Source organism: Acinetobacter sp. ANC 5600 (genome assembly GCF_002018395.1).
Lineage (GTDB): Bacteria > Pseudomonadota > Gammaproteobacteria > Pseudomonadales > Moraxellaceae > Acinetobacter > Acinetobacter amyesii.
The window spans coordinates 344,212-401,882 of record NZ_MVKW01000004.1 but is presented as its reverse complement, the minus strand read 5'-3'; the positions used below and the strand labels follow the sequence as shown (position 1 = coordinate 401,882).

General features: G+C 40.0%; 59 protein-coding genes and 4 tRNA genes (1 of these 63 running past the window's edge). 40 read left to right on the top strand and 23 right to left on the bottom strand.

Features of this window, described 5'->3' with window-relative positions; translation table 11 throughout:
• The 5 genes from pepN to B1201_RS11545 all read left to right on the top strand — a co-directional run.
• Positions 1–329: the end of an aminopeptidase N gene (gene pepN, locus B1201_RS11565; protein ID WP_078193639.1), read on the top strand. It extends 2,281 nt beyond the left edge of the window; the window shows 329 of its 2,610 coding nt (coding positions 2,282–2,610); its start codon lies off the left edge, out of view; it ends in the stop codon at positions 327–329.
• A gap of 332 nt (positions 330–661) precedes the next feature.
• A complete protein-coding gene (locus B1201_RS11560; protein WP_078193638.1) occupies positions 662–874 on the top strand; it encodes a hypothetical protein in 213 nt (70 codons plus the stop codon).
• A gap of 227 nt (positions 875–1,101) precedes the next feature.
• Positions 1,102–1,878 carry a Rossmann-like and DUF2520 domain-containing protein gene (locus B1201_RS11555; RefSeq protein WP_078193637.1) on the top strand — a complete coding sequence of 259 codons (777 nt, stop codon included), beginning with the start codon at positions 1,102–1,104 and terminating at the stop codon, positions 1,876–1,878.
• 62 nt (positions 1,879–1,940) lie between these two features.
• The gene (locus tag B1201_RS11550; RefSeq protein ID WP_078193636.1) at positions 1,941–2,618 is read left to right on the top strand and encodes a class I SAM-dependent methyltransferase; all 678 of its coding nucleotides are present in this window, start codon (positions 1,941–1,943) and stop codon (positions 2,616–2,618) included.
• A gap of 221 nt (positions 2,619–2,839) precedes the next feature.
• Complete coding sequence (locus B1201_RS11545) at positions 2,840–4,456, top strand: GMC family oxidoreductase (protein ID WP_078193635.1); 1,617 nt, start codon at positions 2,840–2,842, stop codon at positions 4,454–4,456.
• Positions 4,457–4,559: 103 nt separating this feature from the next.
• Here the strand turns inward: B1201_RS11545 and trmB are convergent, their stop codons facing one another.
• From trmB to B1201_RS11530, 3 genes are all read right to left on the bottom strand, one after another.
• The gene (gene trmB, locus B1201_RS11540; RefSeq protein WP_078188891.1) at positions 4,560–5,276 is read right to left on the bottom strand and encodes a tRNA (guanosine(46)-N7)-methyltransferase TrmB; all 717 of its coding nucleotides are present in this window, start codon (positions 5,274–5,276) and stop codon (positions 4,560–4,562) included.
• A 174-nt stretch (positions 5,277–5,450) separates the two neighbouring features.
• The gene (locus B1201_RS11535) at positions 5,451–7,253 is read right to left on the bottom strand and encodes an ATP-binding protein (protein ID WP_171263784.1); all 1,803 of its coding nucleotides are present in this window, start codon (positions 7,251–7,253) and stop codon (positions 5,451–5,453) included.
• Positions 7,254–7,680: 427 nt separating this feature from the next.
• Positions 7,681–9,123 (bottom strand): SulP family inorganic anion transporter, encoded by a 1,443-nt coding sequence (locus B1201_RS11530; RefSeq protein ID WP_078193633.1) that lies wholly within the window; start codon positions 9,121–9,123, stop codon positions 7,681–7,683.
• A 215-nt stretch (positions 9,124–9,338) separates the two neighbouring features.
• On the opposite strand from B1201_RS11530, the gene B1201_RS11525 reads away from it, so the two are divergent.
• Positions 9,339–9,950: a glutathione binding-like protein gene (locus B1201_RS11525; RefSeq protein ID WP_078188886.1), complete on the top strand. Its 612-nt coding sequence runs from the start codon at positions 9,339–9,341 to the stop codon at positions 9,948–9,950.
• A gap of 82 nt (positions 9,951–10,032) precedes the next feature.
• On the opposite strand, the gene B1201_RS11520 is transcribed toward B1201_RS11525, so the two are convergent.
• The 6 genes from B1201_RS11520 to B1201_RS11495 form a co-directional block, all read right to left on the bottom strand.
• Positions 10,033–10,605 carry a hypothetical protein gene (locus tag B1201_RS11520; protein ID WP_143221695.1) on the bottom strand — a complete coding sequence of 191 codons (573 nt, stop codon included), beginning with the start codon at positions 10,603–10,605 and terminating at the stop codon, positions 10,033–10,035.
• Positions 10,606–10,786: 181 nt separating this feature from the next.
• Positions 10,787–11,572, bottom strand: a complete 786-nt coding sequence (locus B1201_RS11515) for a thiazole synthase (protein WP_078193631.1) — start codon at positions 11,570–11,572, stop codon at positions 10,787–10,789.
• 12 nt (positions 11,573–11,584) lie between these two features.
• Positions 11,585–11,782 (bottom strand): sulfur carrier protein ThiS, encoded by a 198-nt coding sequence (thiS, locus tag B1201_RS11510; RefSeq protein WP_078193630.1) that lies wholly within the window; start codon positions 11,780–11,782, stop codon positions 11,585–11,587.
• A gap of 57 nt (positions 11,783–11,839) precedes the next feature.
• Positions 11,840–12,205 carry a DUF423 domain-containing protein gene (locus B1201_RS11505; protein WP_078193629.1) on the bottom strand — a complete coding sequence of 122 codons (366 nt, stop codon included), beginning with the start codon at positions 12,203–12,205 and terminating at the stop codon, positions 11,840–11,842.
• 168 nt (positions 12,206–12,373) lie between these two features.
• Positions 12,374–13,243, bottom strand: coding sequence for an RNA polymerase sigma factor RpoH (gene rpoH, locus B1201_RS11500; RefSeq protein ID WP_078188879.1), 870 nt, complete (start codon positions 13,241–13,243; stop codon positions 12,374–12,376).
• A 142-nt stretch (positions 13,244–13,385) separates the two neighbouring features.
• Positions 13,386–13,580, bottom strand: a complete 195-nt coding sequence (locus B1201_RS11495) for a sulfurtransferase TusA family protein (RefSeq protein WP_078189214.1) — start codon at positions 13,578–13,580, stop codon at positions 13,386–13,388.
• A gap of 415 nt (positions 13,581–13,995) precedes the next feature.
• Here B1201_RS11495 and B1201_RS11490 point away from each other — a divergent pair, with 415 nt between their 5' ends.
• Together B1201_RS11490 and rhlB are read left to right on the top strand one after the other, a co-directional pair.
• A complete protein-coding gene (locus B1201_RS11490) occupies positions 13,996–14,208 on the top strand; it encodes a cold-shock protein (RefSeq protein ID WP_005014923.1) in 213 nt (70 codons plus the stop codon).
• A 99-nt stretch (positions 14,209–14,307) separates the two neighbouring features.
• The gene (gene rhlB, locus B1201_RS11485; RefSeq protein ID WP_078193628.1) at positions 14,308–15,459 is read left to right on the top strand and encodes an ATP-dependent RNA helicase RhlB; all 1,152 of its coding nucleotides are present in this window, start codon (positions 14,308–14,310) and stop codon (positions 15,457–15,459) included.
• Between the two features lie 128 nt (positions 15,460–15,587).
• On the opposite strand, the gene B1201_RS11480 is transcribed toward rhlB, so the two are convergent.
• Positions 15,588–15,977 carry a hypothetical protein gene (locus B1201_RS11480; protein ID WP_078193627.1) on the bottom strand — a complete coding sequence of 130 codons (390 nt, stop codon included), beginning with the start codon at positions 15,975–15,977 and terminating at the stop codon, positions 15,588–15,590.
• Positions 15,978–16,189: 212 nt separating this feature from the next.
• Between B1201_RS11480 and B1201_RS11475 the strand changes: the two genes are divergently transcribed.
• The 14 genes from B1201_RS11475 (at position 16,190) to B1201_RS11410 (ending at position 29,747) form a co-directional block, all read left to right on the top strand.
• Positions 16,190–16,780, top strand: coding sequence for a nitroreductase family protein (locus tag B1201_RS11475; protein ID WP_171525909.1), 591 nt, complete (start codon positions 16,190–16,192; stop codon positions 16,778–16,780).
• 60 nt (positions 16,781–16,840) lie between these two features.
• Positions 16,841–17,914 (top strand): NAD(P)H-dependent glycerol-3-phosphate dehydrogenase, encoded by a 1,074-nt coding sequence (locus B1201_RS11470; protein WP_078188874.1) that lies wholly within the window; start codon positions 16,841–16,843, stop codon positions 17,912–17,914.
• Between the two features lie 79 nt (positions 17,915–17,993).
• Complete coding sequence (locus B1201_RS11465; protein ID WP_078193626.1) at positions 17,994–18,449, top strand: SixA phosphatase family protein; 456 nt, start codon at positions 17,994–17,996, stop codon at positions 18,447–18,449.
• Positions 18,450–18,476: 27 nt separating this feature from the next.
• Positions 18,477–19,616, top strand: coding sequence for a type II secretion system protein GspL (gene gspL / locus B1201_RS11460; RefSeq protein WP_078193625.1), 1,140 nt, complete (start codon positions 18,477–18,479; stop codon positions 19,614–19,616).
• The gene (gspM, locus tag B1201_RS11455) at positions 19,616–20,095 is read left to right on the top strand and encodes a type II secretion system protein GspM (RefSeq protein ID WP_078193624.1); all 480 of its coding nucleotides are present in this window, start codon (positions 19,616–19,618) and stop codon (positions 20,093–20,095) included. Before gspL ends, gspM begins: the two co-directional genes overlap by 1 nt.
• A gap of 90 nt (positions 20,096–20,185) precedes the next feature.
• The gene (locus tag B1201_RS11450) at positions 20,186–21,187 is read left to right on the top strand and encodes a quinone-dependent dihydroorotate dehydrogenase (RefSeq protein WP_078188867.1); all 1,002 of its coding nucleotides are present in this window, start codon (positions 20,186–20,188) and stop codon (positions 21,185–21,187) included.
• 5 nt (positions 21,188–21,192) lie between these two features.
• A complete protein-coding gene (locus tag B1201_RS11445; RefSeq protein WP_078188866.1) occupies positions 21,193–21,780 on the top strand; it encodes a CvpA family protein in 588 nt (195 codons plus the stop codon).
• A gap of 24 nt (positions 21,781–21,804) precedes the next feature.
• The gene (purF, locus tag B1201_RS11440) at positions 21,805–23,343 is read left to right on the top strand and encodes an amidophosphoribosyltransferase (protein WP_078193623.1); all 1,539 of its coding nucleotides are present in this window, start codon (positions 21,805–21,807) and stop codon (positions 23,341–23,343) included.
• Positions 23,344–23,434: 91 nt separating this feature from the next.
• Positions 23,435–25,324, top strand: a complete 1,890-nt coding sequence (locus tag B1201_RS11435) for a M48 family metalloprotease (RefSeq protein WP_171263783.1) — start codon at positions 23,435–23,437, stop codon at positions 25,322–25,324.
• A 172-nt stretch (positions 25,325–25,496) separates the two neighbouring features.
• A complete protein-coding gene (locus B1201_RS11430; protein WP_078193621.1) occupies positions 25,497–26,144 on the top strand; it encodes a hypothetical protein in 648 nt (215 codons plus the stop codon).
• A gap of 20 nt (positions 26,145–26,164) precedes the next feature.
• The gene (locus tag B1201_RS11425; protein ID WP_078193620.1) at positions 26,165–27,136 is read left to right on the top strand and encodes a 2-hydroxyacid dehydrogenase; all 972 of its coding nucleotides are present in this window, start codon (positions 26,165–26,167) and stop codon (positions 27,134–27,136) included.
• A gap of 85 nt (positions 27,137–27,221) precedes the next feature.
• Positions 27,222–28,661, top strand: coding sequence for a M48 family metalloprotease (locus B1201_RS11420; protein WP_078193619.1), 1,440 nt, complete (start codon positions 27,222–27,224; stop codon positions 28,659–28,661).
• 121 nt (positions 28,662–28,782) lie between these two features.
• Positions 28,783–29,142 carry a hypothetical protein gene (locus B1201_RS11415; protein ID WP_078193719.1) on the top strand — a complete coding sequence of 120 codons (360 nt, stop codon included), beginning with the start codon at positions 28,783–28,785 and terminating at the stop codon, positions 29,140–29,142.
• A gap of 47 nt (positions 29,143–29,189) precedes the next feature.
• Entirely contained in the window at positions 29,190–29,747 is a 558-nt protein-coding gene (locus tag B1201_RS11410; protein WP_078193618.1) for a GNAT family N-acetyltransferase, read from the top strand.
• A 114-nt stretch (positions 29,748–29,861) separates the two neighbouring features.
• Here the strand turns inward: B1201_RS11410 and B1201_RS11405 are convergent, their stop codons facing one another.
• A complete protein-coding gene (locus tag B1201_RS11405; RefSeq protein ID WP_078193617.1) occupies positions 29,862–30,308 on the bottom strand; it encodes a GatB/YqeY domain-containing protein in 447 nt (148 codons plus the stop codon).
• A 39-nt stretch (positions 30,309–30,347) separates the two neighbouring features.
• A complete protein-coding gene (rpsU, locus tag B1201_RS11400; protein WP_001136722.1) occupies positions 30,348–30,563 on the bottom strand; it encodes a 30S ribosomal protein S21 in 216 nt (71 codons plus the stop codon).
• Between the two features lie 146 nt (positions 30,564–30,709).
• On the opposite strand from rpsU, the gene tsaD reads away from it, so the two are divergent.
• Positions 30,710–31,726: a tRNA (adenosine(37)-N6)-threonylcarbamoyltransferase complex transferase subunit TsaD gene (gene tsaD / locus B1201_RS11395; protein ID WP_078193616.1), complete on the top strand. Its 1,017-nt coding sequence runs from the start codon at positions 30,710–30,712 to the stop codon at positions 31,724–31,726.
• A 38-nt stretch (positions 31,727–31,764) separates the two neighbouring features.
• Here the strand turns inward: tsaD and B1201_RS11390 are convergent, their stop codons facing one another.
• Positions 31,765–32,733, bottom strand: a complete 969-nt coding sequence (locus tag B1201_RS11390; RefSeq protein ID WP_078193615.1) for an Lrp/AsnC family transcriptional regulator — start codon at positions 32,731–32,733, stop codon at positions 31,765–31,767.
• Between the two features lie 97 nt (positions 32,734–32,830).
• Between B1201_RS11390 and B1201_RS11385 the strand changes: the two genes are divergently transcribed.
• Positions 32,831–34,126 (top strand): MFS transporter, encoded by a 1,296-nt coding sequence (locus tag B1201_RS11385; RefSeq protein ID WP_078193614.1) that lies wholly within the window; start codon positions 32,831–32,833, stop codon positions 34,124–34,126.
• Positions 34,123–35,466: an amidase gene (locus B1201_RS11380; RefSeq protein WP_078193613.1), complete on the top strand. Its 1,344-nt coding sequence runs from the start codon at positions 34,123–34,125 to the stop codon at positions 35,464–35,466. Before B1201_RS11385 ends, B1201_RS11380 begins: the two co-directional genes overlap by 4 nt.
• A 69-nt stretch (positions 35,467–35,535) precedes the next feature.
• Here the strand turns inward: B1201_RS11380 and B1201_RS11375 are convergent, their stop codons facing one another.
• Complete coding sequence (locus tag B1201_RS11375; protein WP_078193612.1) at positions 35,536–36,408, bottom strand: ATP-binding protein; 873 nt, start codon at positions 36,406–36,408, stop codon at positions 35,536–35,538.
• Positions 36,409–36,597: 189 nt separating this feature from the next.
• Between B1201_RS11375 and B1201_RS11370 the strand changes: the two genes are divergently transcribed.
• The 6 genes from B1201_RS11370 (at position 36,598) to B1201_RS11345 (ending at position 39,493) form a co-directional block, all read left to right on the top strand.
• A complete protein-coding gene (locus B1201_RS11370) occupies positions 36,598–38,109 on the top strand; it encodes a DUF3336 domain-containing protein (RefSeq protein WP_078193611.1) in 1,512 nt (503 codons plus the stop codon).
• Positions 38,087–38,911 carry a protein kinase domain-containing protein gene (locus B1201_RS11365; protein ID WP_143221694.1) on the top strand — a complete coding sequence of 275 codons (825 nt, stop codon included), beginning with the start codon at positions 38,087–38,089 and terminating at the stop codon, positions 38,909–38,911. Before B1201_RS11370 ends, B1201_RS11365 begins: the two co-directional genes overlap by 23 nt.
• 107 nt (positions 38,912–39,018) lie before the next feature.
• A tRNA-Leu gene (locus tag B1201_RS11360) sits at positions 39,019–39,103 on the top strand.
• Positions 39,104–39,140: 37 nt separating this feature from the next.
• Positions 39,141–39,214 (top strand) — tRNA-Trp (locus tag B1201_RS11355).
• A gap of 36 nt (positions 39,215–39,250) precedes the next feature.
• Positions 39,251–39,335: transfer RNA gene (locus tag B1201_RS11350), tRNA-Leu, on the top strand.
• A 73-nt stretch (positions 39,336–39,408) separates the two neighbouring features.
• Positions 39,409–39,493: transfer RNA gene (locus B1201_RS11345), tRNA-Leu, on the top strand.
• 305 nt (positions 39,494–39,798) lie between these two features.
• On the opposite strand, the gene B1201_RS11340 is transcribed toward B1201_RS11345, so the two are convergent.
• Positions 39,799–40,002, bottom strand: coding sequence for a hypothetical protein (locus tag B1201_RS11340; RefSeq protein ID WP_078188846.1), 204 nt, complete (start codon positions 40,000–40,002; stop codon positions 39,799–39,801).
• A gap of 441 nt (positions 40,003–40,443) precedes the next feature.
• Between B1201_RS11340 and B1201_RS11335 the strand changes: the two genes are divergently transcribed.
• Positions 40,444–40,710 carry a hypothetical protein gene (locus B1201_RS11335; RefSeq protein ID WP_078193609.1) on the top strand — a complete coding sequence of 89 codons (267 nt, stop codon included), beginning with the start codon at positions 40,444–40,446 and terminating at the stop codon, positions 40,708–40,710.
• Positions 40,711–40,801: 91 nt separating this feature from the next.
• Here the strand turns inward: B1201_RS11335 and gloB are convergent, their stop codons facing one another.
• Together gloB and B1201_RS11325 are read right to left on the bottom strand one after the other, a co-directional pair.
• On the bottom strand, positions 40,802–41,533 hold the full coding sequence (gene gloB, locus B1201_RS11330; RefSeq protein WP_078193608.1) for a hydroxyacylglutathione hydrolase: 732 nt from the start codon (positions 41,531–41,533) through the stop codon (positions 40,802–40,804).
• A 109-nt stretch (positions 41,534–41,642) separates the two neighbouring features.
• Complete coding sequence (locus tag B1201_RS11325) at positions 41,643–42,251, bottom strand: flavin reductase family protein (protein ID WP_078193607.1); 609 nt, start codon at positions 42,249–42,251, stop codon at positions 41,643–41,645.
• A 104-nt stretch (positions 42,252–42,355) separates the two neighbouring features.
• On the opposite strand from B1201_RS11325, the gene B1201_RS11320 reads away from it, so the two are divergent.
• Both B1201_RS11320 and B1201_RS11315 read left to right on the top strand, forming a co-directional pair.
• Positions 42,356–43,177, top strand: coding sequence for a PhzF family phenazine biosynthesis protein (locus tag B1201_RS11320; protein WP_078193606.1), 822 nt, complete (start codon positions 42,356–42,358; stop codon positions 43,175–43,177).
• Between the two features lie 149 nt (positions 43,178–43,326).
• Entirely contained in the window at positions 43,327–46,095 is a 2,769-nt protein-coding gene (locus tag B1201_RS11315; RefSeq protein ID WP_078193605.1) for a M16 family metallopeptidase, read from the top strand.
• An 81-nt stretch (positions 46,096–46,176) separates the two neighbouring features.
• Here the strand turns inward: B1201_RS11315 and B1201_RS11310 are convergent, their stop codons facing one another.
• On the bottom strand, positions 46,177–47,241 hold the full coding sequence (locus tag B1201_RS11310; RefSeq protein WP_078193604.1) for an amidohydrolase family protein: 1,065 nt from the start codon (positions 47,239–47,241) through the stop codon (positions 46,177–46,179).
• A 172-nt stretch (positions 47,242–47,413) separates the two neighbouring features.
• Positions 47,414–47,815 (bottom strand): DUF3144 domain-containing protein, encoded by a 402-nt coding sequence (locus B1201_RS11305; RefSeq protein WP_078188837.1) that lies wholly within the window; start codon positions 47,813–47,815, stop codon positions 47,414–47,416.
• A gap of 106 nt (positions 47,816–47,921) precedes the next feature.
• On the opposite strand from B1201_RS11305, the gene B1201_RS11300 reads away from it, so the two are divergent.
• A complete protein-coding gene (locus B1201_RS11300) occupies positions 47,922–48,554 on the top strand; it encodes a hypothetical protein (protein ID WP_078193603.1) in 633 nt (210 codons plus the stop codon).
• Positions 48,555–48,589: 35 nt separating this feature from the next.
• On the opposite strand, the gene B1201_RS11295 is transcribed toward B1201_RS11300, so the two are convergent.
• On the bottom strand, positions 48,590–49,834 hold the full coding sequence (locus tag B1201_RS11295) for an MFS transporter (RefSeq protein WP_078193602.1): 1,245 nt from the start codon (positions 49,832–49,834) through the stop codon (positions 48,590–48,592).
• Between the two features lie 144 nt (positions 49,835–49,978).
• Here B1201_RS11295 and B1201_RS11290 point away from each other — a divergent pair, with 144 nt between their 5' ends.
• Complete coding sequence (locus B1201_RS11290) at positions 49,979–50,641, top strand: TetR/AcrR family transcriptional regulator (protein WP_228144779.1); 663 nt, start codon at positions 49,979–49,981, stop codon at positions 50,639–50,641.
• Positions 50,642–50,709: 68 nt separating this feature from the next.
• On the opposite strand, the gene B1201_RS11285 is transcribed toward B1201_RS11290, so the two are convergent.
• Together B1201_RS11285 and B1201_RS11280 are read right to left on the bottom strand one after the other, a co-directional pair.
• Positions 50,710–51,141 (bottom strand): hypothetical protein, encoded by a 432-nt coding sequence (locus B1201_RS11285; protein WP_078193600.1) that lies wholly within the window; start codon positions 51,139–51,141, stop codon positions 50,710–50,712.
• Positions 51,142–51,366: 225 nt separating this feature from the next.
• Complete coding sequence (locus B1201_RS11280; RefSeq protein ID WP_078193718.1) at positions 51,367–52,827, bottom strand: inorganic triphosphatase; 1,461 nt, start codon at positions 52,825–52,827, stop codon at positions 51,367–51,369.
• A 321-nt stretch (positions 52,828–53,148) separates the two neighbouring features.
• Here B1201_RS11280 and B1201_RS11275 point away from each other — a divergent pair, with 321 nt between their 5' ends.
• The 4 genes from B1201_RS11275 (at position 53,149) to B1201_RS11260 (ending at position 56,593) form a co-directional block, all read left to right on the top strand.
• A complete protein-coding gene (locus B1201_RS11275) occupies positions 53,149–53,532 on the top strand; it encodes a DUF962 domain-containing protein (protein WP_078193599.1) in 384 nt (127 codons plus the stop codon).
• Positions 53,533–54,125: 593 nt separating this feature from the next.
• Positions 54,126–54,746, top strand: coding sequence for a thiamine phosphate synthase (thiE, locus tag B1201_RS11270; RefSeq protein ID WP_078188828.1), 621 nt, complete (start codon positions 54,126–54,128; stop codon positions 54,744–54,746).
• Between the two features lie 35 nt (positions 54,747–54,781).
• Positions 54,782–56,080 (top strand): glutamate-1-semialdehyde 2,1-aminomutase, encoded by a 1,299-nt coding sequence (gene hemL / locus B1201_RS11265; protein ID WP_078193598.1) that lies wholly within the window; start codon positions 54,782–54,784, stop codon positions 56,078–56,080.
• A 102-nt stretch (positions 56,081–56,182) separates the two neighbouring features.
• Complete coding sequence (locus tag B1201_RS11260) at positions 56,183–56,593, top strand: GlcG/HbpS family heme-binding protein (RefSeq protein ID WP_078193597.1); 411 nt, start codon at positions 56,183–56,185, stop codon at positions 56,591–56,593.
• 115 nt (positions 56,594–56,708) lie between these two features.
• Here B1201_RS11260 and B1201_RS11255 read toward each other — a convergent pair whose 3' ends face one another.
• Positions 56,709–57,623, bottom strand: a complete 915-nt coding sequence (locus B1201_RS11255) for a LysR family transcriptional regulator (protein WP_078193596.1) — start codon at positions 57,621–57,623, stop codon at positions 56,709–56,711.
• Positions 57,624–57,671: the final 48 nt, after the last annotated feature.

Genomic DNA, 57,671 nt, shown 5'->3' with positions numbered 1-57,671 from the left:
CGAAAGCAACTGCGGAAACCATTAAGGCACTGACTGCTCATCCTGATTATGACTTGAAAGTGCCGAACCGTATTCGTGCGGTTACTGGTGGCTTAAATAGCAATCCTGTCAACACTTGGAGCTTTGGTGTGCAGCATATTGTTGAATTAGCAAAATTCCTCGATGAGAAAAATCCAATTGTCGGTTCACGGTTACTGCAAATTTTGTCCCGTTGGTACACGTTGGCAGAGCCGCAGCGTAGTGAAGTTAAAGCCGAACTTGAAGCGCTTAAACCTGTCGTGAAATCGAAGAATGTATCAGAAACCTTAAATAGCATGTTAAGTGTTTAATCATTCAACCTCTCTGTACGATTGATTTGAGTTAAATCAGTCGTACTGAAATGAGCCTGTTGCCATGGCTATGGCAGCAGGCTTTTTTTATATCCAGTCTTTTTATCCAATCTTTAGTTAGAATTGAAAATCAATCATGTTTAGATGACTGAAACTCAAAAAATTTCTCTGAGCATTTATTTAAATTACATAATAATTGCAACATAAATCACATAATGGCGTTACAATAAAATAGGTCTAACACATGAATGACTGTATGCGGTAATGCATCCAAGTTTATGAATGTTTAGATTTTTTATCTATTTTATTATGTGGGATTTTTGAGGCGGGTCATGTTAGTTAAGGTTGATGAAGGTTTTTATTTAAACTCACATCATATTATTGCAATTCGGATTAATAGAGATTTGCTTGATACCTTTGTTGTTTCGGTAGAATACACACCCAACAGTGTGCAAAACACAGGTGTATTTGAAAAGAAATTCAATGCGCGCCGAGATGCAGAACAATACCTACAGACTCTGAATCAAATCATTGGTAAATCGTAAAAGCTAAAGTGCATATCGTGGATATTGTCTAGATTGAAAGCGACATGATATGAATCAGACTCAGATTGACGTCTAGCAAAAGGGATGAAACACATCCCTTTTTTTGTGCTTATCTGAGCGAAATTAATGCGAAGAATTGAAAATAAATCATTCTATCGATACGACTCGATTTGCACGTCGGATATTTTCCTGACATGCTGTATCCATCCAAAATGAGTTAAAATTATATGCGAATCAGTATTGTGGGTGCAGGTCGTGTTGCACATCATTTGCTCAATGTGCTTCATCCACAACATCACATTGTGCAAGTTTTTGCGCGAAATCTTGATAATGCAGAAAAACTTGCAGCAACTGTAGGTGCAGAAGCCATTCATACCCCAACTGAGTTGAATGCTGAGATTGATCTTTTGATTATTGCAGTGAGCGACCAGTCGATTGCAACCGTTATTCAGCAAGTCAAAGCCTATCTGTCACGGGTTTTGATTGTGCATACGTCTGGTAGCACCAATATCACGGTACTGACCCAACAGCATTCGCGAGCAGGGGTGTTTTATCCTTTACAAACCTTTAGTTTAGATCGAGATGTGGACTGGATGTCGACACCGATCTTTGTAGAAGCGGCCGACTCTGCAGATTTGACGACACTTACAGATTTAGCAAACAGCATTAGCCAAAGGGTTTATCAATATGATTCGGCACAGCGCTTGAGTCTGCATCTTGCTGCGGTGTTTGCCTGTAATTTTAGTAATTATTGTTATGACATGGCAAAGCAGATTGTTGATGCAAAACACGTCGATTTTAGCTTACTTTATCCTTTGATTTTAGAGACAGCCAATAAAGCTACTCAGGCTGAACCACGTAACATGCAAACAGGTCCTGCCATGCGTGGGGATCAAAATATCATGCAGATGCACGCCAATATGCTCAAGCAAGCTGATCAAGTCGATCTGAAAGCGGTCTATGAAATGCTGAGTCAGCAGATTCTTGGGCATCATCAGAAATAAATAATCCGTATAGAACAATGAATATTTATTAGCTTAGACATACATGTCAAACAGGATGTTACATGGCAAAAGATTTTAATAGTCCGCAAGTGGTCGCAAGTTATGATGCGCATATTCGAAAATTAATTCCCGGCTATGAACTTGTCCATCAACAAATTCAGGCGGTGTTGAATTGCCATGTCGCTGAAGAGGCCCATGTACTGATCATTGGGTGTGGGACGGGCTATGAATTGGGTTATCTCATGGCCTTGAATCCAACATGGTCATTTACCGTTACAGAATTGTCTGAAAACATGCTGAATCAAACACGCCAACGTGTTGAAGCTGCTGGACAGTTGCATCGCGTTAATTTTATTTTGGGCAGTCATACTGCTTTTGAGGAAGTAAGTTGTTTTGATGCGGTGCTGAGTATCTTGGTGACGCATTTCATTGCGTTGTCAGAGAAAACGAATTTTTTAGCAAAAGCATTTGAACTGCTTAAACCGCAGGGCATTTTTTTAAGTTTTGACTTGATGCAAACTCATTCGAATTTTGAGCAGCGTGTCCTGCCTGAATTTTGCCAGATGCAGGGTTTATCTGCTGCGCAAGCGACAAAAATGATGCAGCGTTTAGAAGATGATTTTGAACTGATTAGCCAGCAGCACTATCAAAGCTTACTGACGGAAATAGGCTTTGATCAAATTTATTGTTTCAGTCAAATCTTTAGCTATGCGGCTTACTGTGCTTTTAAATGTCGATAAATTAAAAAATAATAGAGTCCAAGATTGGGCGTATCAAGTTCATTGATTATTTTGACTGATATTATTGCTACCTTGCATGAGTGACGCTTGCATCAAAATTTTGATCAATAGACTCATTTTTCTTGCACAGTAGCACGCTTACTATTTTAAAAAAGAAACTTTTCAGTCAGGGTTAAATCCCTTATTGTGCATTTATAAAAAGAATCAATTGGATGAAAATAATGTCAAAAATGGAATTTGATTACATTGTGATTGGTGGCGGAAGTGCGGGGTGCGTACTGGCTGCACGCCTCAGTGAAGATCCGAATATATCTGTGTGCTTGCTAGAAGCAGGTGGGCAAGGTGATCAGTGGACGGTCAATATTCCAGCTGCATGCGTGGTGAGCTTGCCGACCAAGATCAATAATTGGGCCTTTGAAACTGTGCCTCAAGCTGGCTTGAATGGTCGTAAAGGCTATCAACCGCGTGGAAAATGCCTTGGCGGTTCATCGAGTATTAATGCCATGATTTATATTCGTGGACATAAAAATGACTATGATCAATGGGCGGCACAGGGAAATACTGGCTGGTCATACGACGAGGTCTTGCCATATTTTATTCGCTCGGAAAATAACAACCGAATACACAATGAATTTCACGGTAATGACGGCCCTCTGTCCGTCACAGATGTACAAAGTGACAATATTTTCCATCAACGCTATACCGAAGCGGCTCGAGCACAAGGCCATAAAGTCCTCGATGATTTTAATGGCGCAGAACAAGAAGGCTTAGGGGTTTATCAGGTCACGCATATCAATGGAGAGCGTTGTAGCGTGGCACGTGCGTATTTATTTCCACATTTAGATCGGCCAAATTTAACTGTATTGACCAAAGCCACAACACATAAAATCATTATAGAAGATAAAGTGGCCACAGGTGTTGAAGTCCAACATGCAGGGCAAATGAAACACTTAAAAGCAAGACGAGAGGTCTTGCTCAGTGCCGGTGCGATTCAATCACCGCAGATTTTAATGTTGTCTGGAGTGGGAGATCAGGCCGAGCTCCAAGCGCATGGCATTGAAGTGAAACACCATCTACCGGGTGTAGGAAAGAACTTCCACGACCATCCCGATTTCATTTTTGGTTATAAAGTCAAAGAATACCAAGGCACATTTGGCGTGTCCTTACCTGGCTCAATTGATATGTTCAAGCAGTTCAGTCGCTATCGTAAGGAACGACGGGGTATGATTGCTTCAAATTTTGCAGAATGTGGTGGTTTTCTAAAGTCTTCACCCGATTTAGCCATTCCAAATTTGCAATTACACTTTGTCGTGGCGTTAGTAGATGACCATGCACGGAAATTTCATGTAAGTCATGGTTTGTCGTGTCATGTGTGTCTGCTCAATCCAAGAAGTCGCGGCACGATCAAACTAAGTGGTTCCAGTGTCAATGATCCATTATTGATTGATCCAAACTTTTTAGGGGATGAACAGGATTTAGAAGATTTGGTACAAGGTTTTAAGTTGACGCAGCAATTGATGATGTCGTCGTCTTTATCGAGTCATTATCAGCAAGATTTATTTACCTCACTGGTCAAAACAGATGATGATATACGTGCAATCTTACGTCAGCGTGTGGATACGGTTTATCACCCTGTCGGTAGTTGTAAGATGGGTGTGGATGAGATGTCTGTGGTTGACCCTGAATTGAAAGTCTACGGGATTCAAAACCTTCGTGTCGTCGATGCATCTATCATGCCTTCTGTGGTGAATGGTAATACCAACGCGCCGACAGTGATGATTGCTGAAAAAGCCGTGGATATGATTCGACAAAGTCAGCTCCAAGCGCAAGTAGCTTAATGGTTATTCGTTTTATATGATTTGATACAACACAGAAAAATCTTAGATCAAAAACAGCAATAAAAAACCACCGCTAACGGTGGTTTTTTATTTCATTCAAAAATTAATTTACTTTTTTGAAGATGAAGTCATTAATTTTATGGCCTGCTTCAATTCCGCGACGTTCAAACTTAGTTTGCGGACGCCAATCTGGACGAGGGTAGCTATTGCCTTTACCTGCAAGGTTTTCCAGACGTGGACGTTCTTCAAGAACTTCGATCATCCATTCAGCATAAGGTTCCCAGTCAGTTGCTGAATGGAATGTACCCCCGATTTCTAATTTTTCTTCAACCAATGGCATACGGTCATGAGATACAAAACGACGTTTGAAATGACGTTTCTTCTGCCATGGATCTGGGAAGTATAATTGCACAGTGTTAATACTGTTGTCTGGCATTTCACGTAGCACTTGGATGGCATCAGCATCCAATACTCGAAGGTTAGTTAAACCTGCAAGACCGGCTTCATACACACATTGAGCGATACCGGGAACATGTACTTCAATACCGACAAAGTTACGTTCAGGGTTTGCTTTTGCCATTAGTACCAAAGAACGCCCCATACCAAAACCGATCTCAACAGTTAATGGGCGTTCAGGGTGTTCAAAATGCTGACGCAAATCCCCAACAGGATATTCCAAAATTAGATGACCATATTGTTCCAGCGCAGTACGTTGCGAAGTATTAAGTGGCGCAGAGCGGCGCATAAACGTCACGATTTCACGGTGTTCGTTTAGGTTATCCAGATCTACTGCGTGCTGGTCTAATTGATCGTTCGACATAACTTTGGCAAATGTAAAAAATTCGAATGCCGTATTTTAAGTCCTGAGATACACAAGTCAAATTTTTACCGTGAATAAATCCGCTTTTTGCTCAATCTTACTGATTGGAGCCGTGCTGAGCATTTGCCATGTACAGTGAATTACTCAGCTCAAAAGTCATGAATTAACATTAATCTAGGCTGTTTTTTCATCAAGATCTTCACTGTCAGCACCATCAGATTTAAATGGCAAAATGGCCTCAAGAACGGTAGAACCCGGCTGTGACTGTATTTTAAATTCACCACCGATACGATGGATTCGTGTTTGCATACTATGTAGACCAACATGTAGCCCTTGTTCAACATCGTTAGGGTTGAAGCCTATACCGTTATCTTCAATACGTAATACCAACTGAGTCTCTGTTTCGCACAAACTGAAATGAACTTTGCTTGCTTGACTGTGTTTTAAAATATTGGTGAGGGTTTCTTCTGCAACGCGAGTCAAATTGAGACATTGGGTCGCAGAGGGTGAGTGAATCCATTCGGTAGCAAATTTCCAGCTTGAGCTCATGTCTAATTCTTCAAAGAGCTGTACAAAGCGATGGCGAATCGGCGCCGCCCATTCGATCGGGGTGTCTGGAACTTTCGTCCCTATACTTGAACCTGAATCGATGACTTGTCTTAAATCATTACGGAACAGTTTAAGCATCGACATGATTTGTGGTTTTTCAATTTTGTCATTTTGTTCTAACAGTAAAATTGAACGGACAATTGATCCGCCTAAACCATCATGTAAGTCATGAGATAAATGAATTCGTTCTTGAAGTCGTGCATTTTCAAGCGCGAGTTGATGTTGTTGACCAAGTGAGGTAGCGAGTTTCAGTTCAGCTCGTTGTACATTTTCAGTTAAGGTCTTATTAAAACGCTCAATTTGACGGGTGTGTCGAGCTAAACGCAAAGCCAGTACGCCGCCCAAAACGAGGGTGGTTAGTGGGCCAGTATATGGTGAGAGCGCATGGCCTTCCATGGTCATCATAAAGTGCGCATCATGTACCGCAATCGGTAAATAAATCAGATACAGCGTTGCAAGCAAATAGGTTTCTGCCATTTTGGCTTTATACGCCAAGTACGGATAGCTAATACATTTGGCCACAAAGACCAAAACAAAGAAGCTAAAACAAATTTGGATGACGGTCTTTAAATAAGCCTCTGGTGCAAAACCGATACAGAGTGCTGCGATAGTGGCAAGGCTCAATAACAGCTTTTGAATTTTCGGGAAGGGATGATTTGCAAAATACCACGCACCAATACAGCCAAATACCGTATAAAAGCAGAAAATTATATTTTGCATACGGTCGATCTGTACGGTGGTTAGAAATGCAATTGGCCCATTAAAAATAATACACAGGCTATAAAACACCCAACACATACCAGTGATGGTTAACCATAAGTAAGCTCTTTCATTACGATTGGCGAGCCATGCTAAAAAAAAGAACACAGCCACGACGAAATTAATCATCGTATTGAGTTCGACTAATTGTCGTTGTTCGAGTAGCCAAATCTTAAAGGTGTCGTAGACTTGCGGGTATTCCCCAATTTGAACTGAACTGAGTCCTGATTTTTGGGTCACCGAACCATACACTTGTACCCAAATGGTATTTACACCTTGCTTTAAACTCGAGCTAGGCAAGTTCAATAGTCTAGGTTGATGTTGGCTTCGTGAAAAATATTCTGCTGAAATATAGTCTTGCCAAAGTAGGGCATCGTTGATGTAAACCCGTCCACTTTGGGTAATGCCTTGTATGGCTATAGCAATGGGTTGATTTAACTGATTGGGGTTACAGTCCAGTTTAAATTGGATTTTGTACCAAGCAATGCCATGGTAGTCAGGCCAACGTTTATTCCATGTGTCTGGAAGCTTTTGCAGATTTTGCCAGCCTGTACGTGGGCGCTCTTGCTCGACAGCACTTTTAGCTGTGGCAATATGGGTGATGTCCACAGGACAATGACTGCTTGAGATCTGTGGGGTGGGATTAGCAAAAGTGGGTATAGCGAAACAACATAGCAGGCAAAATAGACTCGCTAAGACCAGCAGCCGATTTGCTTGAATGCAGTGTCGTGACCAAAACCATACCATCAAAATCCCCCCAATTTTGTGTATCCACAATTTAAAAAAATAAATAGAAAGTCACATCAAATCTTTATTTTATTTTTGATAGTTATAATTTTATGAGATGAATTATACAGTTAAATCGAATGAATGGTGAATTTTTCTCTTTTTTATAGCCTTAGTATTTTATGTAATGTCATTACAAATGAGACTTTGATTATTGAAACCCTTTGCTATATACATCCTGAATAGGGTTTCAATAGGTCACACTTTATTGAAAATTGATTGGATTCAAAGTGAATATTTCAAAAATCCATTAGTCACTGACACGGTCGAGTAAAGTGCTACTTGCTTCATTTAAGCCAAAAACCTCTACTTGAATCTGTTTTGACTCAAATTTTTGCACGACATTCTTCAAAATATTAACGGAAGTAATATCCCAAATATGTGCATGATTCAGATCAATTCGTACATGATTAACCATCTCCTGAAAATCAAAAAATTGATAAAAACTCTCAGAGCTACTAAAGAAAATTTGTCCATAGACTGTGTAGCTACGAATATTGTCTTTAAATTCAGATGTGACTTTTACCGAGCTTTCCAGTTGATTGATAATAAACAATGCAGAGAGGAGCATGCCAACCAATACGCCAAGGGCTAAATTATGTGTTGCAAGCACCACGATCACCACAGCAATCATTACGACATTAAAAGACATCGGATGCTTCGAAAATTGCTTGACTGAATTCCATTGGAACGTAGTGAATGACACCATGACCATAATCGCGACTAAGGCCGCCATTGGGACATACGCTAACCAGTCTTTTAGGAACACCACTAAGCACAACAAAAATACTCCTGCAACCAAAGTGGAAAGGCGAGTTCGCGCGCCAGAGCTGACATTAATAATCGACTGCCCAATCATGGCACATCCAGCCATGCCGCCCATAAAGCCACTGACTATATTGGCAATCCCTTGACCACGACATTCCTGATGACGATCACCTTCAGTTCCAGTGACTTCATTGATCACTGTCGTGGTCATCATGGTTTCTAATAGGCCAACTGTTGCAAGGGTGATGGAATAGGGAAAAATAATCGTGAGGGTTTCAAGATTGAAAGGAATTTCAGGAATCAAGAAAATAGGTAAAGTCTCTGGAAACTTACCCAAATCACTCACAGTACGCAGGTCAGCACCTAAAAATAATGCCAAACCACTGAGGACAATAATGCAAATCAGCGGTGATGGAATGGCTTTGCCAATTTTAGGTAGATATGGAAAAAGATAAATAATCGCAAGCCCTAAAAGCATAAAGACATAGCCCAAACTATCCATCTTTGACATTTCAGGTAGCTGTGCGAAAAAAATCAAAATCGCGAGTGCATTTAAAAAACCATACACCACTGACTGCGAGACGAAGCGCATAAGTTTTGCGACTTTAAAATAGCCAGCAATGAACTGAATCACACCAGTTAAAATTGTGGCAACCAAAAGGTATTGCAAACCATGATCTTTGACCAACGTGATCATAAGTAAGGCCATCGCACCCGTAGCAGCTGAAATCATTGCTGTACGACCACCAAAAAAGGCAATGGTGACGGCAATACAAAACGAAGCGTACAAACCAACCTGAGGGTCAACCCCAGCAATAGCTGAAAAGGCGATGGATTCTGGAATCAACGCAAGTCCAACCACCAAGCCAGCGAGTACATCAGTACGAATATTGGAAAACCATTGTTCTTTTTTAAGTTGTAACACGGTAACTTTTCATCAAATCTTAAACGCGGCTATGTTAAAACAACTGAGTATAAAAATGCATAACACCGTGACTTGAAATCTTCTTAAATATGGATAATAGTCAATGAGTATATGTGTTTCAGCATTTACGCTTTTTTGCAATTTACAGGTTTGATCACTTGAAAGTTTGACAGAAGAGATTTAAAACATTGAATAGTACATAACAAGGATCAGATATGAAGCTTTATTATTCTCCAGGTGCATGTTCATTAGCATCACATATAATTTTAAATGAAATTAATGTCGATTTTGATTTGGTCCGTGTTGACCTAAAAAACCATAAAACAGAAAAAGGGGTAGATTATTACGAGATCAACCCAAAAGGTTATGTACCTGCATTAGAAATTAACCCAGGTTTGATCCTGACCGAGAATGTGGCCATTTTACCGTTCCTTGCACAGCATGATCCAAAACAAGACTTAATTCCGCCATCAGGTTTAGGTCGTGCCAAAGTTTTAGAATGGCTTGGCTATTTGAACTCAGAATTACATGATGCTTATGCCGTATTCTTTGGTGCACCACTAGATGCAGACGCTAAAGAAAAAGCTTATGCAGAAATTGATCGTTTATTGACATACATCGATAAAGCGATTGGTGAATCGGATAACGACTATTTGGTCGATGATAACTTTGGCCCAGCAGATGCTTATCTCTTTGTACTGACAAATTGGTCAAATGGCATCGGTCATGATTTAACGCCATATAAAAATATCATTGCATTACGCAACAAAGTTGCAGAGCGCCAATCAGTTCAAATTGCGATGCGAGATGAAGGTTTAATTCCTTAAGTTGTGTATTCAAATTGAATTAAAAAAGACCGCCGAAATTGGCGGTTTTTTTATTGCTAGATTGGCATTGCTCAGGTTTAACTTAGTACTCGAACTGTGTATAGAAATCATCAAAGTTAATATTTTTAAGCGTCAGTTGTTGTGGTGCTTTGAAGGTTGACCATTTGGTATGAGTTTTGGCATCTTCAAACATATTGCCGCCTACAATTTCCTTACGTTTTAAGGTCGAAAAATTGTAGCTTTTCGATGTTTCTTCACCAGAAGCTCGGTGAAAGCTACTGTAGTCAAAACCAATCAGGTCAAAGCGTTGATTTTGCCAACGGAAGGTATAACTATGTCGGGGCCATTCCCAGCCACCACAAGCCATAAAATAACTAAAATGAACGAGTAAATTGCCTTTACTGATTTGGATGTCTTCTGCTTCAGCAAGTGGATCAAGTAAGCATGAATTCGGTTGCTGAGCGACTGGGATACTGTTGTTTTCTACGATACGTTGATATCCCTTTGCGGTTTTAAAAAATACGATGAGTTGTCGTGGAGGGTTATGAACGACTTTGCCATCGTCATCATAGGTCACCACATCGACTTTTTGTTTTTCCACGATCATCGCAATATCTGGCATTTGATCTTTGTTTAGGTCGCCAGTCGTAGCCATCAAAATGTCCCAACCTTGAGGCGCGAGTGATTTGGCTGTGCTGGGCACTTGGGCAGACAGCCAACTAGATGCGACACAAAGACTCAAAGTACAAAATATATGGGATATTTTCATTGTTATCAGGTTTTCAAAATCAAAAAAAGGACTCAATAGAGTCCTCTTTTATACCGTGAATGAGTTCTTATTTAAAGAAGTATCCAGTTTCAGGTGAACTGGCATTTGCCATGCGTTTACGTGGCATACGTCCTGCTAGGAATGCTTCACGGCCTGCTTCAACTGCTTTTTTCATCGCTGAAGCCATCAGAACAGGGTGTTGAGCTGCTGCAATTGCCGTATTCATTAATACGCCATCACAGCCCAATTCCATCGCTATCGCTGCATCACTTGCAGTACCCACACCGGCATCGACCAAGACAGGCACTTTGGCATTGTCTTTAATGATCGAAATAGTATGTGGGTTGAGAATACCTAAACCTGAGCCAATAAGACTACCTAAAGGCATAATGGCTACACAGCCCATGCTTTCCAGTTCTTGTGCCACAATTGGGTCATCTGAGGTATAAACCATGATTTCAAAGCCATCGTCAATCAATGTACGTGCAGCTTTTAAAGTCTCAGTAATATTTGGATATAGGGTTTTCTCATCCCCTAAAACCTCAAGTTTAACCAAATTGTGACCATCTAAGAGTTCACGTGCCAACATGCAAGTACGGACCGCACTGTTCGCATCGAAACAACCTGCTGTATTTGGCAAAATCGTATATTTTTCAGGTGGAACTACAGAAAGCAAGTTCGGCTGGTCTGGATGCTGACCAATATTCACACGGCGAATGGCAACGGTCACAATTTCAGCACCACTGGCTTGAATGGCCTGGTCAGTTTCCGTTAAGTCCTTGTACTTACCTGTACCAACTAAAAGTCGTGAATTAAATGTACGTGAACCAATGATTAGGGGTGTATCTTCCATGGGAGCTCCATTTTAGCCGCCACCTACGGCATGAATAATTTCAATATGATCTTGCTCAGTAATTGGAGTTTGTTCCAATTTACTTTTCGAGATGATCATTTCATTTTTTTCAACAGCGAAGCGTTTGCCTTCCAGTTGTAATTGTTGAACCAATTGCAAGAGGTTGACACATTCGGTTTGTGTAGATTCGCCGTTTAAATAGATTTGCATTTGTGGATTCCGTTCTTGCTGCCTTGCCTGTTGAGTAAGGCCAAAATCTGTGGTTAATTATTTTGTGTATTTAAATGCATTCCAGGCCAATATGAGCCATCCAGCAATCATCAACGCTCCACCAATCGGGGTAATGGCTCCAAGACCACGTGGTAAACCTAGAGCCATCACATATAAAGAACCACAGAAGAAGAAAATACCAACTTGTATAAGGAGGAAACTGGCTTTTATTGGAAGTTGGGGAATGACTTTGGATAAGATCGCAATGGCCAGTAAGCCCAATGCATGATAAAAGAAATAGTCCGTTGCAGTTTGCCACCAAGCCAATTGGGCTTCAGTCGCGCGAGCTTTTAATCCGTGTGCACCAAAGGCACCAAGCATTACAGCAAAAGCTAAGTTAAGTGCGGAAATGGCAATCCACATGTGCATTCACCTTAACAAAATTTGCGCATAACCATAGCATATTTAGAGTGCAGGGTTAAAGCAAAAATGCCCAAAGTTTTTGTGTTGTAGCTTGTCATTCAATACTATTCAGACATAAAAAAGAGCATCGAAATGCTCTTTTTAAGAATGACTGGAAAAGCCTTCAACTTAGTTTGAGGACATTGCGACTTTAATTTTTTCCATCGCATTTTTTTCCAACTGACGAATACGTTCAGCAGATACATTATATTCTGCCGCCAATTCATGCAGCGTCGACTTTTCGTCATCTAACCAGCGACGTTGTAAGATGTTACGTGAACGGTCATCCAACTGATCCATGGCTTCATGTAAAGCTGAAGTGCTTTGTTCTTCGTAATCTTCATCTTCCGCTAAACGCGCAGGGTCGTAACGGTTATCTTCGAGATAAAGGGCAGGAGCGACATGGGTCGAACCTTCATCGTCGTCATCACCTTGAGCTTCAAAGGCAGCATCATAAGCGGTTAAACGGCCTTCCATTTCCAAGACTTGTTCAGGTGTTACATTTAAGTCATTGGCAATCGACTGTGCTTCAGCCAAAGTTAATTTTTTAGATGACTTTTTTAAGCTACGTAAATTAAAGAATAATTTACGCTGCGCTTTAGTGGTCGCAATTTTGACAATACGCCAGTTACGAATCACATATTCATGAATTTCTGCTTTAATCCAATGCACAGCAAAAGATACGAGACGTACGCCCATATTTGGGTCAAAACGTTTTACCGCTTTCATTAACCCCAAGTTACCTTCTTGAATCAGGTCACCTTGTGGCAAGCCGTAGCCTGCATAGCTACGTGCGATATGTACAACAAAACGAAGATGTGACATCACCAGCATTTTAGCTGCGTCTAAATCTTGGTCATAATAATAACGTTCGGCCAGCTCTTTTTCTTGTTCGGCCGATAAAATTGGAATCTGATTAACAGTACTAATATAAGCACCAAGATTCACCCCAGGTGCCGATAATGACAGGGGCATCAATTGATTGCTGCTGTCACTCATGTTTTCTCCTTGAGAATTAAAATGGGTAAGCCCAATAACTAAGATTCATCTTAATCCAATATTTCCGTAAATTATGGAAAATTGGGTATAGAAATGTAAACTTTTATTCAATTGTGAAGTAATTTAGTTTAACTGAATCTTTTTAAGATTCAATCAAGTAATGAAACTCAGAATCGGAAATTTTGCGCATTTCACAGTTTAACTGATGTATTTGACAGTATCGTGATACATCTTGTTGGCTGTGCGGATCGGATGACTTTAACAATAAAGATTGGTCTGGACTTTTCTTTAAAGCTTTTTTGAGCATCAATAGTGGCATCGGGCAGGGTTTACCCATTGCATCTACAGTTAAAAGCGAATTTTGGCTGTCACTCACGAAGCAGATCCAACATGTTTACATTTCAATGGAAATATTAGCAAATACAGTGCCAAATCCCAACCTAAAATAGGTAAAAATCCTTTGTGATTTATAACTCAAACGATGTGAAAAAATAAGAATATTCAAAAGGAAAATAGATCAAAAAAATCTATTAATTGCGGTAAACCCGTGTTAAGCTCGTTGCGTTGTTAAGATTTTTGTTGGCTGTGAAGCCTCTTAACTCTTGATATATTTGGATGTAACCGGGATTTTGTTGATAGTTTTACAGAATGATTACAAGCTTAGAAATAAAAATATTTTTTTTAACCTTGTTTGGTCTGCTGTTTGCAACACCGGGTGGTCCTTCTTTTTTAAATACGATAAGGATTAACTTATGACAGCTCGTGAACAAGGCGTTGTTAAATGGTTCAACGACACTAAAGGCTTTGGCTTTATTCAACGTAACGGCGGCGACGACGTATTCGTTCATTTCCGCGCAATTATGGGCGAAGGCCACCGTTCACTTCGTGACGGCCAACGCGTAGAATTCAGCGTTGTTAAAGGTCAAAAAGGCTTCCAAGCTGAAGAAGTACAACCTTTAGACTAATCGTCTGAATGTACTCAAAAACGCTCCAATGTAAATTGGGGCGTTTTTTGTTTATAATGCTTCAGCAATTTTGTGATTATTCAATTAGGGCACATCTATATGTCATCAGGTTTTGAAACCTTAAATTTACATCCGAACCTTAAAAAAGCCATTGATGCTTTGGGTTTTAAGGATATGACGCCTATTCAGCAAAAGGTTTTAAAATTTACATTGGCTGGACATGACGCTATTGGTCGTGCTCAAACTGGTACTGGGAAGACTGCGGCTTTCTTGGTCAGTGTGATCAATGACTTGTTGAATAATCCAATTAAAGAACAGCGTTATCGTGGTGAACCGCGTGCATTGATTCTTGCACCAACGCGCGAACTTGCTTTGCAAATTGAAAGTGATGCAAAAGATTTAGTGAAATACACTGATCTCAATGTCATGACTTTGCTCGGTGGGGTAGATTTTGATAAGCAAAAAAATCTATTAAATCGTAATTTTGTCGACATTATGGTTGCAACCCCAGGCCGCTTAATTGACTTTGTGGAACAAAAAGAAGTTTGGCTCGATCAAATTGAATTTTTAGTGATCGATGAAGCTGACCGTCTTTTAGATATGGGCTTTATTCCTTCAGTGAAACGTATCGTGCGCTTTTCACCACGTAAAGAACAACGACAAACTTTGATGTTCTCTGCAACATTTAGTTATGACGTTTTAAATTTGGCACAGCAATGGTTGTTTGAACCAGTAACTGTTGAAATTGAACCTGAGAAAAAAACCAATGCAGATGTAGAGCAACGTGTCTACATGGTGGCGAAGTCTGATAAATATAAATTATTGGAAGACATCTTACGTGATGAACCAATTGAAAAGGTCATGATCTTTGCCAACCGTCGTGATCAAGTGCGTAAACTTTATGATCACCTCAAAAAAGATGGTTATAAAGTGGTGATGTTGTCAGGTGAAATCGCTCAAGATAAACGTTTGAAAATGCTTGATCAGTTCAAAAATGGTCAACATAACATCATGATTGCAACAGACGTTGCGGGTCGTGGTATCCATGTGGATGGCGTGTCTCATGTAGTGAACTTCACACTTCCTGAACAGTCTGATGATTATGTACACCGTATCGGTCGTACAGGTCGTGCGGGTACTCGTGGTGTGAGTATTAGTTTCTTGTCTGAAGATGATGCTTTTTCATTACCTGAAATTGAAAAAGCCATTGGTCAAAAATTACCTTTAACCCGTTTAGACGGTTATTGCTAATTTTTGTTTCTAAAAAAGCCTGCATTTTTGCAGGCTTTTTTATTACATGTCGACTATTTCATAACAATTATTTCATAACGACAATTTCATTTTGAGTTAATGGCAAAACGAAATCACAGACTAACGTTTTAGTTTGCACGGCAACTAAAGGTTAGTACGGTTTGGTAATCATCATCTTTGCTGATGCTGCCGCTATTTCCTGTAATGGTGCCAAGTACGCCAGCCGCCGCCTGAATCATCTGACCTGTCTTTTCATCGACCACGCCTTTTAAAACTCCGTTGTATTCTTGCTTTTCATCTACCACGACAGGGGTCGCATTTTTACCACAGGTACTATTTGCAGCTGCAATTGCATTATTTTTTGCCGCTAAACTGGTTTTACCTACGGCAGTCACTTCATATTGATTATTTGGTTTTTGAATCGCTAAAGATTTTGTTGGCGTAGATGTACATGCAGCTAAAAGCACAGTTGCGCTTAGCGTGCAAACAATGGCAACAGTTTTGTTGAATTTTTTCATACGGTGCCCCGAGTTAGAAACAATTTGATTTATTTGAACATAAAATTTCTTATAGAACAGGGAACTGCTGTACAAGTTATGCGGTTTTTTTATAGTAAATCTGTGAATAAAGCTGACTTAACAAATAAGCACCGAGTCTGATGTAAACATTCTAGAGTAAGTTATTGAGAATATGCTAATCTTGAGCAAACGTTTTAAAGTACAGTGTATAGATGTCAATTCTAAAATCAGCAGTTGATACAGTTCATCAAAATATTCATCAGCGTCAGTCGATTGGTCATTTAATTGAACCTGCGCCGAATGCTGAGCAATTGGAAAATGCGTTTCAAGCCGCTTTAACGGCGCCAGATCATCATCGTCTTAAGCCTACGCGTTTCGTGATTATTCCTGAAACTGAACGTGAAGCATTTGGTGAGTTGCTTTCACATGCTTTAGCCGATACTGGACAAACAGAAGAAGCGCAGTTGGAACGTGTGAAACACCATCCATTTCGTGCGCCACTATTGGTTTTGGCTTTAACTCAATTACAAGATCATCCCAAAGTTCCGCATTTCGAACAAATTTTAAGTTCAGGCGCAGCAGTACAAAACTTTTTGCTCTCTTTACAAGCACAGGGCTTTTCAACCATGTGGCGTAGTGGGGCGGTGGTTGAATCTAAATTGTTTAAACAAGCCTTAGGCTTAACGGAAAACGATTTGATTTCAGGCATTATTTATATCGGTACAGCTGTGAAAGCAATTCCACCTCGTGCTGAAATACAGTCTGCTGACTTTGTAAGCCATTGGCATAAAGCAAACCAATAAAAGTGAAAAATAGATCGATTGATGAAGTTCGATCAGTAAAGAAATTAGGATAAAAGAACAATGTCAGAACTTGATTTTGCAAGTCTTGTTAGCCCTGTGTCAGTTGATCAAAAAACTGCACTACGTGTTACGGTGTTGGGTGGTGGGAGTTTTGGTACTGCGATGGCCAATACCGCAGTACGTAATGGCTGTGACACCATGATATGGATTCGTGATGAGGCGGTAGCTGCGGATATCAATGCAACACATATCAATAAACGTTACTTGCCAGATTTTCAATTAGAAGCCGGTTTGCTCGCTGTTTCAGATTTAGAAAAAGCAGTATGTAATCGTGACATTATTTTAGTGGCTATTCCGAGCCATTCTTTCCGTAGTGTTTTACAGCAGATCAAACCTTTTATAACCTCACAAGCAGTGGTGTCTTTAACCAAAGGTATTGAAGCCAATACCTTTAGCTTTATGAGCGATATTATTCGTGAAGAACTTCCTGAAGTCCCTTATGGTGTGCTTTCAGGGCCAAACTTGGCGAAGGAAATTGTTGCAGGACAACCTGCGGGGACTGTGATTGCAAGCCAATCTGAGCTGGTTCGTTATGCAGTTCAACAAGCGCTACACAGTGCGTTGTTCCGTGTATTTGCAAGTGATGATGTGCATGGCGTGGAATTGGGCGGTGCTCTGAAAAATATCTATGCAGTCGCGATGGGTCTAGCTGCAGCTTATGGTGTCGGTGAAAATACCAAGAGTATGATTTTGACACGTGCTTTGGCAGAAATGAGCCGCTTTGCAGTGAAATTAGGCGCAAACCCATTAACATTCCTAGGTTTATCTGGTGTCGGTGACTTATTTGCAACTTGTAGTAGTCCACTTAGCCGTAATTACCAAGTCGGCTTTGCACTCGGTAGTGGTAAAAGCTTAGAACAAGCCACCAAAGAACTGGGACAAACTGCGGAAGGGATTAATACGATTGTGCAAGTACGCGCACGCTCTGAAGAGCTCGGTGTGTATATGCCAATTACCAGTGCCTTGTACGAAGTGATTTTTGAAGGTGCGCCGGCACTGAATATTGCATTGTCACTGATGAAAAATGGCCATCGCAGTGATGTTGAATTTGTCTTGCCACATCAGCAAGTTTAAGTTTGCTGATTAATATGCAATACACATAGCTTTGTCATACTGGCTGTATATAATGTGCGGAATAGAATAAGGAAATTTTATGCAACTGACATTGGTTAGGCATGGCGAAGCTGCTCCGCCAGTAATGGGGAATGATGAAAAGCGTCCTTTAACAGCGCGCGGACAAACTCAAGCGGCAGAAACTGCAGCATATTTGAAAGATATAATTCAACCAGACGTTTTTGTGGTGAGTCCGCTACTGCGGGCGCAGCAAACACTTTCATCTTTGCAAAAACATTTTCCACATGTGCCTGTGGTTATTTGTAATGCCATCAAACCGGAAGATGATGCCAAAGTTGCAGTGGAATGGTTGTCACATTTACCGTATGAGTCTATTGTGGTGGTGTGCCATATGAACGTTGTGGCACATATGGCCAGTGTTTTGGTCTCAGAATATTTTAATCCCTATGCTTTGGCAGAAGCGCGCATTTATGAACAAGCGGTCATTGCTCCAGGGTTATCAACACAAATTAAAACGTTTATACCATCAACATAAAAACCAATTAAAACGGCAGAAAAATTAATGTTGTATTTATGGATGCCCGAAGCCAATGGGGTTTGGCAATGGTCAGAAGGGGATTTCTGGAAGCAGTCATCGACACTTGAACAATTGATTCAGGAAATTCAGCCATATGCGGGAAAGGAAGCGGTTGTTTTCTTTCCAAGTCGTGATGTACAAATCATTCAGCAAAATTTTCCAAAAAACCAATATAAAAAACTTGGCCCAGACGGCGTAAAATATTTACTTGAGGAATATGTCATTTTGCCTTTGGATGCAATGAAAGTATTGCATCATTTTCAAAGTCCAGATGAATTAACGGTCATGGGGGTTGCGCATAGTGCAGTCGAAACGATGCAGCATGCTTTGACACTAATCCCTGTGAAAGTCATTTCGTTATTACCTGACTTTTTGGTCTTGCCAAGTCCAGAAGCAGGGCAACATGTTTTGGCAAATGTCAGCGGTCATTTATTGGTCCGAAATAGTGAATATGTCGGTCAGTCTGTTGATGATTTGGCATTGTACTTAGATTATCAAATTGGTCAGCCGAACTATAAGATTTCAAATCTAAGTTCAGATCAGACGCATAGTCTTGAAGCCACTGTAACGCATGATCACATTGAATCATTTCATTATGAATTACCCAATATAAAAAAACCGAAACAACATCCACTGAATGTTTTGCCGAAAGCCAAAGCCAATACGGGTGTGAGTGGCTATTGGAAAGCATGTGCAGCAGTTTTGGTCGCAGCTTTAGTTACACAGTTTAGCTATGATGCAGTTCGTTGGTATCAATACAAAAAAGTGGCCAATATCACTGCGACACAAGCGATTGATCAGTTTAAATATTGGTTCGGGCAAAGCTATCCTGTGACCGAACAAACGCTGAAAAGCCAGTTCGAGTCACAATTGCGTCAGAGTCAAACAGGCAATGCACAGGCGCTGTCCTTACTGAGCCGTGTTGGTCCTGTTCTAATGCAAAACCAAATTTCTGCAAATCGTGTGAGCTATGAAGCCTCGATGTTAAATATGGAGCTAAAAGCCAATTCGGCAGAAGTACTACAAACCCTAACCAATCAATTAAAACAACAAGGTTTTAAAGTTGAATTAGGGAATATTCAACCAAGTGCCAACGGCGCGATTGGATTGGTGAAAATACAATAATGATAAAAATGGAAAACCTACAGCAACGTATAGATGGGCAAATTGAGCGCATCACTGATTATTTAGACCAACTGTCAACACGTGAACGAGTCATGGTGATCTTTACCACGATTTTTGTTGTAGTGGCAGCGATTGGTTCGGGACTGTTTTATATGAACAAAGCTGCAAATTTTCAACAAAAGCGCGTGAATGAACTCAAGGATACTGTTGTTTGGATGCAAAGTAATGCTGTCACGATGAAACCAGCAGGTGATACACAACTGAGCGCGTTGGAAAAAGTTCAGCGTGTATCGCAACAACAGGGTTTATCCGTGGCATCTCAACAAGTCGGTGAGCAAATACAGATTGCTGTGATGCATGAAAATTATGCAATTCTGGCCAATTTTTTGACGCAATTGGTTCAAATGGGCTTAAGTATTGAAAAGATGGAATTAAGTTCTGAAGCAGGACAGGTTAAATTAACAGCGAGTGTACAATAATCGGTAAAAATAAAGATCTGCTAAGCATGGTGTTTTATTTGTGCTGTGCCTATAATATGCCGACTTAAAAAGCAGTAGACTTTTATAGATATGTTGTACTCTCTAGCCCGCCCTTTGTTGTTTACTTTAGCACCAGAGCGTGCACATGAGCTGACATTATCGCTGTTGAAATCTTCTCACAAGATGGGAATGATGCGTCAAAACGTGGCGTCTAAACCAGTGACATGTATGGGAATCGAATTTCCGAATCCTGTTGGTTTAGCAGCCGGTCTTGATAAAAACGGTGCTTATATCGATGCGCTGGCGAGCCAGGGCTTCGGCTTTATTGAAATTGGTACAATTACACCACTTCCACAATCAGGTAATCCTGAACCTCGTTTATTTCGTTTACCGAAAGCAAAAGCCATTATTAACCGTATGGGTTTTAACAACGATGGCGTGGATCAGCTGATCGAAAATGTCAAAGCTGCAAAATTTAAGGGTGTACTTGGGATCAATATCGGTAAAAATGCAGTCACACCTGTTGAAAAAGCAGTTGACGATTATCTGATTTGTCTAGAAAAAGTTTATAACTACGCTTCTTATATTACGGTTAATATTTCATCTCCTAACACAAAAAATCTTCGCAGCTTACAAAGCGGTGATGCTTTGACTGAACTGTTAGAGACGCTCAAGAAACGTCAACTCGAGTTGGCGGATGAAAATCAACATTATGTACCCTTAGTACTTAAAGTTGCACCAGATCTAGAACCTGAAGACATTAATTTTATTGCACAACAATTGTTAAAATTTAAAATTGATGGTCTGATTGTTACCAATACGACTTTGTCACGTGAAGGTGTTGAAGGCCTTCCATTTGGTGATGAAGCTGGAGGTCTATCCGGCGCGCCAGTCTTTGAGAAAAGTACGGCATGTTTGGCGGCTTTTGCTAAAGTATTAAACGGTCAAATTCCATTGATCGGTGTAGGTGGTATTTTGTCGGGCGCAGATGCTGTTGCGAAACAAAAAGCAGGAGCAAGCCTTGTACAAGTGTATAGTGGCCTCATATATACAGGTCCGACACTTGTAAAAGACTGCGTAGACGCATTGTAAATATCATGAATACCATTGATATCTTTATACTGATTATTTTGCTCATTGGAGGGCTTAACGGTTTGCGTCAAGGATTTGTAAAAGCCTTTGCGAACTTCATTGGATGGATTCTTGCACTTGTCATTGCGGCAAAGTATGCAACCGTCCTTGCACCTTCGATGACATCTTTAAGTACAGATCCAGTGGTACAGAAGATTGCCGCGTTCGCATTTATTGTATTGCTGATTGTAGTCATGACTTGGGTCGCTACATGGTTATTGAACAGTATTTTGAAAACATTAAAGCTTGGTCCTTTAAATCGACTGGCAGGTGGTGTTTTTGGAAGCTTAAAAGGATTGTTGGTGGTTTTGATCACTATGCAGGGGCTAGGTCCTTGGGTAGAAAGTTCACCACATTGGAAACAATCTAAAATGGTTCAGTCATTATTGCCATATGCGCCTTGGGCAACTGAATTGTCCAAAGATGCTGCAAATCAAGCACTTCATCATATTCAGTCTGAAGATGCTCAGAAATCTTCAGACCTCCCATCTGAGTCGCAGAACAAGCACGGACGTTCTGGATCGGGTGAGTCAACAAATAATCCTTTTTATTAACCCTAGCTTGTCTGCGAGGTTGCTATGTGTGGAGTAGTTGGTATAGCTGGTAAATCACCTGTTAACCAAATGTTGTTTGATGCGTTAACGATGTTACAACATCGTGGACAGGATGCAGCCGGGATCGTAACTTGTCAGGATGGTCGTTTATTCCTGCGTAAAGATACGGGTATGGTGCGTGATGTGTTCCACACACGTCATATGCGTGCATTACAGGGTAATTATGGTATTGGCCATGTTCGTTACCCAACTGCTGGTTCTTCAAGCAGTGCTGAAGCTCAGCCATTCTATGTGAACTCACCTTATGGCATCACGCTTGCACATAATGGTAACTTAACTAATGCTGCTGAAATTCATGATGACTTGTTCAAGACTGACTTACGTCATATGAACACCGATTCAGACTCAGAAGTATTATTAAACGTATTTGCACATGAATTGCAAAAACGCGCAAAACTTACACCAAGTGCTGAAGATGTATTCCACGTGGTATCACGTGTGCATGAACGTTGCAAAGGTGGTTATGCGGTTGTTGCTATGATCACCGGTCAGGGCCTTGTAGGTTTCCGTGATCCAAATGGTATTCGTCCATTGATCTACGGTTCGCGTGAAACTGAAAATGGTATGGAATATATCATTGCGTCTGAATCTGTCGCAATTACCGCGCTCGGCTTTAAGGTTGAACGTGATATTGCACCGGGTGAAGCAATTTATATTACTGCTGATGGCGTGATGTCGACCAAGCAGTGTGCAGTAGCCCCTGAATATCGTCCTTGTATCTTTGAATACGTATATTTTGCGCGTCCAGATGCAACCATTGACGGTATTTCAGTTTACAAAGCACGTTTGAAAATGGGCGAAAAACTTGCTCAGAAAATTCTACGTGAATGGGGTGATGAGCACGATATCGATGTCGTGATCCCAATTCCTGATACTTCACGTACTTCGGCGCTAGAACTTGCAAATACCTTAGGTGTGAAATTCCGTGAAGGCTTCATGAAGAACCGTTATATCGGTCGTACCTTCATTATGCCGGGTCAGCAACTTCGTAAGAAATCTGTGCGTCAAAAGCTCAACCCTGTAGAGTTAGAGTTCCAAGGCAAAAACGTACTCTTGGTCGATGACTCGATTGTTCGTGGTACGACTTGTAACGAAATCATTCAAATGGCGCGTGATGCGGGTGCGAAAAAAGTCTTCTTTGCGTCTGCTGCACCGATGGTGAAATATCCAAACGTGTACGGGATTGATATGCCAGCCAAATCTGAACTGATTGCGTCAGAACGTAGCGTTGAAGAAATCCGTGAAATTATTGGTGCTGATCGCTTGATTTTCCAAGACTTGGAAGATCTGAAATCTGCAGTACGCACCAAGAAAGTCCCTGAGTTACAAGACTTTGATTGCTCGGTATTTGATGGTAAATATGTGGCAGGCGGTATTGATGCTGAATATTTGGCAGCTTTAGAGCGTAAGCGTAATGACTCTGCAAAAAATGAAAAGCCAGCTTATATCGATGTTAACATTGATGCAGCTTCTGTGGATTTAACAGGTGTTCGCGAAGAATAATCTGCTGAAAACACACTGAAAAAGCGGGAATTTCCCGCTTTTTTCATTTATGATGAGCAAACAAAAGACAATGTAGCTTAAGGGTATTACATTGAGACGTGTGGGTTATGATTTTATAAAAAACAAAAATATGTTTTGGCCTGTCACCATGTGTATGGCGGCAGTGTTTTTGACCGTCGCAATTATTAATGTAATTGTCGGTTTAATTGTGGATTATTGTGATTCCACTCAGTCTATCTATTGGCATGTCCTTAGCCCATTTTTAGTGGCTGCTGTACTGCTGATTATGTTGGTTTCAGTTCTCTATGATTTTTACACCTTTCGTTTAGGTGGTTATTCACTTGCCAAACAATTAGGTGCGCGTCGTCTCAGTCTGATAGAAAGTATTCCTGAAGAAAGTGTTGCACTGCGTATGACTGAGCAGCTGGCAGATACCTTTCTAATCGATACTCCTGCACTTTATGTCCTACCTGATGAAGTGGGGGTGAATGCGCTCACCGCTGGTTTTAGCCCTCGAGATACATCGATCATTTTAACCTGGGGTGCCTTACAAACCCTAGATGAGATGGAAATGTATGGTTTGCTGAGCCATGAATTTAATAAGATCTTGTCGGGGGAAGCTGCTGAAAATACCCGTTTGAAAATCTTATATAGCGGTTTGACGACCTTTAGTCAGTGGGGCAGTAAAATTGCAAAACGTGGTTTCTATAAAAATGGACAAGCAAGGGACAATAAGTTTGAAACGCTCTTTGTAGCGATTGGCGCAGTTATTTGGTTGATCGGTAGTTTAGGTGTTTTGATTTCCCGCTTTATTAAATATATCTCTTTGGGTTCTCGAACCTATCGTAATGACCAGAAAACTAAACGTCTGATTCAAAATGATGCCAATATTCAAACCTTATTAAGGATTTATGTGCATCATTCAGGTTCGCAAATTCATAGTGAATATGCGGAATCGATTTCTCATATGTGTTTTGCAAACTCACTCAGTCCGCAAAACTGGATGAATATTCACCCAAGTATTGAACAGCGTATTTTTGAATTAAATCCGGCGCTCATTCATGACCTGCAACTAGAAAATTTAAAAAAACTGCGAAACCAGCCGCTATTTTATTTATTCCGTTCACTAGAAGAAGCTAGTCCAGATGTTGCAACACCATGGAACTCGCCGCAACCATTACCTTTACTGCGCTTGTCACCGATTAGTTTTGCGATACGAGATGCAATTAAACCGTTGAACCCCGAGATTCGTGAAAATTGGCAGCGGCCTGAATTGATCCAACGTGCCTTGCAAACAGCAACGGGTTCGCGTGAGGTGATGGTTGCTATTTTAATGATTCGTCAGTATCGAGAGTTTATTCCGACTGAAGCTGAAGTGAGTCGTGCGATTGTGGATGCCTTATTGAATCTTGATGGTCGTGTGCATATCTCCATTTTTCATGAGGCATGTAAAAATATTGGCACCATGCCTGCGACAATTTCTCGGCAGTTCTTAACCAAGCTGGCCAAGATTATTCAAGAAGATGGTGAAATTGGATTACTCGATGCATTACTACTTGAAACAGTCAAATATGAGTTAAATCTGTTGCCTGCACATACACCTACATCTTTAGAAGATGTAAAACCGAGTATTGTGCGTTTGATTGATGCCTTGTTGCATGTGCAACAAATTAACAGTGATAACCAACTCGAAGTGCGTGAAAAAATCCTCAATCGAATCTTAACGAAAGAAGAACTAGAGTTCTATCGCGATATATCTGATGAGCCAATTGATTTGGCTGAAATCCTAAATGATATTTCTGGGCTGCTGCTGCGTGAGCGGTTAAGCATTCTTGGGGTTGCTGAAATATGTTTATGGAATGATCGAATTATCACGCAAGATGAGTTGGATGTTTTGCAGCTACTATATTGGCGTATTGGATTTGAATCAGCTGAGATAGTTGAACTAATGCAAAAGAAAAATAGTTTAATGATCGTATAATTATTTATAGCGGCTTGATTTATGAATAGATTAAAAGTGTCAATGAAAAGTAATCTGAGCAAGTCTACAGAATCTTTAAAGAAATAGTATGATCTAATTGATTTATAAAAGTTCAGCAAAAACCAATGAATCCCGTTAGAATATCAAGCCTTGAATAGGTGAAAATGAAAGCATGATTGGGCATCAGCGAAGCATAATGGCGGCAATGGGAATTGATATATGGATTCCTCAGGCGGCTCCGTGTCAGCAATTTAGCTCAAATATTTGGCGAGATCAGGCGGCTCCTGAAATAGTCTCTGAAATTCTACTCAAAAATGAGTCTCAGCCAACGCCTGTTTCATCACAGACTGAGCTTAAAAAGAACGTTGATATTGTTGTAAATCAATCTGTAGAAGCACCTAAAGATGAACCAAAGGTTGTTGAGCCTGTTGAAGTTCGTCCAATTGTTCAAATCCCTTCGTTTAACTTAGAAGCCATCTGTTTAATGCACTGTGTCATTGTCATTGATGCCACCGAATTAACTGCAGAGCAGCAAGTTTTGTGGAGCAATATTCAGCGCGCAGTCAGTGCCGATTTTTTTGCCTTACAGTGGCCTTTTGGTTGGGTGAATTTGCAAGATGGTCGTGGTGCAGCATCTTATGTACAGGGTTTTATCGATGCGATGAGCTTGGATAAAAATGTCATTTGCCTAGGCGATATTCCACATTTAGAGCATGCGAAGGTGTATCCATTGGCATCTTTACAGCAAATGATTGAACAGCCTTTATTGAAAAAACGCCTATGGCAATTTATGCAAAATAAGGCAGGACAAAATACTTAAATTACGTAAATGGAAAATTTATGCAAAAAAAAGTAGTGGTTTTTAGTCAAATAGATCAAGAAATAATTCAACGTTTAGAACAACAATTTAAAGTTTTCCAAATTAGTCCTAAATTGGGCGATGTGAATCAGCAAATTCTTGAGCATTCAAAAGATGCTGATGCCATGATTGGTGCGGGACGTTTGTTGAATGCCTCAAATTTAGCCCATGCATCACAATTAAAAGTCATCTCAAGTGTAAGTGTCGGTTATGACAACTATGATCTAGCATTTTTAAATCAAAAAAATATTTGGTTGAGCCATACTCCGCATGTATTGACGGAAACTACAGCAGATTTAGCATTTACCTTGTTGATGAGTGCAGCACGTAAAGTGCCTGTATTGGATCAATGGACCAAACAAGGGCAGTGGAAGCGTACAGTGGGTCCTGAGCAATTTGGTATGGATGTCTTTGCTAAAACCATCGGAATTATTGGCTTAGGACATATTGGCGCAGCCATTGGGCGTCGTGCTCGCTACGGCTTTAATATGAATGTGCTCTATCATAATCGCCGAGAAAAAATTGAATTGGCTGAATCGTTATCAGCACAATATTGCGATTTGGATGATTTGTTGCAACGTGCTGACTTTGTGGTCGTTGCAGTGGATTTAAATGCAGAATCCAAAGCATTAATTGGTGAACGTGAGTTGGCCTTGATGCAATCGCATGCGGTATTGGTCAATATTTCACGCGGTTCAGTGATTGATGAAGCCGCTTTAATCGATGCATTAAGTCGTGGTCAAATTTTTGCAGCAGGCTTAGATGTGTATGAGCAAGAGCCACTTCAAGAATCACCTTTATTTACATTAGCCAATGTCGTGACATTACCCCATGTGGGTTCAGCAACAGCGGCAACCCGTAAACGTATGGCAAAGTTGGCTTATCAAAATTTAGTGGATGTTTTGGTGCATGAACGCGCGCCACGCTATGTGGTTAATCCAAAATTTGAATAAACAATCACAACAGTTTTCTCCATAATTCACCAAAATTCAATGCTATATTCGATGAAGTACGAATATGAAATTTAGAGAATAGACTTTGAAAAAGATTTTACTGGCATGTGGTCTCGGGCTTTGTTCGACATTGGCGCAGACGCAGTCCGTAGATTTTAGTTCATCCCCACAATTTTCTGTGCCTGAAATTGGTAGTGGCGTCGGCTTGTTGGATCAACAAAAAGAACGTGCCATTGGCGAGAAGGTGTATCGTGAGGTGCATCGTCAACTTCCTGTGACTGAAAATCCGTGGATGGAAGATCGTCTTTTATCTGTCTTTACGCATATTTTGAGCCAAACCCAACTCAACCAACCGGTCGGATTGTTATTAATTAATGATCCACAAATTAATGCTTTTGCTGTACCGGGTGGTTTATTTGCATTAAATGCTGGATTAATTAATTCAGCTCGCAACATGGATGAAGTGGCAGGGGTGATGGCACATGAAATTGCACATGTCTCACAACGTCATTACAGTCGTTCACAAGAAGCTTTTAAAGGGCAAGGTTTATTGTCCCTAGCCGGTATCTTGGTCGGAGCCTTGGTGGCCTCACAGGCAGATGGTGATGTAGGTGCGGCTGTAATGATGGGTTCACAAGCCGCTTTAATGGATAAACAGCTAACCTATAGCCGCAATCAAGAACGTGAAGCAGACCGCATCGGGATGCAGTATATGTACCGTGCAGGATACAATCCTCAGAGCATGGCTGACTTCTTTGAAGTGATGCATCGCTCTACGAGTCGAGTGAGCTTTCTGCCTGATTTTTGGTTGACGCATCCATTAACCACGGAGCGTATGAGCGAAGCTCGCTTACGTGCCAATCAGTTGCCTAAAGTTAAAACTAGTTTGGTTGATCAAGATTTTGAAATTCTGCGTTGGTATAGTCGAGTATTGTCAGGTCAGGCGACAGAGTTGCAATTAAATGCGATGGTGGCGCAAAAGAATTATGCAGCTGAGTTGGCTTTGGTGAGCTTGCATATTAAACAAGGCGACTTTAGTGCTGCTCAAAAGTTATTGAATGAAGCGGCAAAACAAAATGCATCGCATGCACTTTTTACTATTTTGCAGACCGATGTGCTGTTGGAACAAAACAAAGCAGCCGATGCCGTAAACGCTGTGAAAAGTTCGGCAATCATCATGCCTGAAAATCGTGCATTAAATTATAAATATGCAGAGGCTTTGATTCGAAACAATGAATATGCGCAAGCACAACTGATTTTACAGCGATTTTTACAAGCAAATCCGCGTGACTTGAGTGGTTGGCGACTGATGTTACAAATGGCTGATGCAGACAAAGATGCAAGCTTCCGTTCGGTCAATGTGCTGCGATATCGAGCTGAAGTAGAGTATTGGGGCGGGGATGAAGAACGCGCGATTAAATCTTTGCTACAGGCGCAGCGCATCGCCAAAGACTCGAAAAGTCTTTCTGCGAAAATCAAGCAACGTGTAGACGAAATGCAAAATGAACGGAAATTAAAAATATAAAGATTTCAAATGTGATGCACTTATCTATGTCGATTATAAAATGCAAATTGTAGTTTTAGTGGCTTGGATTAATCAGTGTAAACTAGCTGGATGTAAAATGTTTATGATTAAGAACTTACAAATGAAAAATATGATTTTGGCGGCCTGTCTGTTGGGCTTAGCAACGAATATTGCAGCAGCTAGCGCAGAACAATATGTGATCGCTGTGAATGATATTAACGAAAAATATAAAACCGATGTACGCCAATTTTTTAGTCAGTTAGACCCACAGCAACAGGGATTTAAAGCAGACCAGCAAGTGAAATACTGCGGTATTGTTCAGGCTTATGTAAATGATCTATATCGTGCTGCAGACGAAAATCGTGCATTTTTAGATCGTGAGTACCGTAATATGAATAAGCAGGATGTGATTCAGCAGGTGATCGCATCAAAAGAGATGCAATTATTAAAAAAATATAATGTGCAATGTGCCCTAAATTAATAATAAATTTATAAGCATTTTAAATCATCACGAGAAACTGAATAAAAATGAAACTCGATGATTTTGGTATGAGTCATGGCAGAATCACGCTTCAGTTGATTCAGCGCCACGATGCAAAAGCACTTTATGAGGCTATTTGTCAAAGTATAGAAACCTTACGAATGTTTCCTGCAAGTTTGGCTTGGTCCTTACAAGAACCTAATTTAGATGCTTCATTGGCATTTTGTGATTCGAGAGTGTTGGCTGCATTCAATCAGGAAAATTTTGTTTATGTGATTCGTGAGCAACAGTCGCATAACTTTTTAGGTGTCATGGATATACATCAAATCAATTGGATGGAAAACCAAGCTGCCGTTGGATTTTGGGGAAATGTTGAATTTAAAGGGCAGGGTTTGATGACAGAAGCCTTGCAGTTATTTGTGGATCAATTATTGAATGATCTAGGATTTAAGCAATTAAACGCTTTTGTAGATGTAGAGAACAAGCAAGCACGACGTTTATGTGAACGAGTAAATTTTAAATTGATTGAAATCGAACAAGCTGCAATTCAAAATCCAGTAGATGGAAGTTGGCGAGATATTTGTAAGTATGAAATCGTTAAATAAGAAAGATAATTATAAATGATGAATGAATTTGAATTATTTTTGAATTTGGATAATTTGGCTATTTAAGTCATCAGCGAACTTAAATAGACCAAATCAAACAATATAGATGAAAGATTAAGAGAGTTTCGCTTTAATTTTAGCTGAAACTTGTGCAGGATCGGCACGTCCGGCTATGAGCGGACGTAGAGAGTTCATCACCTTACCCATATCTTTCATGCTAGTAGCTTCTTGCGCAGTAATTGTTTGCGCAATGATGGAATCAAGTTCTTCCTCAGTCATAGCTTCTGGTAGAAATTGAGATAACACCTCAATCTCGGCTTGTTCCTTACTAGCTAAATCATCTCGATTTGCACCTAAAAAGGCTTTAACCGATTCTTTGCGTTGTTTGATTTGCTTTTCAATGACCGCAAGAACTTGCTTATCGTCAAGCTCTATGCGCTCATCGACTTCGATTTGCTTGATTGCTGCCTGTAGACTACGTATTACCGTTAACTTGTCCATTTCTTTAGCACGCATAGCGGCTTTTAAAACTTCAGTTATTTGGTTTTTTAAAGTAGTCATTTATCTTGTCCAGGTTAGTCAATCAATCACAAATTAATCTTAGTAAAGGCGAGTAGTACGTACTGATTCGCGAGCCAATTTCTTTTGGTAGCGTTTAACAGCAGCAGCTTTTTTACGTTTACGTTCTTGAGTTGGTTTTTCGTAGAATTCACGTTTACGAACGTCAGCAAGAACACCCGCTTTTTCGCATGAACGTTTGAAACGACGGATAGCTACGTCTACTGGTTCGCCTTCTTTCAATTTAACTTGTGGCATGAAGAATCCTCATTAAGTTATGGATAAGATCTCGGGTCGAATTACCCTTGATCACAAGTGAAGGTCAGTATTTTACTCATTTACATCTCATATCACAAGTCTATAATAGGTTTCGCAATATTTTGAAATGGGCAAAAGGCAGTTTAATGATCGTTTTAGGCTTGGAAACTTCGTGTGATGAAACAGGACTCGCACTCTACGATAGTGAGCAAGGATTACGCGGACAAGTATTGTATAGCCAAATCAAACTGCATGCAGAATATGGTGGTGTGGTACCTGAATTAGCTTCACGTGACCATGTGCGTAAGTTAATTCCGTTATTAAAACAATTGCTTGAAGAAAGTAAAGTTGATAAATCTGAAATTGATGCCATCGCATATACTCGCGGGCCGGGCTTGATGGGTGCATTAATGACAGGCGCATTGTTTGGTCGTACGTTGGCATTTGCACTGAATAAACCTGCAATTGGTGTACATCATATGGAAGGTCATATGTTGGCGCCTTTGTTGTCTAAAACTCCACCAGAATTTCCATTTGTGGCACTTTTAGTCTCTGGCGGACATACTCAATTGATGGCTGCTTATGGAATTGGTCAATATGAATTATTGGGTGAGTCGATTGATGATGCAGCAGGTGAGGCATTCGATAAAGTCGCTAAAATGATGGGTCTACCATACCCAGGTGGTCCAAATATTTCGAAATTGGCGATCAATGGTGACATCAATGCCTTTGAATTTCCACGTCCAATGCTACACCAAGGTTTAGATTTTTCATTTAGTGGTTTAAAAACTGCCGTTTCAGTTCAATTGAAAAAAGTTGAAGGCGAAGGTCGTGAGGCGGATATCGCTGCATCATTCCAAGAAGCGTTGGTTGATACATTGGTGAAAAAATCAGTGAAGGCCTTAAAACAAACTGGTTTAAAACGTTTAGTTATTGCCGGTGGTGTAAGTGCAAACAAGCGTTTACGTGAGCGCTTAGAAGCTGACTTGGCAAAAATCCGTGCAAATGTGTTTTATGCAGAACCTGCGCTGTGTACAGATAATGGTGCAATGATTGCGTTTGCAGGTTATCAGCGTCTTAAAGCGGGTCAGCATGATGGTTTGTCTGTTACAACTACACCGCGTTGGCCGATGACGGAATTAAGTAATCCAAACGAAGCGTAAAAATCGTTAAAAAAAGAACCGCATTTGCGGTTCTTTTTTTAATCTAAATTTGAAAATAACTGCGCGCTGCTGATTTTTCGCATAAATCCTGCACGTTTTAATGCCAATGTCACCATGTTGGTATTGCAAGATTGAATGCCTTCAAAATTACCAAGATCTTCTGTAATGAGTTTCCATAAATCACTTGAATCATTACATAGGACATGCCAGAAAAATTGTGAATCTCCACTAATGCCAAATAGGCAGCGTGTGTTTTTAAGTTCAGACAAGGTTTTGGCAATTTGATTTGCTGCATCTGGACGAGCTTTAATCAAGATAATCGCTTCGGACTTATAGCCCATCAAACTGGGTTCTACATCGACACGAATGTTGAAAATGCCTTCTTCCAATAAATCATTCAATAATTTCTGAGTTTTATGTTCACTGAGTTCGATTTGCTCTGCCAAACTTTTAATAGATGAACGCCCATCAATAGACAGAGCACGAATCAGTTTTAACTCTATTTCAGTCAAACTTCTAAAATTTACGTTTTTATCGCTTGTACCTTCTAAAGCTTTGGGTTTACTGGCCCAAGTAAATGGTTTTAATACGGCTTGGGTTTCTACGGTTTTAATATCCGGAATATGCGTAACAAAATCATGCATCCAAACAGAGAGATCGGCGGCCTTTTCTAATCCAATTTCAAGGAAAATATCGGCAAGTCCTGTGGTTAGAAAAACAATGCGTACTTCTGGACGGTTTGCAAAAAATTGCGCAACTTCTTTTTCCTTCCCAAATTTCACACTGATCCAGACATGAACGGTGTAACCCTTATTGGCAACCACAGGATTTAATTCAATTGCAGTTCGTATAACTTGGTCATCTAGCAATCTACCTAGACGTCGAGACAGCTTTTTTTCAGGGACATCACTAATCTGGCTCAGTTCTCGCCATGATCCTCTCGGATTGGAGATAAGAGCTTTGATGCATGCAGTATCGATTTCGTCGAAACTAAAAGATTCACTCATGATAATTGACTTGTCCAAAAACTAATTATAATCTAAATTTAAGTCTAGAAAATAAAATATAACCTTTATTTATGTCTAAATATTAAATGAGACGCTTATGGATGAGTCAAAAATGCAAAACTCAATTTCCACACAAGGAAATGTATCACAAAAGAAAGTTATTCTTGCAGGAACTGTAGGAAATGCTATCGAATGGTTCGATTGGACGATTTATGCAACTTTTGCAGTATTTTTCGCGAAACAATTTTTCCCATCAGATGATTCAACCGCATCCTTGCTTGCGACCTTCGCAATTTTTGCTGTAGGTTTTTTCATGCGTCCATTAGGTGGAATCGTATTGGGGATCTTTTCTGACCGCTATGGTCGAAAAGCAGCTTTGGCCGCAACCATCATAATGATGGCAGGTGGTTCTTTGATGATAGGTCTTTCACCAACCTATGAATCAATTGGTATTTTTGCGCCGATTATTTTGGTATTAGCGCGATTACTTCAGGGTTTATCTTTGGGTGGTGAGTTCGCTTCAGCGGCAACTTATCTTTCAGAGATGGCACCAAAAAATAAACGCGGATTCTATTCAAGCTTTATGTTTTTCAGTTCAGCGATTGGTATTTTGATGGCCTCAGGTCTTGCTTGGGCTTTAACAAGTACTTTAACTGAAACGCAAATGAGCGAATACGGATGGCGTATTCCGTTTATTTTGGGTGCGATTGGCGGCTTGGTGGGTATGTGGATTCGTAAATCAGTACCTGATAGCGAAATGACCCATAAAAAAGAATCAGTAAAAAATCCTTTGGTTGTACTGATTAAACGTCATCCGAAAGAAACGCTTCGTATTGTGGGTATTTCTATCTTAACAACATTTGCATTCTATATTTTTGTGGTCTATGTCCCGACCTATGCCATTAAAGTTTTAGGCGCAGAGCCACAAACAGCCTTTGCTGCAAATACTGTTGGCTTAATTATCTTTATGTTGTGTCAGCCTGTGTTTGGCTGGCTATCAGACAAAATTGGTCGTAAACCACAGTTGATCGTATTTGCCGTGGGATATTTAGTGTTCTTTTATCCAATCATTAAATGGATGGATGGCACGTTTGCATCTATTTTATTGGTCGAGCTTTTCGGCTTGGTTTTATATGCTTTATATACCGCCATTGGCCCAGCTGTCATGTCTGAACAGTTTCCGACAGAAGTTCGTGCAGTTGGCATTGGCGCACCCTACAACTTGATGGTGGCTTTACTCGGCGGCACAACACCGTATGTGCTAACTTGGCTACAAAGTATTGGTAAACAAGATTATTTCTACTTTATGGTATTGGTTGGCGCATTATTAACATTAATCACATTTATGAAAATGCCTGAAACGGCAGGAAAAGGTTTGGAAGATATAAAATGAATATTGTGAATTTATCTGCACTTGAGCTTGGTCGCCAGATTGCCTGCAAAAAGATAACTTCAGTAGAGACAGTTCAATTTTATATTGATCGAAACCAAACATTTAAACATCTAGATTGTATTTCGGAATTATTCGAAATCGAGGCTTTGCAACAGGCACAACATTTAGATGAGTTGCTTCAGCAAGGCACTCGATTGAGTCCATTTCATGGTGTGCCAATTTTACTAAAGGATAATCTGGATGTAGCGGGTCATATCACCTATGCAGGTACGGTTTATTTAGATCAAAAAGCGCAAGCGAACTGTAAACTGGTTGATCAATTGCAAGATTTAGGTTTTGTGATTTTAGGTAAAACTAAAATGACCGAGTTGGCTTTTGGTTTGTCTGGTCAAAATCCAATGCAAGGCACACCTAAAAACCCGTGGGCAGAGCAGCAATTTGCACCGGGTGGATCTTCTTCAGGTTCAGCGGTTGCGGTGGCTAGTGGTCTTAGTCCTATGGCCTTTGGCGGTGATACAGGTGGTTCGATTCGTACACCAGCAGCATTAAATGGTATATTTGGTTTTAAACCTTCAGCCCATAAAATTGCCGACACGGGTGCAGTACCTTTATCCAAAACTTTAGATACTCTAGGGCCTTTTGCACGATTTGCAGATGATATTAGCGCTTTAGTCAATGTATTGATGGATGTAGATGTTGGAGCGGCATCAAGTCAAAATGTAATTTATGCTTTAGATGAATCTGCATTTCCATATCCGCTTGAGCCTGAGGTATTAACCCTTTGGCGCGAAGGGCTAAAACGCATTGAATCATTGGGAATCGAAATTAAAAACTGGCAACCACCTGCACATTTCGATTTTCATGATTTATCGGACCGGACGTCTGACATTATTGCTTATGAAAGTTATTTATATCATGGCGATACAGCTGAAAATGCTGAAACACAGATGTGGGAATTAGTTCGTCAGCGTGTGCTACGCGGTAAGAGTATTTCACAGGAAAAATACGAGTCATTGATTGCAGAGCGAACTGAGTTTCAGCAGACATTTAAAGCTTCTTTAAATGGTCAATGTTTGCTGTTTCCAGTGAGCCCATTCCTTGCAGCTGTGTCAAGCTCAACGGATACCGAGTTTAGTCATGTGGGTGAATACACGCGTCCTTTTAACTATTTAGATGCACCAAGTTATGCTTTTCCAATGACTCAAAGTGAAAGTGGACTGCCGATGGGTATTCAATTGGTTTCATATCAAGCTAATGATGTTAATGTGGTAAACACAGTGCAGAAAATTGCCAATGGTTTAGGTATTCGTTCTGTCCTTCCACCTATTTGTCAGAATTAAAGAATCATTTGTCATATTCAATTATAAAGAACCGCTATTGCGGTTCTTTTTTTATTTAGTTTTTTGGCTCTAGGCTTGTTTAAGTTGTTCTGACCCAATCCAATGCTTTGAAAATTGATAAGCAGCACGCCCTGAACGTTGCCCACGACCTTGACACCAACGTAGTGCCTCAGCACGCGCTTCATCTGTCCAAGGCATTGCAGCTTTAGCCAAATAATGTTCAACAATTTCTAAATATAAATTTTGATCCATTGGGTAAAAAGACAGCCACATCCCAAAGCGGTCAGAAAGAGATATTTTTTCTTCAATCGCTTCTTGTGGATGGAGCTCAGTATATTGAGGCACATCTACCTTGGTTACAGGTGTGTTTTCATGCATGAATTCTGGCAATAAATGACGACGGTTACTGGTAGCATAAATAATAAAATTACTTGAACCTGATTGTAATGAACCATCCAAAACACTTTTTAAGCTGCGATAGTTTTCATCTTCAGCATTAAACGCCAAATCATCACAATACACGATAAATTTTTCAGGGCGATTTTCAATTAACTTTTGAATTTCTGGCAAATCAGATAAATCATCACGCTCAATTTCAATTAAACGTAAACCTTGGTCTGCATAATGGGTGAGCAGAGCACGGACGATGGATGATTTACCTGTACCACGAGAGCCAGTAAGTAAAACATCATTGGCAGGTAAGCCTTTTAAAAACTGTAAAGTGTTTTGAATCACTTTTTCTTTTTGACGCTCAATTCCTTTTAAATCTTCTAAATACATGACTTTGGGCTGTTGAATGGCTTTAAGCTGTTTATCTTGCCATTTAAAAGCGATACTCGAAAAATCGGGTGCTTGTTTAAGCTCAGGCAAACTGTGCTGTAGTTGTAAGAGTACAGTAGATAGCGATTGAAGGATGTTGTCAGGTAAATCAATTGTAGCCATGATAAGTCAGCTTGTCGTGTCTTGTTGTTGGTTGGTATATGACAGCAGTGTACATCAATAATGCAGTTATAATCGCTGAAATATGTCAAAGTTTAATGATTGTTCTGGGAGATCAGCGCTATTCGAACAACCAAAAAGTTGTTATAAATCTAGCTGAGGGAACAGTTTAAAGTGTGCTGAGGGATAGTCATGTTGTTTACAGGGTTTTCAAAAAGTATTAATCCACATCAGGCATATCGGATAAAAAAATTAAAGCGTCAGCTCGACCGTGCTGAATGTTATGAAGAATGGAAAGATATCGCACTTAAAATAGATGAAGAATCGGGTGCGCAAGAATGGAAACTCGATAATAGTTCACCGTATTTTGATGCAGAAATTATTACTCATCGTTTAGGGTTACTGAGACGATATCGAGCTCAGAAACGTACTCGAGATTTGATGTACATTTTAAGTGAAGGTTTAACTTATGATGTGGGCAATATTGCCCATCCCTTGCTGTTTACAGAAGCCTACGTCGGTACCAAAAAAATTATTGAAGACTATGTTGATGAGGTGAGTCAAAGTTTGGCATTTATCGCATCCCACGAATGCGTTTGTCTCAATGCTGCACAAAAAATTGAATTCTTTGAACAAAGCCAAAAAGCCTATGGTCAACCTGTTTTGATGTTTTCAGGCGGTTCAACTTTAGGTTTGTTTCATACCGGTGTGTGTAAAGCACTGATGGAACAAGATTTGATGCCAAAAGTTCTGTCTGGTTCCAGTGCTGGCGCAATTATGACCGGGATGTTGGGTGTATCTAAACCGTCAGAATTTACCAATTTATTAAACGGACAAAATTTCTTTAGTGAGGCATTTCACTTTCGTAAATTGACTGAGTTAGTGCAGGGTAATGGCGGTTTGGCAGATGTAAAATATCTGAAAAAGTTTTTGGTTGAAAACTTAGGTGACTTAACTTTTGCCGAAGCATATAAGCAATCAGGTCTGCATATCAATGTGGCAGTTGCGCCTTATGATGCATCACAAGATGCACGAATTATGAATGCCTATACATCACCAGATTTGTTGGTTTGGAGTGCAGTGTTGGCATCATGTGCAGTGCCCATTCTATTTCCACCGGTACGACTGACCAGTAAGCGTTATGACGGGCAATTTACGCCATATATGTCGGCTACACGTTGGGTGGATGGTAGTGTGCGCAGTGATTTCCCACAGGAGAAAATGGCACGTCTATATAATATTAATTATAGTATCGCCAGTCAGGTCAATCCGCATATTGTGCCGTTTATGCAGGATGATGCTTCACGCTTTCGTAAAAGCATGTTGAGTTGGCCTGAGCGGATCGTTCGTCGTCAAGGTAAGGTGATTAGTAAAGGGGTGATGGATTTTGCCCGTGAGCGTGCAGGAAGTATTCCACCGGTAAGACGGTTGCTTGATCATGGTTATGGGGTGGTGGATCAGCGTTACTATGGTGATGTCAATATTGTGGGGAAATATGGCTTAAGACACTATAGTTATATGTTGCAAAATCCTCGACCTTATCTGTTTAAAGTATTGCAGCGTGAAGGTGAAAGAGCCACTTGGCCGAAGATTTCATTAATCGAAACGCAAGCCCGCATTGGTAAGACCATTCAGCATTGTTTGGAATTATTAAATTATCAAAATGAACCCAGTCAACGACATGCAGAATTTATTGCGGTTTAAATCCACAGATTTAGCGCAAACCATTTGCGAGCCAAAAACCAAAACCAAAAGTTTGGTTTTTGGCCGTCGTCTATATCAATTTCAATTCAACCAACAACGTCATTGGCTCAAGGCGCAAGTCAGTGACAGCAGCCCTGAACATGTAGCTAGTTTTGGTCGAGAAATTGAGCTGTACCAGCTATTCAATCAAGCGTCTACACAAAACAGTATCACGCTACCTTTTCAAGTGATAAAAGAGACGCATCTCAGTATTCAGCAAGAGCCTATTGATCGCCTATTAATACTGCCCAATGCTGAGCCTTGGTTCTTACAGCCTGCATCGAGTTTGAGCATCGAACAGGTGAAGCAGGTGCTATGGCAAGCTCTCGATGTGGTTCAACGATTAAGCTTGCACGGTTGGATACATGCAGATTTAAAACAAGAGCATTTTGTGAATTGGCAAGGGCAGTGCAAACTCATCGACTTTGAGCAAGCGCTACCATTAGATTTTGATCAGCAAAATGCCTTAACTGCGACACCACGTTATATGGCTCCAGAACTTTTCCATGGACAAGCAAAATCTTTGCACAGTGATATCTACGCTTTGGGGATTATTTTCTTGGAATGGCTGACATCACAGCGTTTAGATGCAAAAAACTATCAAGATTGGGCCTATTTACATTGCCAACGCTTAAAGCTTGATCTGCCAATGCAATATCAAGGGTTTAGTCAGCTATTGCAACACATGTTGATGAAGCAAAAAAATGACAGATTGGTGGATTTTTATCGCTTAAAAAGCGACTTAGTTGCTGAATTTGCTTAAGAAAAATACAAAAAAAGCACTATTGTTTTTTATTTAAACAAACAAGATGCTTTTTTATAAAAAAGGCTTGTCATGTAAGGGTGATCTCTATAATATACACAGCCATCGGGGACGTGGCGAAATTGGTAGACGCACTGGATTTAGGTTCCAGCGCCGCGAGGTGTGAGAGTTCGAGTCTCTCCGTCCCCACCACTGAATTACTAAACATGAGTTTGGTAATGAAGGTCACAGAGGATTGGTGTAATGGTAGCATGACGGTCTCCAAAACCGTTCGTCAAGGTTCGAATCCTTGATCCTCTGCCAAGTTTTAAAAAGTCTGACATTGTCAGCAACCCTGTTGGGGACGTGGCGAAATTGGTAGACGCACTGGATTTAGGTTCCAGCGCCGCGAGGTGTGAGAGTTCGAGTCTCTCCGTCCCCACCACTTAATTTATTAAGTTGCCAAATAAACAGGTTTTTAAAACAAATTAAAGTCTGACATTGTCAGCACCCGAGTTGGGGACGTGGCGAAATTGGTAGACGCACTGGATTTAGGTTCCAGCGCCGCGAGGTGTGAGAGTTCGAGTCTCTCCGTCCCCACCATTAGATTAAGCAAGGTTTTATACCTTGATTTTTTGTTTTGAAATTCGAAAAAATCAGTGTCTTAAACATGGTCTTTTTTGAAGACTAATTCTAATAAAAAAATCTAATGAAAGAATGATGAACGAAGAGATACTGCAAGATGTCTAATCTTGCTTTTTTATTGTCTGAAATTTATCTCGTTAAAATGAGTCAGTAAAACAAAGGTGAAAAAAAGCCCGAATATACGGGCAAATTTTGAAATGCGGATTCGAATCAATCGAATTAAATCATTTATTTCTAATCGTTCGAATAAATTATAGAGAAGATTATGCCTTTAAATGATCTTCAAACTCTTCACCGAGCTGCATGGCCAAAGCATTACCAGACAAATCTACAGTCACTAGACCATATTCTTTTTTAAAACTGAATGTAAATCCACGATTATCTGCCAGTGTACGAACAGAATATCCTAACTTTTCTAACCAAAGACGGAAGGCAACTAAATTTTTTGCTTTAACCACTTTTTTCACGAGCGAACTCCTTATCAATCATTAAAATATTAAATAGGGGTGTCAAAATATTTTTTAAAGGGGAAATGGAAAACTTTTATTTAAAATATGAAATTTTGATGGATAAATAAACAGATTATCGGCTTGTAAACTGTATAAACTCATTTAACTTGCTGTTTTATAAAAAGCTAAACTTAATGTAAGTAAATATAACGTATTTTAAAAATTAGGTTTTTGGCAGTTGGATTAAAATATATCCTATGTGCATAGAGAAGCTGTGCGCAAAATAAACGATTGCTTGGCTTAGAATGCACAGCTGTTTGGGCATGCAGTTGTGGATTGCAAATAACAGCTTGTTCAAAGCCTAATTCGCTGGATAGGTGAGCTTGCAATGCTATTTCTCATCAAGATTTATCGAAAAGTTTTTATACTATGTTCTATTGGTATAAGTAGATTGAACGCATGCAGAACATTGAGCACGATGTCAAAGCAAAAATTGAACAGATGCAACAAGCGGGACAGACGCCTGTTGCGGTGATGCTTGGACATGAAGATTGGTTGGTCTTTTCGGAGCAATCCAAAGTGGCATATACACCATTTGGTAGTGCACGACGTTATCAGCCGGCATTAGGTGGTTTATTGATGGTACGTATCGATGAAATGCAAGCCGTACGAGTTGTGACTCAAGCTGAATTGGATGAGTTTGCTGCCACCAATCAAATTTTATAAATATAAAATGATGAATTGGCCCGAAATATTCATCACAAATAAAAAAGTTTATTTGTGATGAAATCTAAAATGCTTATAACTCGCAATCCAATTAAAAATTGTCTTTGAGTTCTCTTAAGCGCTGAAACGTTTCAACACTTTCTGCGCGTAAAAATGGATTGGTTTCTAATTCTAATTCAATACTGCTTGGTAAAGTACATTGTCCGAGCATGCGCATTGATTCAACCTCATCAAAACGCTGTTGTATGGCAAGGTTGTCAGGTTCAACATGCCGCGCAAACTGAGCATTTGATAGGGTGTATTCATGAGTACAATACACTTGAGTTTCAGCAGGGAATGCGGCTATACGGTTCAAGGAATCGTACATTTGTTGAAAAGTACCTTCAAATACACGTCCACAGCCCATAGCAAATAATACATCGCCACAGAACAGTGTATGAATGTCATCGATAAAATATACGATATGACCGAGGGTGTGGCCGGGCGTTGCTGTTATTTCGACTTCAAGACCATGAAATTCAAAACGGTCATTATGATCGAGAGGATAATTCACCCATGGAATACGGCTTAATTCTGCACGGGGACCATAAACGGCAATGTTTTTATCCTGAATAAGTTCCGGTACGCCACCGACGTGATCTTTATGCCAATGCGTTAACCAAATTTGTGTGAGATTGAGTTGATGTTCCTGACAATAGCGCTCGACTAAGGCAGCTTCAGTAGGATCTACCGCAATGACATCATGGCTTTCGGTGTGTTCAAGCAGCCAAATATAATTTTGCAGTGAATTTTTGACATCCAATGTATGTATTTTAAACGCCATATCCATTCATTCAATATTTAAAATTAAGTTAAAGTTAGCATGAAAAAGCTCAAAACGGATGATTATCCATTTTTAGCCCTAGATAAACGACATATCTCACAGCGCTATTTTAGTCTGATGCCTCGTTTACAGATACAGGATTACCAATGGTATAAAAGTGCCCGCCAGCAACATGGTGTAGGCTTTTCCATTCATCTTCTACTTCATGATAATACCAATGTCCGTTACGGAAGACGCGGTCATCAGCATAGGCAGCAATGACTTCGCCAATAAACAGATCGTGCGCTTGTTGATTGTGAGGTTCAGGAATAAGTTTGCACAGTAGCCAAGCAGCACAACCTTCAACCACAGGAATATCTGAGTGATTAAATTGAAATAATTCCACGCCACATTGGCGTAATTTTTCTGGCGCATCACGTTGGCTCATCATGCCAAGTGCATAGACCAGTTTGAGTTGTTTTAGTGTCGGAACTTGTAAGGCGAAATAGCCTGAATTCTCAATAATCTCACGGGTTTTAGTTGATTTATCCAGTACTACTGTCACTTTTGCAGGATTGAACTCTAAGGCGCATGCCCATGCTGCAGTCATGACACCAGTATGGGTTTGGTCTTTAGCAGAGACGAGCACAGTCGGCCCATGATTTAAAAGTCGGTATGATTTTTCTAAAGGAACAGGGTGAATATGCGTTTTCAAAATTGTGCCTATATTTAAGTTCATCTAAAACTTAGATGTTTTATTAAAAAGTGTTGCTACATAGCATATAACGCATGAAATATTTTCAAAAGCCTTTAATATAAATCACTAAATCAGGAGTTCAATCAATGAAAATGTATCAAGTAGACGCATTTACCCAAGTGTTATTTAAAGGCAACCCAGCGGCGGTTTTGGTGTTGGATGAATGGTTAGATGAACACTTGATGCAACAGATTGCTTTGGAAAATAATCTGTCTGAAACTGCATTTGTGAAAAAAATTGACAGCAGTAATTATGAAATTCGTTGGTTTACACCGACCACTGAAGTGGACTTTTGTGGACATGCGACATTGGCCAGTAGTTATGTGCTTTTTGAGTTTTATACGGCTGAAAAAAATATCCAATTTCATGTCAAAAATCTCGGTATTTTTAGCGTAAATAAAGCTGAAGATGGAAAAATTCTGATGAATTTCCCTGTGCGTCGGGCACAGGTCGTGAGTGAATATCCTGAAGAGCTACGTCTAGGGTTGAGTCAACCTTTTAAGCAGGTTTATCTGAATACGCAGGCGTATATCGTGGAATACGAAACGGCTCAACAAGTTTTGGACGAACAACCGAATTTTGAAATTTTAAAACGTCTTGGCAAAATCCGCACCGCCATCACAGCGCCGGGTACGATCACTGATGTTGCAATCACTGCGGCAGCCCAGCAATATGACTGCATTTCACGCTATTTTGCACCGGGCAATGGCATCAATGAAGATCCTGTTACAGGTTCTATTCATACTGGAATCGTGCCTATTTGGGCAGAACGTCTAGAAAAACGTCAAATCTTGGCGTATCAAGCATCGAGTCGTGGTGGTGAGTTACACTGTCAAATGCTTGAAAATGACCGTATAGAAATCTCAGGCTATGCGTGTTTGTATATGCAGTCTGACATTTATATCTGAACATAAATCAAATACATGCTGTCTCATTCTGCAGCATGTATTTAATAAAAAGTAACTATTAATCCAGAAAAGCTCAGCATAAAATCAAAACCAATCTGATCGACAGCACTGCGCTGATCGATGCTAAATATAAAGGACACTTGAATTACATGCGTATTAAACATTTAACGCTTTCACTTTTTTTTGCAGGTTTAAGTACAAGCCTCTTTGCTCAACCTGTATTGGTTAAAACTGAACAAGCCATTGAAGAATATAAATTAGACAACGGTTTTCGTGTGGTTTTGGCGCAAAACGATAAAGAAAGCAAAGTGTTTATGAATACGGTGTATTTCACGGGTTCATTAAATGACCCTGAGGGCAAAGGTGGTTTAGCGCATTTGCTTGAACATTTGGCTTTTAAAGGCACTGAAAATGTCAAAGGTGATGAATTTCAGCGTCGCTTAGACCAATTCACGCTGATGACCAATGCCAGTACGGATTATTATTCAACGAAATACACCAATGTGATTCGTCCTGAACAAAGTTCAATCGATCAAGTTTTGCATTTGGAAGCAGAACGGATGGATAAATTGGTACTTCAGGAAAAATTTGTACCGACAGAAATTGATATCGTTAAGCGTGAACGTGAAATTCGTTTAGATCAGCCATTTTCAGTGTTAATCGACCAAGTTTTAAAAGAAGCCTATGGCAATCAATCTTTAGGCCGCTTACCGATTGGTGATTTGAAAGAACTTCAATCGATCAATATGAACGAATTAAACAAGTTCTATCGCCGTTGGTATGCGCCAAATAATGCAGTGATGGTGATTTCTGGTAAGTTTGATAAAGCGGCTGTATTAAAACAAATTGATCAACAATTTAGCCCAATTGCCGCACGTCAAATTCCTGAACAGGCCAAAGTCCCTAAATTAGATGGAACGAAATTAAAGCAACGCGAATTTACTGTTCATAAGGGTAGTGACTTTGGCAAATTTAATATTTATTTAAATGGTGCAGTCGAACCGATTAAAACTGCTTTGGCGGTATCTCCAACTTTGTATACCTTACAGCCAAGTGGGCATTTGTATCAAAGCATGGTGGAAACAGGGACAGCAACCGCAGTTCAATCGACCACATGGTTAGATAAAGATTTTAATTTGGTGTTTATGGGGGCGATATATGGCCCAAGTCATGATGCAAACAAAGTGGCAACCAGTCTGGCACAAGGTGTAGAGCAGAATAAAGCCTTTAATGATGTTGAGCTAAACCGTGTTAAAAGCTTGACTCGAAATATGGCTGACAATGTCAAAAATAGCGCAACAGCACTTGGCGAGCGTCTTAGTTCTTATACTGTGGCTTATAACGGGGACTGGTCTCAATATTTCAGAGACTTAGATAAAGTACAAAAGCTGAGTGTAAGCGACGTGAATCAAGTGTATAAGGATTTTCTAAAGCCTGAATACCGTGTCACAGGAAATATTCTACCAACACCTGAAGACCAGAAGAAAGCACAGCAACAGGCTGCGTCGAAACCTGCTGAAACTTTAGATCAGCAAGCGCCTGCAGAAGAGCCGTTGAAAGATGCGAGTGTTTATCGTGCTGAAGTGAAGCAATATGTTGCAGAGTCTAAGCAATATTTAAATCAGAAAGAAAAGCAGATTCAGCGGGCTAAATTTAAAAACGGCATTCAGTATGCATTGTTCCCAACCAAAACTCGTGATGACAAGACCTATGCAACAATTGCATTGGATTTTGGTACAGCACAAAGCTTAATGAATAAAGGGGAGTTGCTAGATTTAACAGCTTACCTTATGTTCCGTGCATCTAAAGATCAAAGCTTGCAGCAAATTGCCGATAAAATTATTGATGTCGGTGGCGGCGCAACGGTCAGTGCAAATGATAATGGCCTCATGATTCAAGTGGTTGCTCGTAAAGAAAAATTTGCTGAATTTTTGCAATATGTCATTGATGTTATTAAAGCGCCAGCATTTGAACAATCACAATTTGATTTAATCAAAGCGCAAAGTTTGTCGAGCTTGGATCGACCTTATACAGAGCCAGATACCGTTGCAGCAATGACTTTGTCGCGTATTGTCGAGATCTATCAGCCGGGGGATATTCGTTATCACTTCGAACCTGAACTTGCGAAAAAACAAATTGAGTCAGCTACACGTGATCAAGTGCAGCAGTTACATCAAAAATTCTTTAAAACACAGCATGCACAAATTGCGGTAACAGGTGATTTTGATACCAAGCAAATAGAAAAAATTCTGAAAAAAGAATTTGCAGATTGGAAAACCAGCGAACCTTATCAACGCTTAGAGTCTACGTTTACGGCATATCCTGCACAGAAAGTGCATGCATTGTCTGAACAGCGTGAGTTTGGTAGTTACCAAGCCATTATGACTCTACCTGTAGGTGTAGAGCATACCGATTCTCCTGCGTTACAAGTATTACGCCACATACTCGGTGATTCACAGTTGTCTTCACGTCTAGCTCAAGAGTTACGTGAAAAGAATGCACTGGTTTATGGTTTTAGTGCAGACATTAATTTTGATGAATGGGTGAATTCAGGTGTACTGAGTATTGATGCAAACTACACTGCGGGTAAATCAGCACAAGTTTCTCAATCTGTTCATAAAGTGTTGCAAAACTTATTGAAAAATGGCGTGACGGAACAGGAAGTAGAAGCAGCCAAAGCCAGTATTTTGAAAAAGCGTTTAACTGCACTTGAAGATGACCGTCGCATTCATAGTATGTTGATTCCACAGTTAGAAAAAGGTCGTGATTTAAACTATCGTGAACAGCGTGATCAACGTATTGCTAGTTTGACCAAAGCGGATGTTAATGCTGTCATCAAAAAATATATTCAACCTGAGCGTTTGGTTGAGGTGATGGCTGACCAATATGGTCAAGCTGTAAAATCTACTCAAAAATAAAATTAATAAAAAAAATCCTCCATCTGGAGGATTTTTTTGAGCTGCATTGTATGACTTGATTGTAAGATTATCTTAACGAACTTATAGGCGGTAGAACTGACGGGCATTTTGTTGGAAGACTAAAGTCAGTGCATCATGATCATAACTCACGACCGCATCTGAAAATGCGTCAATAATATTCACCAAGGAGGCACTCACACTATCCATCGGGAAGTTAGAGCCAAACATCACACGGTATTTCCCAAAGCATTGTAGAGCATGAGAAATAAGCGGAAAGGCGCAATCGAAAATCTCTTGTTTGGATGCAAGGCGTTGTTCTTTATGAAACTGATGACCCAGTACAGGCATGAATAATCCAGACATTTTGGTATAAACATTTGGGCAACTTGCCAGTTCAGCTAAATCATCTTTCCAACGAAACAAGATATTGTCACGTGAAGTTTGGGTTAAGCCTGTATGTGAGCCGACAGGTCCAAAGGCACCGACAGGTGTCCCAAAATGATCCAGCACGATAGATGTTTCAGGGAAAGCACGTGCTAAAGCGGTTAAATCACGAATTTGGTCTGAATAAACCCATGCATCAAAACTTAAATTCATTTGAGCAAGAGCTTCAAAACCTTTCATAAATTTTTTATTGGTATAGAGATGGGGCTCATTGGTCCATGCATGAACTTTTGGGTCTTCATGTACAGCTGCCATTTTTCGTATGCCACGAAAATGTGGGGAGGCTTGTTTATGCATTTTAAGAATTTTCTTAAAACTACTGTCACATGGGTCTGCAGTGCCGACTATGGCGCCAAGTTTAATTTTTTGAGCGTTAAAGTCTAAGGATTCTATGAACTTGGTTTCACCAACTACCCCTTTACCTTTATGGTCATGCCAGCTCGCTTCTACATGTACGATTTGATCAACCAAATAATGTCCTGCATCTTGCTTATAATTTTTAGGCAAATACGGTGTCGTCACATGTTTGGTTAAGCCAACCGTGTCAATTAATTCTTGCGGCTTAATCAAGCGCATCATTTTGTCGAGCAAGTAGGGATGTTTACCCAATAATTTCACGGCAAGTGAAGCGGCATGTGGGGTATTGTATGGATCCCATTGATGTATATGTGAATCCACGATGGCAAAATCGAGCGTCTGCATTGCTATCCTTGTACTTAAAACCATGTCCATTTCTTGCGTATTTCATTGTATTTTCAAATATACAAGGTACTGAAAATAGCATGAATGATGAAAATACAACGTTATGACTAAATATTAAATCAAAGCTTTGTGAAAGAGAAGTTGTATAAAAAAAGCCCCGAAGGGCTTTTGATTAATGCTGATGATCGTGGTCGTGATCATGCTTATTTGCATGGAATTCTTCGTTATGACGGAAGCGAAGATAGTTTTCAAACTGTTCGCAATATTCATCATAATTATCTTCAAGCATCATTTGAAATTGTTGAAGAATATAAGACATCACTTGATCTTTGGCATCACGCATTTCTTTGCCATCTTTGAAGCCATTTGCAGCAACCCAAGTATTAAAACGAGCAGTACCAAATAACATGGCAGCACTCACTTGACCGCGCATTTCTGCAGGTTTGACTTGAGAACCTTTTTCAACACGACAAAATTCATTGGCTTGTTTAATAAATTCATCCGCACGTTCAAAGAAAGCTGCATTCAACGCTTCTTCTTCGGTTACATCAGTAGCTTCAATCTTTTGAACCATGAATGTGTCCTAGCATAAAAATCTAATGCAGTATTATAGGCAAAGCCTTGCAGAAACTAAACCTTTGACTTAATCTAAAAATAGCCTAAGTAGAATGGAATGCTCCATGCAAGATGCAATCGCAGTGCAAAGTCTGAAAAGTGATATTGCATTACTTCGACAAAATATTTGGCCGCCCTCAACCTTAGCCAATGTAGAAGGGCTGCCCATTTATTATGGTACACAGGCTGAAGTGGCTGAATATTATGCGCAGTGGACAGGCTTAATCGAACGTGCTCAAGACTTATTTCAGCCCTTTATGGAAGATGAAGTCCTTGATGCAATTCATTTGCCGAGTCATTTGAATCTGCCGCTTTTTTATTTTCACGTGGATCGTATTCGAATCAACAAAACACGTGCGAAAGAATCTAAAACCTTTCGTGGTATTGCCAGCTTAGTTGAAAAATGTGGGCAGTTTGAAGCTGATCAAATTCAAGCGATGCGACTATGGCTGGACAGCGATGACACGGCAGCTTTGGTCGCACACCGAGAATTTATTGACCTCAGAACCTATGTATTTCAACATGGACAAAGTGAATACACCCGTACCCGTTTTTATGTGAATGGCATTGTTCTCAGTGTCGAAAACGACTTTAAATTGGTGGATGCCCGTGACAAACCACGTAAAGCCCGTAGTGATAGCTATAGCGACCCATTAGCAGATAACAATACGTGGAAAATCTTTGGGAAATATCGTTAATCAAATGTATTGACGATATCAGTTAGAGCGTGTACTTAGTTTGCTGTACAAGGAAGCTTCGGGTTATTTAATCCACGCCCTAATGTGAATATAGCCACTATGGCAAATGCGACAAAGGTCATCACTGAATACAATAAGGTATTGGCATTAAAATGATCAACAATATAGCCGCCAAACAGTGAGCCACACGCGATCATGAGTTGGAAAATACCAATAAACAATGGCATGCCTTTTTCAACAGCTTCAGGGGTATGTAAAAACATCCAAATATTGGCCGTTGTAGGAAATGCCCCAAAGGCGAAACCCCATAATGCGGTTAAAAGATATGCACCGAATAAATGAACTGCAAAGTGTGGGAAGCTAAAAAATACTACGATAAAACTGAAGGCAACAAAAGCAAGGGTATAGCGGACATTGATGTTACTGCTATAACCCGCAAATAAATTACCAAAGAAACCGGCTATACCGTAGATCAATAATAATGAACTGATGGTGGTCGCATCAAAGCCTGCATGATTCTTAAAAAATGGGGCGAGATAGCTATAAGAAGAAAAATGAGCAAAACCAATTAATAAAATAATAATCAGGCCTTTACGTGCTTTATCATGTTGAATCAGTGCAGGTAAATCACTAAATCGAATAGCCGATGTCGGTGGAAGTTTTGGGAGAAATTTGATTTCTAAAACTAAAATGACGATGCCAATCGCTGCAATGATTTGAAACGCACTACGCCAACCTAACCAGTCACTCAACCATGTACCTAATGGAACACCTAAAACCGTCGCTAAGGTAACTCCTGCCATGACGATCGCAGTGGCTTTGGCAATGGCGAGATGACTGGGTGCGACACGTCCACTCAAGGCTATGGCTGTTGCCCAAAATCCACCGATAGCAATACCCAATAGAAAACGGCTAAACAACAACAGTGCAAAGCTTTCTGCGAAGCCAGTTATAAAATTAGAAATGATCATAATCACGGTTAAGGCAATCAGTAAGATACGACGGTCAAGTTGCTTCACAGCAACAGAAAGCAGGGGCGCTGCGATCGCACCCATAATGCCAGGGAGGGTAATCACCCAACCTGCGGTACCTACACTAATATTTAAATCTTGAGCAATGGCATTTAACACGCCAATAGGTAAAAACTCACTGGTGACAAGGGCGAAAGCTGTAATGGCAACCGTGAGGATTGCAAACCAATTCCCTTGATTAGGAGAAGACACTTCGGGCTGCTGCGCCAACGGTACATCTGGTTTTAAAGCTGTAGCATGCGTATTCATAGCGTTACACCTTAATTATTTAATTTAATAGTGACTGTTATAAAAATAAACTATTTGATTAATTTATGAGCGTCAATTATTTTATTAGTGAACGTTATAAAATATAAATGTTAGCTTATGATGAATGATTCAAAGCAGGAAAATATGCACGCTAATCCAGCCGATTCGGTCAAGAAGCGTGGACGACCTAAATGTTTTAATGAACAGCAAGCCTTGGAAAAGGCGATGATGTTGTTTTGGCAATTTGGCTATGAAGGAACGTCCATCAGTGATTTAACTCAAGCTTTGAATATCACCGCACCTAGTCTATATGGCACATTTGGCGACAAAACGGCGCTTTTTGAAAAATGTATTGAATACTATAGTGAACACGAAGTTCAGCCTGCAGAAAAAATTCTACAAGCAGGTCAAACGGCTAAAATTGCGATGGAGCTCTATCTGTACGACAGTATTCAGCATTTGGTGCAAACTAATAAACCTAAAGGTTGTATGGTGGTAGTGGCCACGATGAATTGTTCACAGCAAAATCAAACCATACAAGAACAGCTCAAACAACGACGTGCCTATACCAAAACAAAAATTATGGATCGGCTCGCTATAGGTGTGCACAATGCGGAAATTGAAAGTTTGGCTCATGCAGAGCAATTGACTGATTTTTATATGACCTTATTACAAGGAATGACCATACAAGCGCGTGATGGCATGGGCTTGATACAATTACAGCGCATGGTGAGTAATGCAATGAGATCATGGGAGTTATTAGCACAAGGTCAAATCAGTATGGATTATGAATTAAACCCCCAATAGCAGCGTAGCCTTAAGGCAATTTTCTTAGTTTTTTGAATGACTGTTATACAAAAACAATTTTTTGACGCTTATTTGCAGGGATGAATTTTAATGTCGCCCAATTCCATCACACTGATATAACCATCAACCGCAATTAAATTGTCACTTTGACTCGATAGAGTTAGACATTCTCCAGACTTGACGCTGGATAGTAGCTGACCTTGCTGCGGATTCAAGTTCATACTGTAAATACTCAGTGTGCCAGCATCGGTTTTGATTTGGTAAGACTCATCACCATAGTCCTCATTATTATTGCGCAGGACTTTAAAGGTTCGTCGTGTCTGATCAAAGTTTTGAGTTGGAGAAAGCGGCTTTTCTACTTGTAAGGATGCCGTGCGCCTTAATTCGGTGCTTTGCACAGGCTTATGTTGTTCACTACAAGCACTCAGTAATGGGAAAAGGATAAATATAAGTGAAAATGAAAATAGGGGATGAATTACAGGTATGTGACTATTCAACATAAAACCACCCTGAATCTAATTTTTCAGATAGCTTATTTTAAAAGTTTTTATCCAGAAAACAAAAATAATAGCTTCTCAAAATATTTCAATGTAACTGAGTCAAACTAAAGAAATGATGAATTGAAATTAGCCGACTTTGAATCTGAATGTTCAACAAATGAATATCTATATGACAATGTGGGATGCAAATAAAAAGGGAGACTCATTGAATCTCCCTTTTTGATTTTACTTAATGAGTTTTCGACTCACAAGGAATTGTTCTGTCGCTTCTAATAGCTTATCAGCATAAACCTCTAGTTTTGCCGTTAACCAGCCGAGAACAAACCAATCGCTAGCTTCCAGCTCTGTTTGCTGAATATATTGTGCAGAAGAGGAAAGGACTTGGTATTCCTGAGCTGCGACTTGTGCATCATTGAGCGCTTTACTGTATTTCTGCAAGTTTTTTACATCATAAATAGACGTCAAAATTGGGAAGCTAAATTTAAGCTCTTGTATGCGTTGAGAAAGCACGTCTAAGCTTTCAAAATTGTTAATGTCGGCATCATTTAAAGCCTCTTGGAGGGCTTTATATTGGTTTTGCAGGGTTGTTTGAGCATACCATTTAAAATCATGTTGCTGCGGCGCATCATCGAATTTCAAACTAAACATTAAAAGCTCAAGATAATGATGCACATTTTGAGTCGATTTAACTAAATTGCCTAACTTCTCTTTGGCATACAAAATATCTTTGGTTAAATTTTCTGAAGTCGTTGGGTTTTGTAAAAAGCCACCCAAGGTATTTTGCATGTGCTCAAAATGGTGTAATTGTTCAAACTGCTGTTTAAATGCGCCTAATTGCAATGCCCATTTTTCAACGATATCACTGTTCCAATCTTTAAATAGCGAAATGGTCAATTGTAAATGATGGAGTGCTTTTTGAGCTTGTGTAATGTGCTCGGCCTGAGCCACACCTGCAGAAATTGCGGCAATATTAGGCAGAAGGTGCTGCATTTCCTGTGCAATTAAAAGTCGTAAGTTTTTTGCGGCAGTATCTTTTTTACTGAGTTGAAATTCTTTAGCCTCAACTGCTGGACTCACAGTTTGATTAAACGCCAGCAAGTTACCGATTTCCGCTTTACTGCGAACATCTAACCATAAATGATACTTTTTAACCCATTCGAAACTAAAGGCAAGGAGTGATTGAATAGAGCCGCTTTTAAGCTCAAATTCAACTTCATGAACTTCTGTTTCTGTGCTGTTGCTGCGGATACAGCCGATATCTAAGCTAACTTCGATCTTGGCGTCTTCAAACTCTATGACGCGATAAGTTCTCAGAATGTCAGTTTCAAACTGAAGTTGTAACGAATCCTGCTGATCGCCTAAAGTGGTTTTTAAAACTGACTGAACTTCAGCTTCATTGGCATAGACCGATAAATCTAGGGCAGGGGCTTGTTCATGCTCGCCCAAATCTAAGTTATGTTCAAACCGTTCAATGTGACTTTTACCTGCAGCTTTCAGGGTTTGAATCCAGCGCGTTCCTTCTAAACGTTGACGCAAAGCTGCATGCTGCTGTGCCATTTTTCGATCTGGGGTATCAAAATATTTAGCTTTAAGTTGAATTTGTTCCGATTTTTTTGGATCGAGTGCCTTTAATAATGCAGTTCGACGTGCTTCTGGAATCTGGAACTTTAATTCAACTTCAACCATGGTTTTCTGTCCTGATGTCACAACTTCATGATCTGGCATGAAGCGATCTTTAAATTTTTATAAAAATGAAAAACTAAAATGCGCGTAAATTTTCTATGAGCTAAACGCGTTTCGATTGTAGCGAAAAACAGTTGAGAAGTAAGACTTGACTGATTTGAAAACTCTGATTTTGGACTAAGAAAAGTTTTAAAAGATGGATATTCCATCAATTGTATAATTTACTATTGCTCGAGTTACATGGGAGCAAAATAAAATTTTACGCCTTTAAAATGGGCGAGTTTTGAGCTATGTTGGTTAAAATAAGTTCAGGATGAGCACAAAATGAATTCACAAGTACAACCCGAGTTAAATCGAGATTTAAAGCCCGAACTTCAGTTGCCTATTCGTGACTACTCGCAATTTTATCGATTTTATTTGACTGAACATCGAAATATCATGAGCCGACGTTTACATGCCACAGGCAGCAGTATAGGACTCTATTTCTTTGCAAAAGCAATTTTAAAAAGACAACCGAAGTATTTTGCTTATGGCCTGGTTTCAGGCTATGCCTGTGCATGGGTCGGACATTTTTTCTTTGAAAAAAATAAGCCAGCTAGTTTCAAGCAACCTTTGTACAGTTTTATTTCCGATTGGCGCATGCTGTCTGATATTGTGAAGGGGAACTTAAGCTTAAAACACCGTAATTTAGATAAGATTGATAGTTAATTGTTTATTAATCAAACGCTTAATTTTTATGGATATGGGTGTGATTTTTTTCAGTAAATGACTTGCAAAATTAGAGTGATTAGTCTAATAATGTTCATATTGTTTATTTATTTCTTATCATAAGACATGAATAGTCGATAAACCCCAGTTTTCCGAGCCTAGAGTGACCTTCTCTAGGCTTTTTTTATGGCCTTAGAAAAGTCTATTGTTTGAAATATATAACAATAAAAACTTTTATAAAATAGGTTAGACTTTTTGATGCTCTGAACGCTCCCCAAAACGCTTCTTACCAAGCACCAAAAAGTCTAATAGGTTACACATTTTTATTTTTATAAAAGTGTTGTGTTTTTATGCGCTGAGTTTTGAGTTCTTCTGGTGCACTATTAAATAATTTGTATCAGTTTTGTTCTATACCTGAAAATAGGTATTTTTTGCCATTTTCTACAGAAAATTTAATTAAACATTTATATAAGTAGTCCTGTGAAAAGGAATATAACTTTCTCAGCAGCAAAGCATTAAAATTTTATGCCCCAAGCAACATTTCACAGACCTAATCGTTATAATATTCAAAAGTTTTAAGTTGTGATTGAACTATGCGTGGTTTATACCTCATTACCAATGATGATCCTATCGAATTGCTTTTAGCCAAGCTTGAAGGCGCGATGGCAACTTATGAAGTTGCTGTTTTGCAATATCGTCGTAAAAAAGTGGCAAAGGAAGATCAGGCTTATGAAATTGAATACATGAAAAATATGTGTAATCAGTACAAAGTGCCTTTTGTCATTAATGATGATCTCGAAACTGCAGTTCAGTATGGTGTGGGTGTCCATTTAGGGCAAGATGACGGTTCAATTGCTGAAGCTGTAGCACGCTTACCTAAAAATGTTTTGATCGGTCGAAGCTGCAATAACTCTTTAGAACTGGCTGAGCAGGCAATTGCAGACGGTGCAAACTATGTGGCTTTTGGTGCCATTTTTGCAACTGAAACTAAGCCTGAAGCAGGCAATATTGGCTTAGAAACGCTAAAACAAGCCAAAGCGAAACTAAATGTACCTATTTGTGCAATTGGTGGTTTAACTGTAGAAAATTCAGCAGAAGTCATTGAAGCAGGTGCTGACCTTTGTGCTGTGATTAGTGATGTATTAGGTCGTTCAATGTCTGCTGTCAGCAGTCGTGTTTATGAATGGTCTGAGCTTTTTGCTGAACAAGCTTAATTTTATTTTTTAGATTGAATAAGTAGAGAATTTTTATGAGCTTATCTGCTAAGCAAGAACAATTATTTAAACAAGCCAGCAAGCATATTCCTGGCGGCGTAAACTCTCCTGTACGTGCATTTAATGGTGTAGGTGGAACTCCGGTATTTATTGAAAAAGCGCAAGGCGCATATCTCTATGACGTAGACGGAAAACGCTATGTCGACTATGTCGGCTCTTGGGGCCCAATGATTTTAGGTCATGCTCAGCCCGACATTATCAAAGCAGTTCAAGACGCGGCTGTTGATGGTTTGAGTTTTGGTGCGCCAACTGTACATGAAACGACTTTGGCGGATATTATTTGCGAAATTATGCCGTCTATTGAATTGGTTCGTATGACCAACTCAGGGACTGAAGCAACGATGACTGCCATCCGTCTTGCTCGTGGCTACACCGGCCGTGATAAGATTGTAAAATTCGAAGGCTGCTACCATGGCCATTCAGATTCGCTTTTAGTGAAAGCGGGTTCTGGCCTACTTACTAAAGGTGAGGGTGAAGCGACTTCTGCAGGTGTTCCAGCTGATTTCGCCAAACACACCTTAACACTGCCGTATAACGATATTGCGATGCTTAAAGAATGCTTTTCAAAATTCGGTTCAGAAATTGCAGGTGTAATTGTCGAGCCAGTTGCAGGCAACATGAATTTGGTGAAACCAATTGACGGTTTCTTACAAGCCATTCGCGATGTATGTGATGAACATGGTTCAGTCTTTATCATTGATGAAGTAATGACAGGTTTCCGTGTCGGTCTTGGCGGTGCGCAAGCGCATTACGGTGTAACGCCTGACTTGACCACTTTAGGCAAGATTATTGGTGCTGGCCTGCCTGTGGGTGCATTTGGCGGCAAGCGTGAAGTGATGGAATGCATTGCACCTCTTGGCAAGGTTTATCAAGCAGGTACATTGTCTGGTAACCCATTGGCTATGCGTGCCGGTATTGAGATGTTTAAACATCTGCGTAAGCCGGGCTTCTATGAAACTTTGACTGAAAAATTGGCAGGTTTGCTTGCTGGTTTACAGGCAGCTGCAGACGAAGCGGGCATTCCGTTCTTTACGCAGCAAGTGGGCGGCATGTTCGGTATTTATTTCACTGATCAAACTGAAATTACTGGTTTTGATTCAATTTTGAAATGTGATGTAGATGCGTTCCGTACGTTCTTCCACGGCATGCTGCAGCGCGGTGTAAACTTAGCGCCTTCAGCATTTGAAGCAGGTTTCTTCTCAAGCGCGCATAGCGATGAAGATATTGCATTTACCATTGAAATGGCGAAAGAAGTTTTTGCCGAAATGAAGTAATTTTCATTTAAATCGGTAAATTCTGCTTTAGAATAAAGCCCGCAGCCTGCTGTGGGCTTTTTTGTTGTTTTAAGTTCGGCTTTTTAAGAAAAGGATTTTTAAATGAAAACCAAGCATTATTTAACTTTGGCAGATGCAGAATTTTTACTAAACACAGCACATGCTTATGCAGTAGAAAATGGCTTTAATGTCAGCATTGCGGTAATGGATGAAACAGGCAATTTATTGGCAATGAAGCGTATGGATGGTGCATCGCCAATGACAGCAAATCTATGCTTAGAAAAAGCCAAATGTTCTGCGATTAGTCGCCGTCCTTCAAAATTATTTGAAGACATTATTAAAGGCGGCCAGATGGGGTTTTTGACTATGGATACCTTTTCGGGAATGTTGGAAGGTGGTGAGCCGATTTTGTACGAAGGGCAGTTGGTGGGTGCGATGGGCGTGTCTGGAGTAAAGTCTTTTCAGGATGCAGAAATTGCACAGCAGGCGATTGAGAAGTTTTTGGCACAGTAAGACTAAGCATGATCTTGAGTGAAATAGATAATTCAGCCCAATCGATATGTTGGGCTTTTTTTTATTTTGATTTAAATGTCTAGGAACTTCGCCCATAGCATTAAATCGAAATTTTCTAAGATTGAGCCGAAGCATTCAGCATGAAATTGATAAATGCTTTGAGTTTAGAAGACTGATAGTTAGACTTTGGATAGAGTAAATAAAAAGGCCGAGTTGTTTGGCTATAAGATTTGAGAACTTCCACCAACGCGCCGCTTTGTAATTCTTGCTCCACTGAAAAGCGGTAGACCTGCATCAGTCCTGCACCAGATTTAGCTAAGATTAAGGTCGAGAGATAATCATCTTTACAGGTAATTTTTCCTTGGACATCAACCATAATTTTTTTGCCTGCATCCATGAGTGACCACGGTCCAGACTTACCTGAACTCGGTAATTCAAACAAAATACATTCGTGATGCTGTAAGTCTTGGATGTTCATAGGTGCAGGGTGCCTTTTCAAATATTCAGGTGTAGCCACAATGCATAATGCAGCATCTTCAAGTTTACGTGCAATTAAGCCAGAGTCGGTTAACTCATTACCGCGAATCGCAATGTCATAATCATCAGTCACTAAATTTACATTATGGTTGCTGACATGAATCTCGAGCTTAATATGTGGAAACAGTTCGGTAAACTTAGCCATTTTAGGCAGCAGACGATAATGTGCATAAGCTGTGGGCACGCTAATTTTCAGTAAGCCGATGGGGTGTTCCTGTTCACCGCTGATTTGCATTTCACCTTCGAGTAGGCTGTTAAGGGCTTGTTTGCAAAAATAATAATAATGCTGCCCAGCATCGGTAATTTTAAGTTGGTGTGTAGTGCGGACAAATAGCTTTACCCCAAATTTTGCTTCTAAGCGTGATATCGCTCTGCTGACTGCGGCAGGAGAAATGCCTGCTGCAATTGCTGCAGCAGAGAAACTTTTCTTTTCCACGGTTAAACAAAACAATTCAAGACTGCCGATTTGTAGATCATCATAGTGACGCAGCATAATATTTCTATTTATTAATTACACGATGTAATAAGTAAATTAAATTTG

Coding starts and splice junctions, on each gene's coding strand:
- B1201_RS11450 (WP_078188867.1), top strand. CDS start 20,186: ATGTTGTACTCTCTAGCCCGCCCTTTGTTGTTTACTTTAGCACCAGAG.
- B1201_RS11305 (WP_078188837.1), bottom strand. CDS start 47,815: ATGGTTCAAAAGATTGAAGCTACTGATGTAACCGAAGAAGAAGCGTTG.
- rpsU (WP_001136722.1), bottom strand. CDS start 30,563: ATGCCACAAGTTAAATTGAAAGAAGGCGAACCAGTAGACGTAGCTATC.
- B1201_RS11310 (WP_078193604.1), bottom strand. CDS start 47,241: ATGCAGACGCTCGATTTTGCCATCGTGGATTCACATATACATCAATGG.
- B1201_RS11525 (WP_078188886.1), top strand. CDS start 9,339: ATGAAGCTTTATTATTCTCCAGGTGCATGTTCATTAGCATCACATATA.
- B1201_RS11495 (WP_078189214.1), bottom strand. CDS start 13,580: ATGGGTAAACCCTGCCCGATGCCACTATTGATGCTCAAAAAAGCTTTA.
- B1201_RS11315 (WP_078193605.1), top strand. CDS start 43,327: ATGCGTATTAAACATTTAACGCTTTCACTTTTTTTTGCAGGTTTAAGT.
- B1201_RS11320 (WP_078193606.1), top strand. CDS start 42,356: ATGAAAATGTATCAAGTAGACGCATTTACCCAAGTGTTATTTAAAGGC.
- B1201_RS11490 (WP_005014923.1), top strand. CDS start 13,996: ATGACAGCTCGTGAACAAGGCGTTGTTAAATGGTTCAACGACACTAAA.
- B1201_RS11335 (WP_078193609.1), top strand. CDS start 40,444: ATGCAGAACATTGAGCACGATGTCAAAGCAAAAATTGAACAGATGCAA.
- B1201_RS11410 (WP_078193618.1), top strand. CDS start 29,190: ATGAAACTCGATGATTTTGGTATGAGTCATGGCAGAATCACGCTTCAG.
- B1201_RS11465 (WP_078193626.1), top strand. CDS start 17,994: ATGCAACTGACATTGGTTAGGCATGGCGAAGCTGCTCCGCCAGTAATG.
- B1201_RS11430 (WP_078193621.1), top strand. CDS start 25,497: ATGATTGGGCATCAGCGAAGCATAATGGCGGCAATGGGAATTGATATA.
- trmB (WP_078188891.1), bottom strand. CDS start 5,276: ATGTCGAACGATCAATTAGACCAGCACGCAGTAGATCTGGATAACCTA.
- gspL (WP_078193625.1), top strand. CDS start 18,477: ATGTTGTATTTATGGATGCCCGAAGCCAATGGGGTTTGGCAATGGTCA.
- B1201_RS11300 (WP_078193603.1), top strand. CDS start 47,922: ATGCAAGATGCAATCGCAGTGCAAAGTCTGAAAAGTGATATTGCATTA.
- rhlB (WP_078193628.1), top strand. CDS start 14,308: ATGTCATCAGGTTTTGAAACCTTAAATTTACATCCGAACCTTAAAAAA.
- B1201_RS11545 (WP_078193635.1), top strand. CDS start 2,840: ATGTCAAAAATGGAATTTGATTACATTGTGATTGGTGGCGGAAGTGCG.
- B1201_RS11365 (WP_143221694.1), top strand. CDS start 38,087: ATGCAGAATTTATTGCGGTTTAAATCCACAGATTTAGCGCAAACCATT.
- B1201_RS11550 (WP_078193636.1), top strand. CDS start 1,941: ATGGCAAAAGATTTTAATAGTCCGCAAGTGGTCGCAAGTTATGATGCG.
- B1201_RS11325 (WP_078193607.1), bottom strand. CDS start 42,251: ATGAACTTAAATATAGGCACAATTTTGAAAACGCATATTCACCCTGTT.
- B1201_RS11425 (WP_078193620.1), top strand. CDS start 26,165: ATGCAAAAAAAAGTAGTGGTTTTTAGTCAAATAGATCAAGAAATAATT.
- B1201_RS11505 (WP_078193629.1), bottom strand. CDS start 12,205: ATGTGGATTGCCATTTCCGCACTTAACTTAGCTTTTGCTGTAATGCTT.
- B1201_RS11260 (WP_078193597.1), top strand. CDS start 56,183: ATGAAAACCAAGCATTATTTAACTTTGGCAGATGCAGAATTTTTACTA.
- B1201_RS11390 (WP_078193615.1), bottom strand. CDS start 32,733: ATGAGTGAATCTTTTAGTTTCGACGAAATCGATACTGCATGCATCAAA.
- gloB (WP_078193608.1), bottom strand. CDS start 41,533: ATGGCGTTTAAAATACATACATTGGATGTCAAAAATTCACTGCAAAAT.
- gspM (WP_078193624.1), top strand. CDS start 19,616: ATGATAAAAATGGAAAACCTACAGCAACGTATAGATGGGCAAATTGAG.
- B1201_RS11295 (WP_078193602.1), bottom strand. CDS start 49,834: ATGAATACGCATGCTACAGCTTTAAAACCAGATGTACCGTTGGCGCAG.
- thiE (WP_078188828.1), top strand. CDS start 54,126: ATGCGTGGTTTATACCTCATTACCAATGATGATCCTATCGAATTGCTT.
- B1201_RS11520 (WP_143221695.1), bottom strand. CDS start 10,605: ATGGCTACGACTGGCGACCTAAACAAAGATCAAATGCCAGATATTGCG.
- thiS (WP_078193630.1), bottom strand. CDS start 11,782: ATGCAAATCTATTTAAACGGCGAATCTACACAAACCGAATGTGTCAAC.
- B1201_RS11405 (WP_078193617.1), bottom strand. CDS start 30,308: ATGACTACTTTAAAAAACCAAATAACTGAAGTTTTAAAAGCCGCTATG.
- tsaD (WP_078193616.1), top strand. CDS start 30,710: ATGATCGTTTTAGGCTTGGAAACTTCGTGTGATGAAACAGGACTCGCA.
- B1201_RS11280 (WP_078193718.1), bottom strand. CDS start 52,827: ATGGTTGAAGTTGAATTAAAGTTCCAGATTCCAGAAGCACGTCGAACT.
- hemL (WP_078193598.1), top strand. CDS start 54,782: ATGAGCTTATCTGCTAAGCAAGAACAATTATTTAAACAAGCCAGCAAG.
- B1201_RS11475 (WP_171525909.1), top strand. CDS start 16,190: ATGTCAATTCTAAAATCAGCAGTTGATACAGTTCATCAAAATATTCAT.
- B1201_RS11555 (WP_078193637.1), top strand. CDS start 1,102: ATGCGAATCAGTATTGTGGGTGCAGGTCGTGTTGCACATCATTTGCTC.
- B1201_RS11370 (WP_078193611.1), top strand. CDS start 36,598: ATGTTGTTTACAGGGTTTTCAAAAAGTATTAATCCACATCAGGCATAT.
- B1201_RS11470 (WP_078188874.1), top strand. CDS start 16,841: ATGTCAGAACTTGATTTTGCAAGTCTTGTTAGCCCTGTGTCAGTTGAT.
- B1201_RS11445 (WP_078188866.1), top strand. CDS start 21,193: ATGAATACCATTGATATCTTTATACTGATTATTTTGCTCATTGGAGGG.
- B1201_RS11515 (WP_078193631.1), bottom strand. CDS start 11,572: ATGGAAGATACACCCCTAATCATTGGTTCACGTACATTTAATTCACGA.
- B1201_RS11275 (WP_078193599.1), top strand. CDS start 53,149: ATGAATTCACAAGTACAACCCGAGTTAAATCGAGATTTAAAGCCCGAA.
- B1201_RS11380 (WP_078193613.1), top strand. CDS start 34,123: ATGAATATTGTGAATTTATCTGCACTTGAGCTTGGTCGCCAGATTGCC.
- B1201_RS11285 (WP_078193600.1), bottom strand. CDS start 51,141: ATGTTGAATAGTCACATACCTGTAATTCATCCCCTATTTTCATTTTCA.
- B1201_RS11480 (WP_078193627.1), bottom strand. CDS start 15,977: ATGAAAAAATTCAACAAAACTGTTGCCATTGTTTGCACGCTAAGCGCA.
- B1201_RS11415 (WP_078193719.1), top strand. CDS start 28,783: ATGAAAAATATGATTTTGGCGGCCTGTCTGTTGGGCTTAGCAACGAAT.
- B1201_RS11560 (WP_078193638.1), top strand. CDS start 662: ATGTTAGTTAAGGTTGATGAAGGTTTTTATTTAAACTCACATCATATT.
- purF (WP_078193623.1), top strand. CDS start 21,805: ATGTGTGGAGTAGTTGGTATAGCTGGTAAATCACCTGTTAACCAAATG.
- B1201_RS11385 (WP_078193614.1), top strand. CDS start 32,831: ATGGATGAGTCAAAAATGCAAAACTCAATTTCCACACAAGGAAATGTA.
- B1201_RS11290 (WP_228144779.1), top strand. CDS start 49,979: ATGCACGCTAATCCAGCCGATTCGGTCAAGAAGCGTGGACGACCTAAA.
- rpoH (WP_078188879.1), bottom strand. CDS start 13,243: ATGAGTGACAGCAGCAATCAATTGATGCCCCTGTCATTATCGGCACCT.
- B1201_RS11375 (WP_078193612.1), bottom strand. CDS start 36,408: ATGGCTACAATTGATTTACCTGACAACATCCTTCAATCGCTATCTACT.
- B1201_RS11255 (WP_078193596.1), bottom strand. CDS start 57,623: ATGCTGCGTCACTATGATGATCTACAAATCGGCAGTCTTGAATTGTTT.